51 protein-coding genes (1 of these 51 running past the window's edge) are annotated in these 57,025 nt (G+C 61.6%); 18 read left to right on the forward strand and 33 right to left on the reverse strand.

Annotated elements, in window-relative coordinates:
* Window positions 1–446, reverse strand: the 5' portion of a protein-coding gene (locus ABIE28_RS02150) for a transporter substrate-binding domain-containing protein (RefSeq protein ID WP_354059702.1). Its footprint begins 307 nt before the window's first position; 446 of the gene's 753 nt are visible here — the first part of the coding sequence; it begins with the start codon at window positions 444–446; its stop codon lies off the left edge, out of view.
* Between the two features lie 63 nt (window positions 447–509).
* Entirely contained in the window at window positions 510–1,307 is a 798-nt protein-coding gene (locus ABIE28_RS02155; protein ID WP_354059703.1) for an ABC transporter ATP-binding protein, read from the reverse strand.
* A 175-nt stretch (window positions 1,308–1,482) separates the two neighbouring features.
* Here ABIE28_RS02155 and ABIE28_RS02160 point away from each other — a divergent pair, with 175 nt between their 5' ends.
* Window positions 1,483–2,283, forward strand: coding sequence for a YdcF family protein (locus tag ABIE28_RS02160; protein ID WP_354059704.1), 801 nt, complete (start codon window positions 1,483–1,485; stop codon window positions 2,281–2,283).
* On the opposite strand, the gene ABIE28_RS02165 is transcribed toward ABIE28_RS02160, so the two are convergent.
* From ABIE28_RS02165 to ABIE28_RS02175, 3 genes are all read right to left on the reverse strand, one after another.
* Window positions 2,268–3,218: a sensor histidine kinase gene (locus ABIE28_RS02165; RefSeq protein ID WP_354059705.1), complete on the reverse strand. Its 951-nt coding sequence runs from the start codon at window positions 3,216–3,218 to the stop codon at window positions 2,268–2,270. The two genes, ABIE28_RS02160 and ABIE28_RS02165, sit on opposite strands and share 16 nt — an antisense overlap.
* A 112-nt stretch (window positions 3,219–3,330) precedes the next feature.
* Window positions 3,331–3,495, reverse strand: a complete 165-nt coding sequence (locus ABIE28_RS02170) for a DUF1328 domain-containing protein (RefSeq protein ID WP_354066385.1) — start codon at window positions 3,493–3,495, stop codon at window positions 3,331–3,333.
* Window positions 3,496–3,610: 115 nt separating this feature from the next.
* Window positions 3,611–4,405, reverse strand: a complete 795-nt coding sequence (locus ABIE28_RS02175; protein ID WP_354059706.1) for a response regulator — start codon at window positions 4,403–4,405, stop codon at window positions 3,611–3,613.
* A 156-nt stretch (window positions 4,406–4,561) separates the two neighbouring features.
* Here ABIE28_RS02175 and ABIE28_RS02180 point away from each other — a divergent pair, with 156 nt between their 5' ends.
* Window positions 4,562–4,783 carry a NepR family anti-sigma factor gene (locus ABIE28_RS02180; RefSeq protein WP_502913351.1) on the forward strand — a complete coding sequence of 74 codons (222 nt, stop codon included), beginning with the start codon at window positions 4,562–4,564 and terminating at the stop codon, window positions 4,781–4,783.
* A gap of 4 nt (window positions 4,784–4,787) precedes the next feature.
* Entirely contained in the window at window positions 4,788–5,342 is a 555-nt protein-coding gene (locus tag ABIE28_RS02185) for an RNA polymerase sigma factor (RefSeq protein ID WP_354059707.1), read from the forward strand.
* Here the strand turns inward: ABIE28_RS02185 and ABIE28_RS02190 are convergent.
* Window positions 5,317–5,712, reverse strand: a complete 396-nt coding sequence (locus ABIE28_RS02190) for a response regulator (RefSeq protein WP_354059708.1) — start codon at window positions 5,710–5,712, stop codon at window positions 5,317–5,319. The genes ABIE28_RS02185 and ABIE28_RS02190 overlap by 26 nt on opposite strands.
* A 126-nt stretch (window positions 5,713–5,838) precedes the next feature.
* On the opposite strand from ABIE28_RS02190, the gene ABIE28_RS02195 reads away from it, so the two are divergent.
* From ABIE28_RS02195 to ABIE28_RS02210, 4 genes are all read left to right on the forward strand, one after another.
* Window positions 5,839–6,594, forward strand: coding sequence for a Crp/Fnr family transcriptional regulator (locus ABIE28_RS02195; protein WP_502913352.1), 756 nt, complete (start codon window positions 5,839–5,841; stop codon window positions 6,592–6,594).
* Between the two features lie 174 nt (window positions 6,595–6,768).
* On the forward strand, window positions 6,769–8,109 hold the full coding sequence (locus tag ABIE28_RS02200; RefSeq protein WP_354059709.1) for a sensor histidine kinase: 1,341 nt from the start codon (window positions 6,769–6,771) through the stop codon (window positions 8,107–8,109).
* A gap of 24 nt (window positions 8,110–8,133) precedes the next feature.
* Entirely contained in the window at window positions 8,134–9,042 is a 909-nt protein-coding gene (locus ABIE28_RS02205) for a diacylglycerol/lipid kinase family protein (protein WP_354059710.1), read from the forward strand.
* A 96-nt stretch (window positions 9,043–9,138) separates the two neighbouring features.
* Window positions 9,139–10,662, forward strand: a complete 1,524-nt coding sequence (locus ABIE28_RS02210) for a sensor histidine kinase (RefSeq protein WP_354059711.1) — start codon at window positions 9,139–9,141, stop codon at window positions 10,660–10,662.
* A 33-nt stretch (window positions 10,663–10,695) separates the two neighbouring features.
* Here the strand turns inward: ABIE28_RS02210 and ABIE28_RS02215 are convergent, their stop codons facing one another.
* From ABIE28_RS02215 to ABIE28_RS02290, 16 genes are all read right to left on the reverse strand, one after another.
* Complete coding sequence (locus tag ABIE28_RS02215; RefSeq protein WP_354059712.1) at window positions 10,696–11,133, reverse strand: phage holin family protein; 438 nt, start codon at window positions 11,131–11,133, stop codon at window positions 10,696–10,698.
* Between the two features lies 1 nt (window position 11,134).
* The gene (locus ABIE28_RS02220) at window positions 11,135–11,497 is read right to left on the reverse strand and encodes an ElaB/YgaM/YqjD family protein (protein ID WP_354059713.1); all 363 of its coding nucleotides are present in this window, start codon (window positions 11,495–11,497) and stop codon (window positions 11,135–11,137) included.
* A 221-nt stretch (window positions 11,498–11,718) separates the two neighbouring features.
* A complete protein-coding gene (locus ABIE28_RS02225) occupies window positions 11,719–11,877 on the reverse strand; it encodes a DUF3309 family protein (protein ID WP_354059714.1) in 159 nt (52 codons plus the stop codon).
* 47 nt (window positions 11,878–11,924) lie between these two features.
* Window positions 11,925–12,089 (reverse strand): hypothetical protein, encoded by a 165-nt coding sequence (locus ABIE28_RS02230; RefSeq protein ID WP_354059715.1) that lies wholly within the window; start codon window positions 12,087–12,089, stop codon window positions 11,925–11,927.
* 100 nt (window positions 12,090–12,189) lie between these two features.
* Entirely contained in the window at window positions 12,190–13,068 is an 879-nt protein-coding gene (locus ABIE28_RS02235) for a transglutaminase family protein (protein WP_354059716.1), read from the reverse strand.
* Window positions 13,069–13,073: 5 nt separating this feature from the next.
* Window positions 13,074–15,476, reverse strand: a complete 2,403-nt coding sequence (locus tag ABIE28_RS02240; RefSeq protein WP_502913353.1) for a circularly permuted type 2 ATP-grasp protein — start codon at window positions 15,474–15,476, stop codon at window positions 13,074–13,076.
* A 9-nt stretch (window positions 15,477–15,485) separates the two neighbouring features.
* A complete protein-coding gene (locus ABIE28_RS02245; RefSeq protein WP_354059718.1) occupies window positions 15,486–18,836 on the reverse strand; it encodes a transglutaminase family protein in 3,351 nt (1,116 codons plus the stop codon).
* A 252-nt stretch (window positions 18,837–19,088) separates the two neighbouring features.
* Window positions 19,089–20,672 carry an FGGY-family carbohydrate kinase gene (locus ABIE28_RS02250; RefSeq protein WP_354059719.1) on the reverse strand — a complete coding sequence of 528 codons (1,584 nt, stop codon included), beginning with the start codon at window positions 20,670–20,672 and terminating at the stop codon, window positions 19,089–19,091.
* 19 nt (window positions 20,673–20,691) lie between these two features.
* Window positions 20,692–21,360, reverse strand: a complete 669-nt coding sequence (locus ABIE28_RS02255; RefSeq protein WP_354059720.1) for an HAD family hydrolase — start codon at window positions 21,358–21,360, stop codon at window positions 20,692–20,694.
* A gap of 115 nt (window positions 21,361–21,475) precedes the next feature.
* Window positions 21,476–22,951, reverse strand: coding sequence for a mannitol dehydrogenase family protein (locus ABIE28_RS02260; RefSeq protein WP_354059721.1), 1,476 nt, complete (start codon window positions 22,949–22,951; stop codon window positions 21,476–21,478).
* A gap of 131 nt (window positions 22,952–23,082) precedes the next feature.
* Window positions 23,083–24,087 (reverse strand): ABC transporter ATP-binding protein, encoded by a 1,005-nt coding sequence (locus tag ABIE28_RS02265; RefSeq protein WP_354059722.1) that lies wholly within the window; start codon window positions 24,085–24,087, stop codon window positions 23,083–23,085.
* A 175-nt stretch (window positions 24,088–24,262) separates the two neighbouring features.
* Window positions 24,263–25,093 carry a carbohydrate ABC transporter permease gene (locus ABIE28_RS02270; protein ID WP_354059723.1) on the reverse strand — a complete coding sequence of 277 codons (831 nt, stop codon included), beginning with the start codon at window positions 25,091–25,093 and terminating at the stop codon, window positions 24,263–24,265.
* A gap of 193 nt (window positions 25,094–25,286) precedes the next feature.
* The gene (locus tag ABIE28_RS02275) at window positions 25,287–26,159 is read right to left on the reverse strand and encodes a carbohydrate ABC transporter permease (protein ID WP_354059724.1); all 873 of its coding nucleotides are present in this window, start codon (window positions 26,157–26,159) and stop codon (window positions 25,287–25,289) included.
* Between the two features lie 208 nt (window positions 26,160–26,367).
* Window positions 26,368–27,678 carry an ABC transporter substrate-binding protein gene (locus tag ABIE28_RS02280; RefSeq protein ID WP_354059725.1) on the reverse strand — a complete coding sequence of 437 codons (1,311 nt, stop codon included), beginning with the start codon at window positions 27,676–27,678 and terminating at the stop codon, window positions 26,368–26,370.
* Between the two features lie 158 nt (window positions 27,679–27,836).
* On the reverse strand, window positions 27,837–28,796 hold the full coding sequence (locus ABIE28_RS02285) for a sugar-binding transcriptional regulator (RefSeq protein ID WP_354059726.1): 960 nt from the start codon (window positions 28,794–28,796) through the stop codon (window positions 27,837–27,839).
* A gap of 66 nt (window positions 28,797–28,862) precedes the next feature.
* Window positions 28,863–29,636, reverse strand: a complete 774-nt coding sequence (locus ABIE28_RS02290) for a FadR/GntR family transcriptional regulator (protein WP_354059727.1) — start codon at window positions 29,634–29,636, stop codon at window positions 28,863–28,865.
* Window positions 29,637–30,082: 446 nt separating this feature from the next.
* Here ABIE28_RS02290 and chvE (ABIE28_RS02295) point away from each other — a divergent pair, with 446 nt between their 5' ends.
* The 5 genes from chvE (ABIE28_RS02295) (at window position 30,083) to ABIE28_RS02315 (ending at window position 36,146) form a co-directional block, all read left to right on the forward strand.
* Window positions 30,083–31,159 carry a multiple monosaccharide ABC transporter substrate-binding protein gene (chvE, locus tag ABIE28_RS02295; protein WP_354059729.1) on the forward strand — a complete coding sequence of 359 codons (1,077 nt, stop codon included), beginning with the start codon at window positions 30,083–30,085 and terminating at the stop codon, window positions 31,157–31,159.
* Between the two features lie 160 nt (window positions 31,160–31,319).
* A complete protein-coding gene (gene chvE, locus ABIE28_RS02300) occupies window positions 31,320–32,393 on the forward strand; it encodes a multiple monosaccharide ABC transporter substrate-binding protein (RefSeq protein ID WP_354059731.1) in 1,074 nt (357 codons plus the stop codon).
* A gap of 107 nt (window positions 32,394–32,500) precedes the next feature.
* A complete protein-coding gene (gene mmsA, locus ABIE28_RS02305; RefSeq protein WP_354059733.1) occupies window positions 32,501–34,033 on the forward strand; it encodes a multiple monosaccharide ABC transporter ATP-binding protein in 1,533 nt (510 codons plus the stop codon).
* Entirely contained in the window at window positions 34,030–35,307 is a 1,278-nt protein-coding gene (gene mmsB / locus ABIE28_RS02310) for a multiple monosaccharide ABC transporter permease (RefSeq protein WP_354059735.1), read from the forward strand. Before mmsA ends, mmsB begins: the two co-directional genes overlap by 4 nt.
* A 104-nt stretch (window positions 35,308–35,411) precedes the next feature.
* Window positions 35,412–36,146 carry a class I SAM-dependent DNA methyltransferase gene (locus ABIE28_RS02315; RefSeq protein ID WP_354059737.1) on the forward strand — a complete coding sequence of 245 codons (735 nt, stop codon included), beginning with the start codon at window positions 35,412–35,414 and terminating at the stop codon, window positions 36,144–36,146.
* Between the two features lie 9 nt (window positions 36,147–36,155).
* Here the strand turns inward: ABIE28_RS02315 and ABIE28_RS02320 are convergent, their stop codons facing one another.
* The gene (locus ABIE28_RS02320; RefSeq protein WP_354059738.1) at window positions 36,156–36,845 is read right to left on the reverse strand and encodes a helix-turn-helix transcriptional regulator; all 690 of its coding nucleotides are present in this window, start codon (window positions 36,843–36,845) and stop codon (window positions 36,156–36,158) included.
* A gap of 94 nt (window positions 36,846–36,939) precedes the next feature.
* Between ABIE28_RS02320 and ABIE28_RS02325 the strand changes: the two genes are divergently transcribed.
* On the forward strand, window positions 36,940–37,407 hold the full coding sequence (locus tag ABIE28_RS02325; protein WP_354059740.1) for a RidA family protein: 468 nt from the start codon (window positions 36,940–36,942) through the stop codon (window positions 37,405–37,407).
* Between the two features lie 53 nt (window positions 37,408–37,460).
* On the opposite strand, the gene ABIE28_RS02330 is transcribed toward ABIE28_RS02325, so the two are convergent.
* Window positions 37,461–38,336 carry an SDR family NAD(P)-dependent oxidoreductase gene (locus tag ABIE28_RS02330; protein WP_354059741.1) on the reverse strand — a complete coding sequence of 292 codons (876 nt, stop codon included), beginning with the start codon at window positions 38,334–38,336 and terminating at the stop codon, window positions 37,461–37,463.
* An 83-nt stretch (window positions 38,337–38,419) separates the two neighbouring features.
* On the opposite strand from ABIE28_RS02330, the gene ABIE28_RS02335 reads away from it, so the two are divergent.
* Together ABIE28_RS02335 and ABIE28_RS02340 are read left to right on the forward strand one after the other, a co-directional pair.
* Complete coding sequence (locus tag ABIE28_RS02335) at window positions 38,420–39,103, forward strand: TetR/AcrR family transcriptional regulator (protein ID WP_354059743.1); 684 nt, start codon at window positions 38,420–38,422, stop codon at window positions 39,101–39,103.
* Between the two features lie 169 nt (window positions 39,104–39,272).
* On the forward strand, window positions 39,273–40,643 hold the full coding sequence (locus tag ABIE28_RS02340; RefSeq protein WP_354059745.1) for an MATE family efflux transporter: 1,371 nt from the start codon (window positions 39,273–39,275) through the stop codon (window positions 40,641–40,643).
* A gap of 45 nt (window positions 40,644–40,688) precedes the next feature.
* Here ABIE28_RS02340 and ABIE28_RS02345 read toward each other — a convergent pair whose 3' ends face one another.
* Window positions 40,689–42,272 carry a Na+/H+ antiporter gene (locus ABIE28_RS02345; RefSeq protein ID WP_354059747.1) on the reverse strand — a complete coding sequence of 528 codons (1,584 nt, stop codon included), beginning with the start codon at window positions 42,270–42,272 and terminating at the stop codon, window positions 40,689–40,691.
* 245 nt (window positions 42,273–42,517) lie between these two features.
* Here ABIE28_RS02345 and ABIE28_RS02350 point away from each other — a divergent pair, with 245 nt between their 5' ends.
* On the forward strand, window positions 42,518–43,558 hold the full coding sequence (locus ABIE28_RS02350; protein ID WP_354059749.1) for a porin: 1,041 nt from the start codon (window positions 42,518–42,520) through the stop codon (window positions 43,556–43,558).
* 2 nt (window positions 43,559–43,560) lie between these two features.
* Here the strand turns inward: ABIE28_RS02350 and ABIE28_RS02355 are convergent, their stop codons facing one another.
* Complete coding sequence (locus ABIE28_RS02355) at window positions 43,561–43,992, reverse strand: helix-turn-helix domain-containing protein (protein WP_354059751.1); 432 nt, start codon at window positions 43,990–43,992, stop codon at window positions 43,561–43,563.
* Between the two features lie 69 nt (window positions 43,993–44,061).
* Between ABIE28_RS02355 and ABIE28_RS02360 the strand changes: the two genes are divergently transcribed.
* Window positions 44,062–45,291, forward strand: a complete 1,230-nt coding sequence (locus ABIE28_RS02360; protein ID WP_354059753.1) for an MFS transporter — start codon at window positions 44,062–44,064, stop codon at window positions 45,289–45,291.
* 6 nt (window positions 45,292–45,297) lie between these two features.
* Here the strand turns inward: ABIE28_RS02360 and ABIE28_RS02365 are convergent, their stop codons facing one another.
* From ABIE28_RS02365 to sseA, 3 genes are all read right to left on the reverse strand, one after another.
* On the reverse strand, window positions 45,298–48,411 hold the full coding sequence (locus ABIE28_RS02365) for an efflux RND transporter permease subunit (RefSeq protein WP_354059755.1): 3,114 nt from the start codon (window positions 48,409–48,411) through the stop codon (window positions 45,298–45,300).
* Between the two features lie 10 nt (window positions 48,412–48,421).
* On the reverse strand, window positions 48,422–49,597 hold the full coding sequence (locus tag ABIE28_RS02370) for an efflux RND transporter periplasmic adaptor subunit (protein ID WP_354059757.1): 1,176 nt from the start codon (window positions 49,595–49,597) through the stop codon (window positions 48,422–48,424).
* Window positions 49,598–49,729: 132 nt separating this feature from the next.
* Window positions 49,730–50,563: a 3-mercaptopyruvate sulfurtransferase gene (gene sseA / locus ABIE28_RS02375; protein ID WP_354059759.1), complete on the reverse strand. Its 834-nt coding sequence runs from the start codon at window positions 50,561–50,563 to the stop codon at window positions 49,730–49,732.
* Between the two features lie 190 nt (window positions 50,564–50,753).
* Between sseA and ABIE28_RS02380 the strand changes: the two genes are divergently transcribed.
* Window positions 50,754–52,820 carry an acyltransferase family protein gene (locus tag ABIE28_RS02380; protein WP_354059761.1) on the forward strand — a complete coding sequence of 689 codons (2,067 nt, stop codon included), beginning with the start codon at window positions 50,754–50,756 and terminating at the stop codon, window positions 52,818–52,820.
* 2 nt (window positions 52,821–52,822) lie between these two features.
* On the opposite strand, the gene ABIE28_RS02385 is transcribed toward ABIE28_RS02380, so the two are convergent.
* The 4 genes from ABIE28_RS02385 to ABIE28_RS02400 form a co-directional block, all read right to left on the reverse strand.
* On the reverse strand, window positions 52,823–53,884 hold the full coding sequence (locus ABIE28_RS02385; RefSeq protein ID WP_354059762.1) for an ABC transporter ATP-binding protein: 1,062 nt from the start codon (window positions 53,882–53,884) through the stop codon (window positions 52,823–52,825).
* Window positions 53,885–53,886: 2 nt separating this feature from the next.
* The gene (locus ABIE28_RS02390; protein WP_354059764.1) at window positions 53,887–54,678 is read right to left on the reverse strand and encodes an ABC transporter permease; all 792 of its coding nucleotides are present in this window, start codon (window positions 54,676–54,678) and stop codon (window positions 53,887–53,889) included.
* Window positions 54,675–55,550, reverse strand: coding sequence for an ABC transporter permease (locus ABIE28_RS02395; RefSeq protein ID WP_354059766.1), 876 nt, complete (start codon window positions 55,548–55,550; stop codon window positions 54,675–54,677). The genes ABIE28_RS02390 and ABIE28_RS02395 overlap by 4 nt, the downstream gene beginning before the upstream one ends.
* A gap of 148 nt (window positions 55,551–55,698) precedes the next feature.
* The gene (locus ABIE28_RS02400; RefSeq protein WP_502913422.1) at window positions 55,699–56,772 is read right to left on the reverse strand and encodes an ABC transporter substrate-binding protein; all 1,074 of its coding nucleotides are present in this window, start codon (window positions 56,770–56,772) and stop codon (window positions 55,699–55,701) included.
* Window positions 56,773–57,025 lie beyond the last annotated feature (253 nt).

Below are 57,025 nucleotides of genomic sequence, written 5' to 3' on the forward strand. Positions count from 1 at the left end.
GCGCCATATGTGCTTTCGGCATAGGAGGCCTGGATGGTGCCGCCCTGGACGCCTATGCGGGCGCCGGTCAGGTTTGCGAAGTCTGGGGCATCGCCTGCCATCGAAGCGAAACGCGATGGATCTGGTGGGAAGTAGTTGTCGCTGAAGTCGATGGTCTGGAGGCGCTCGTCGGTCACCGACATGCCGGCCATGATCACGTCGTAGTTGCCAGCGAGCAGGTTCGGAATGATCGAATCCCAGTCATTGAGGATGAACTGGCAGGTCAGCTTGGCTTCGGCGCAGATGGCATTGCCGAGGTCGATTTCAAAACCGGCAGGCTCGCCAGCATCGTTGAGGAAGTTCCAGGGGGCGTAAGCGCCTTCGGTGGCAATGCGGACGGTGTCCTGGGCCTGTACGGCCGAACCGAGCGCCAGAATGGCGGCAGCGGCGAGAATTGTCTTCTTCATCAGTTTCTCCGTTGATTGTTCTTGTTGTTGTGCCCGTTGGACCGGGCTTGTCATCAGCGCCGCTTAATCGTGGTTAGCGGCGTTGAGGAATTGCTTGAGGCGGGCCGATTGCGTGGCTCCAAATACCTGGTCGGGCGTGCCCTCTTCTTCGATCAGCCCCTGATGAAGGAAAATCACGCGATCGCTGACCGAGCGGGCGAACTCCATGTCGTGGGTGACGAGGATCATGGTGCGGCCTTCATCGGCTAAAACCTTGATGACGCGCAGCACTTCGACTTCGAGCTCAGGATCGAGCGCCGAGGTTGGCTCGTCGAACAGCATGACGCGGGGATTGATACAGAGAGCGCGGGCGATGGCAGCGCGTTGCTGCTGGCCTCCGGACAATTGATTGGGGTAGCTGTCGGCTTTCTCGCGGATTCCGACCTTGGCCAGCATAGCGAGCGCCTCTTCGCGCACTTCGCCCTTGCTACGCTTCTGAACGATCAGCGGCGCTTCCATGACGTTTTCGAGAATTGTCAGGTGCGCCCATAGATTGAAGCTCTGAAATACCATGCCGAGTTCGGAGCGAATGCGGCGGATCTGGTTTTCGTCAGCAATTTGCCGATCTGGGCCATTTCCGCGCAGCTTGATCTCTTCGCCGTCAATGGCGACCAGGCCGCTGTCTGGCACTTCTAGCATGTTGATGCAGCGTAACAGAGTCGATTTACCGGACCCCGACGAGCCGATCAGGGAAACAACTTCACCTTCACGCGCAGAAAACGAGATGCCCTTGAGAACTTCGAGGGCGCCGAAGGATTTGTGCAGATCGCGGATCGAGACGACCGGCCAAGTCTCGGCAACGGCCGTTGCAGTTTGCGCCATATTCACCTGTTTCCCGCCAAGGCGGGGCCTTCCTGACCGGCGACTGCCTTATTATGAGGCTCACAGTCTTGACCGCCCTCAAGAAAAGCAAAACAGGGCGAGATAGCAAGCGGAAATGCTGTTGGCCTGTGATCATTCCCTGCGGTATCGAAGCACAGACGTGTTCGGAGGCCCAATGTTCTATCTGTTGTCGAAGATTTTCTGGGCTCTGGCGCAACCGCTCAGCATTGTGGCGGTGCTGGTTCTACTCGGAATCGTGCTGTCGGCATTCGGTCGGCGGCGGCTTGGATTGGCTGCGAGCGGGGTGGCGCTGGTGACGCTGGTGCTGTGCGGGTTCACCTCGCTGGGTTTCCTGCTGATACGGCCACTGGAGGATCGCTTTACGCGGCCCGAGACCATGCCTGCATCAGTAGACACGATCATCGTGCTTGGCGGCTCGACACTGGCGCGCGTCAGCACCGCGCGGGCCACGGCGGAATTGAACGATGCTGGGGACCGACTGACGGAGGCGGTGGCGCTGTCTTTGATCTATCCAGAGGCCAAGATCGTGTTCTCGGGTGGGGCCGGGGTTTTAGAACCCAATCTTGAGCCGGAGGCGACCACCGCCGAGCGGTTTTTCCTCGCCATGGGCGTGGCGCCGGAACGGCTGGTGTTAGAGGGCGAGTCCCGCAATACCGACGAGAATGCCGAGATGACTGCGGCGCTGATCGGGAGCAGCACTGGCACAACGCTGCTGGTGACGTCGGCCTTCCACATGCCGCGATCGGTGGGCCTGTTTCGCAAGGTCGGCATCGACGTCATCGCGTGGCCGACCGACTACCGCAGCTCTGGGCTCGAAGGGTTTGGCTTCGACATTGCCAACCCGCCGCACAATCTCAACACGACCACCATCGCGATCAAGGAATGGATTGGCCTTGCAGTCTATTACTGGACAGGAAGGATCGACGCGATGCTACCGGCTCAAGCCTCGAACTGATCGGCCGGCACGGTCAGCCGATAGTTTACTGTCGTGGTATCAATCCGGAAGCTGGCCGTGCCGCCAACGGAAAGCGGCACGATCCGCTCGAGGATCAGCGAGCCGAAACGCGGCTCCCTGGTGCTGTCCTCTAGGTCAAGGCCGGTTTCCTGCCACTCGATGACAAGGTCGGCCTTCAAGCCGGGCGCGCCAACCAGTTGAGCGTCGATCCAGACGTGCCCAGCAGTGTGCTCGGCCATGGCGCCGTGCAGAATGGAATTGGCTGCCAGTTCGTGGATTGCCAGCCCGATATGCAGTGAGGCGTTGGGTCCGAGCAGCGGGTTCTCGCCGGTCACGCGGGTGTGGCCCAAGGCGGATGGGCCGACGCGAGAGAGCTGAGACATGACCAGCGATTGCAAATAGGTGCCGCGCCAGTCGCTTTCGGTCACCAGATCCTGTGTGCTCGACAAAGCGTGCAGGCGACCTCGGAAGCGGTCGAGAAACTCTTGGACATCGCGCGTGTGGTGCGCCGTCTGCATGGCAACTGACTGCACTATGGCGAGCAGGTTTTTGGAGCGGTGGCTGACTTCGCGGAGCAGGGTGGTCATTGCCAGATCGCGGGCAACCGCCTCGGTTACATCGGTAACGACGCTGGTAATGCCATCCACGTCGGGCAGCATGACGATTGCAAATTCTCTGCGACGCAATCCGGTGCCCATTCCAAAACTGAGGTTCTGGCGCAGGTTTTGACTTCGAGTGAGGTTGTGTGCGGTGACGAAATCGGCAGCAATCTCGGCCGGAAGGGCATCGCTTTCCACAAGGCCGACCAAATCCTGCCGTAGCCATTGCTGGGGCACGTTTTCAGCAAGGCCGAAGCGGTGGTCGGCACCTTGCCTCAGGATGCAGATGCCCCCTTCACGCAGACCAGTAGATAAGGCCGCCAGCCTCATCTGCATTATTGTCTCAGGGGAAGTTGATGGCATCAGTCATTACTCTCAGCGGCACAGGGCGCCGCAAACTGCGGGCTTCGCGCCCGCGAGCAAGGGCATTGCTCGCCGGCGCCGACGCTTAAACGCGCCGGATGAAACCGATAACGAGGGAAATAACCAGGAAGGCCAGGAACAGGAAAAACAGAATCTGGGCGATACCTGCAGATGCTCCCGCAATGCCGCCAAATCCCAGAACGCCCGCTATCAAGGCGATAACAAAGAAAACGAGTGCATAGTAAAGCATCTTGATCTCCATGGCTAAGTTGCTGTTGTAACAACGGGCCATGAGAAAACGGGTTCCTGTAACAAATAAAAAAGGCCGGGGAACCCCGGCCTCTCCAGTCAAATTATTTTGAGGACTACGCCGCGGCGCGCGAGCCTTCGTCAAAGAACAGCGCCTGGCTGATCAGGGCCTTCACCATGTCCGGATTGAACGGCTTAGTGACAAGGAAGGTTGGCTCGGGGCGCTCGCCGGTCAGCAGGCGTTCGGGGAAGGCGGTGATGAAGATCACCGGCACCGAATGGGTATTGAGAATGTCGTTGACCGCATCGATGCCCGAGCTGCCATCGGCAAGCTGGATGTCGGCAAGGATCATGCGCGGCTTGGTCTCTGCAAAGAGATGCACAGCTTCCTTGTGGGTGCGGGCGACGCTGACCACGGTATGGCCGAGGCTTTCGACAAGCTGCTCGATATCCATGGCGATCAGAGGTTCGTCCTCGATGATCATGATTTCGGTCGCGACCTGACGGGAGATTTCGACCGACGCTTCGTCCAGCAGGCCGTTGAACTCGGTGTCGCTAACACCAAGGATTTCGGCGGCCTGAGCGTGGGTAAAGCCCTCAACGGCGACCAGCAGGAAGGCCTGGCGGGGGCGGGCCGAAAGGTTAGCCAGATTTGCAGCGGCGCGCTGCTCCCAGGCAAAAGTCGAGCTGGGCTGGGGGACATCCACTGCGGAGGATGAGAACAATGCCGAGAACAGCTTATAGAGCGCGATCCGGTCATTCGTCGCTTCCGGGAAAAGCGAAATGTCGGCAATGAGCGCTTCGAGTGTCGCGGCAACATAAGCGTCGCCAGAGGTCTGCGACCCGGTAACTGCGCGGGAAAACCGCCGCAGATACGGCAGGTGCGGAGCGATCCGCGTGGACAATGTCATTAAAATAAACTCCCAGTGACGCTTTAGGCACTTGATACACCAATTACCGCAACGGAGCGTGGTGGAAAAAGTTCCCACAGTGCGGAACTTTTTTCAGGCTGGTGCATTTTGCTAGCCGACATGGCAAGAATTACACTCTGACGGTCTAGACACTGCATGATGAAGGACAACTTGGTGACCCAGCAACGTATGCGAACGCAAACGGGGCGGGCAGATGATGGACTGGGTCCGAATACGGACATCGGCTCACGTTTGCGCGCCCTCTATGGTGCAGTGCAGGACGAGGGCGTGCCCGACCAGCTGCTGGACTTGCTGGAAAAACTGGACAGCGCCGAAGATGCGCAGAAGGCGAAAAATACCTCCCGTGACGGAGAGTAGCGCCATGAGCACGGAACCAACCTCTTTCAAGCGCGAAATGCTCTCGACCCTGCCGAGCCTGCGCGCTTTCGCTGTGTCTTTGACCGGCAAGCACGACAAGGCCGACGATCTGGTGCAGGATACCGTAATGAAGGCTTGGGCCAAGCAGTCCAGCTTCGAAATGGGCACCAATATCAAAGCCTGGCTTTTCACCATCCTGCGCAATGAATTTTACAGCCAGATGCGCAAGCGTGGCCGCGAAGTGCAGGACACCGATGGTGCCTTTACCGAACGTCTGTCGGTGCATCCGTCGCAGTATGGCTCGATGGACATGCAGGACTTCAAGAAGGCTCTGGCGCAATTGCCGGATGACCAGCGTGAAGCCGTGATCCTGATCGGCGCATCGGGCTTTTCCTATGAAGAAGCTGCCGAGATTTGCGATTGCGCCGTCGGTACCATGAAGAGCCGCGTCAGCCGCGCGCGCACGCGCCTGCAGGACATTCTCAAGGTCAGCGGCGAAGCCGATTACGGCCCAGATGCCGTCTCGGCTCAGGTCACGACACAGAACCACTCGTTCTAACATTTTTGGCGAGCGCCTCCGCGACGGTGCTCGCCAGCAATTCTTCTGAGATCGGCTTGCTCAATGCGAGCAGGTCGGCGCGTCCGGGTAGTCTGCCATTTGCCGTTCGGGCGGTGGTGATCAGTGTCACCGGGACGTCGATTGCGCTCAACGCGTCCATCAACGCACATATTTGCGACAAGTCCGATCGAACTTCGATCACCGCCAGCGCAAAGTCCGGCCACGCATCGCGTTGCTGTAGAGCGGCTTCGGCATTGCCGACGATCAGCATCTTGCTTGCGCCTAAAGTCTCCAACATGCGTTGAATGTCCAGCGCGATCAGAAGCTGCTCCTCGACGATGAGGACGGGTCGTTCATCGATCATGGTCATTCCGCAAATTTGGAGCCGACTTTTGCGGGCATTATCGTGGCGGTGTCATTTAAGTTTGACACGTGGGGAACGTCAGTCGGGCAGAGGCGTTGCGCTTGAAGTTCCTTCCAGCGTCACAGGTCCGCCTTGTCTTTAGTTTTGCCAAGTTCCGGGCGCAGAGTGCCGTGCGAACAGTGTCCCCTGCGCGCCATGCCAAGTTTCCGGCCATTTGAATCGCAGGAATTGCGCTTCGTCTCGTCATTCAAGACCGGCGAACTGGTTGCTGAAGCGGGTTCGACGCTACTCTCCGAGGGCAGCAATAGCGTCCATCTGTATACCCTGCTGTCAGGCTGGGCCTTTCGCTACAAGACGCTACCGGATGGCCGTCGCCAGATCCTCAATTACATGTTGCCCGGCGATCTTGTGGGGCTGCAAGGATCGGTGATTGGCGAGATGGAGCATTCGGTGGAGGCGCTATCGCCGCTAGTGCTGTGCGTGTTTCAGCGCAACCGGCTCAACGAGCTGTTTAGCAATCATCCTGGACTGGGCTTTGATATTACTTGGCTGGCCGCTCAGGAGGAGCGGATGCTGGATGATCATCTGTTGAGCCTTGGTCGGCGCAGCGCCTTGGAGCGGGCCGCCTATCTCATTGCGTTTCTCCATCAGCGCGCGACATCTGTTGGGCTGGCGTCCAACAAGAACCTCTATCTGCCGATCACGCAGATGCACGTCGCCGATACACTCGGTCTTTCGATCGTTCATACCAACAAGACCCTGCGCAAACTCGCCGAGAAAGGGCTTATTAGGTGGTTGGATCGGTCCTGCGAAGTGCTCGATAGCGATGGCTTGATGCAACTGGCCGAATGGGAAGGACTGCCGGACCGGGTGCGGCCTCTTATTTGAGTATTAATCAGGCCTCAAATGCGCCACGACTTATTCGCAACCTCGAAATGTGAATCAATTTCGAAACAAACCCAAATAGGTCTGGTCCTGTTACCATAAATGAGCATCGCTAGCGGGATGGAAGGCCAAGTACAGATCAAGACCCAAAGGCGTCTTTCCCGGCGACGAATTGCTGTGTTTGCATCGTTGGCCCTCGTGGTGCTGGCTGCGGTATCGGCGCTGTTTCTCGTGCAGGGGATTGATCGCCAGATCGGCGATGTGACCGGCACCTATGATGTTCGCAGCCAGGCGCGCGAACTCTCGATGGCGCTGAGCGAGGCGGAAAACAGTCAGCTTGGCTATGTGCTGACGGGCGACACCTCCTATGTTGAGCCGTTCCAGCGCTCCATCGCCGCGATTGCGGCGCATATGGATGGCCTTAGCACCATCACCAAGGCCGATCCGCTGCGCTCCAGCAGCCTGCTGGCCATTGCCGCCGAAGTGAGATCGATCACCGATGAAATGAGCCACACGGTCGATCTGGTGCAAGCGAACCGAAATGGCGAAGCGCGTGCGCTGATCAGGGGCGGTAGCGGCGAACAGATCATGGATGAGCTGCGAGACATGCTCGAGCAGTTCATTGCCGCCGATAATGACAAGCTGATCGAGCGCAGCCAGACCATTGACCAGTATCGCCGCTGGCTGGTTGCCGCGATCATTGCTGCCTTGGCCGGTGCAGTTTTGCTGACCTATGTGCTGCTGTCCCGCACGCAGCGGCAGGTGAGCGCACTGGCGCAAAGCCAGAATGCGTTGCTCACCGAAAACGAAGCGCTGGAAGCCCATGTGGCCGAGCGCACTAAGGATCTTGTCGAGGCGCGGGCCTATGCCGAGCGCGAGCGGCAGCGCGTTGAGGCTTTGCTGCAGGATAGCAGCCACCGGATCGGCAATTCGTTGGCGACGGTGTCGTCGCTGCTGGGTCTGCAATTGTTACGCAGCAATTCTGACGAAGTTCGGCAGGCGCTGGAGGCGGCGCGTTTGCGGGTTCACGCCATCGCGTCGGCGCACCGTCGCCTGCGGCTGGGCGATGACATGGAAACGGTTAGCGCCGACGAGTTTTTGAGCGCGGTGCTGGAAGATATCGGCGCCACGGCCGATGATCCAAAAGCCATCAACCTCAGTGGCAAGTTCGATCTGATCACCATCAGCGCGCGTGATGCGACGACGATTGGTATTCTGGTCGGCGAGCTGGTGACCAATGCGGTCAAGCATGGTTTCCCCAATGGCCGGACGGGCACTATCACTGTCGCGTTGCAGCGTGACGCTGTCGGTGTGCCTGTGTTGAGCGTGGCCGATGATGGCGTGGGCATTGCCGCCGACAAGCAGCCCGGCGATGGTGGGCTTGGCTCGGTCATTATCAAGCAGCTCGCCAAGCAATTTGGCGGTGAGCCGCAATATGAACGGCGGGACGGAGGCGGGCTGATCGTCAAGGTTCCGCTTCCCGGTATCGAGAACGCGCCGCCCCTGTCTTCGTCCTGACCTCGTCGCCGGTGGAGATACCAATTGCGCTTCATTGCTGTGCTCAATCGCGATGGTGGCACGTTGCGGACGATGGACCTCCCCGCCTTTGCAGCCAGCGCCGTCGAAGTCTTTGAGCGACACGGACATAGCCTTGATTGCGTGATCGTCGGTGGCAGCGAGGTCGAGCGAGCCTTGCGCAAGGCGGCGAACGATCCAGATGCCGATGCCATTCTGGCCGGCGGCGGCGATGGCACGATCTCGTCTGCTGCCCGGATCGCCTACGAAACCGGAACACCCCTGGGCATATTGCCGGTTGGCACGATGAACCTGTTTGCGCGGGCGCTCAAAATCCCGCTGGTGCTGGCGGATGCGCTTGAGGCGATTGCGGGCGGCGAGGTGGGTAGCGTCGATATCGCCACGGCCAATGACCGCGCCTTCGTGCATCAGTTTGGCGTCGGCATTCATGCGCGGCTGGTGCGTATTCGTGAGAACATGACCTATCGCAGCCGGATCGGGAAAATGCTGGCAAGCCTTCGGGCGATTGCTGCGGCAGCGATGCATCCGCCGTCCTTCGATGTGCTGTTCGAGACCGAAAACGGGCTGCAGAAACGCCGCGTTGCCGGCGTCGCTGTTTCCAACAATCCGCTGGGTGACGGTCAGATCCATGCCGAACGCCTCGATGCGGGGCTGCTCGGTGTATATATCGCGGCGCCAATGTCGACCTTTGCGCTGATCCGGCTGTCGGTGGACGTGTTTCGGGGTACCTGGCGCGAGAGCGAGATGGTGTCCGAAATGGAGGTGCCTTCCATCTCTTTGCGGTTCCCCCGGCGCAAACGCGAGTCTTACGCGGTGGTCGATGGTGAGCTGATCAAACTCGACAGTTCGGTGGCCCTGAAGGTGCACCCGGGCGCCATCAAAGTGATCCTGCCAAAAATTTCAGAAATCGCATAAAAAGATGGAACCTTATATCGAGGTCCTCCGTTAGCATGAGTTAGGCACGGCAATGTACGTAGCCATCCGATCTCCAAATTGGCTTCAGGACGACAAGTGACAGACCACAGGGGCCGCCTTCCCGAAGACATCAGGAAGGTGATTGACGATCCGGAACGCCTCAAGGTGTTGATGGAATTGGATGTGCTGGACAGTGGTCCGGACGCAGATTTTGACCGTCTCAGTCGCACAGCGGCGCATATCTTTAATACCGAGATCGCTCTGGTCACGCTGCTCGACACAAAGCGGCAGTGGTTCCGCTCGTGCTTTGGTGTCGGCAATCTGACGGAGGCGTCGACCGAACAATCCTTCTGCGCCCACGCGCTCGGCCTTCCGATCGGTCTTGAGGCGCTGGTGGTGCTCGATGCAACGCAGGATGACCGGTTCAAGGACAGTCCGTTGGTCACCGGTTGGCCGGGCATTCGGTTCTACGCCGGTGCGCCGGTGGTGATTGCCGGCAAAAAGGTTGGCTCGCTCTGTGTCATCAGCGCCAAGCCGCGCGATGCGCTTGAGCCGAACCTTGTTGAGCAGTTGGTTGATCTGGCGGGGCTTGCCTCCACCCTGTTTGCCCTCAAGGACGAGGCGCGTGTGCGTGCCCGCACCGAGGCGGATTTGGTCCGCGAGGAGTGGCGCCACGCGCTGACGCTTGAAGCTGGCAAGGTCGGTAGCTGGGTCTGGAATATCGAACTGGGCGAAGTCGTGTGCAACGACATGTTCCGCCGCATGTATGAGCTTCCCGAGATCGGCACCGTGCAAATCGACCATGTGCTTGGCGCCATCCACAACACCGACCGGGTCGCCGTGCAGGCAGCGCTCAATGCCAGCATGACCGAGGGCGTCGATTTTAACGTCGAGGCACGCGTTGCTACCTCTGGGCGCTGGCTGGCGATGCGCGGTCGGGTTTACCAGCGCGATGCCACGGGCAAGCCGCTGGTGATGATGGGCGCCAGTATCGATGTGTCGGAAAGCAAATTTACCGCCGAGCATACGCGCCTCCTGCTGCGCGAACTCAATCACCGAGTGAAGAACACGCTGGCGATGATCCAGTCGGTGGCGCGTCAAACCATCCGGCAGAATCCGGATCCAAAGGATTTCATCGCCGCCTTCTCGGGCCGGTTGCGCACCATTTCCGACGCGCATGTTCTGCTGGCCGATCGCGATTGGAGCGGGGTGCAACTCTATGAAGTGATCGCCTCGCAACTCGGGCCTGATTTCCTGACCAAGCCTGACCGCGCGGCCGTGCATGGCAGCGACGTAATGCTGCCGGCCGATCATGCGCTGGGCTTGGGACTTATCCTCCATGAACTGACCACCAATGCGCACCGCTATGGCGCCTGGTCGGGTGAGAAGGGCAGTGTCAGCATTGATTGGGAGCTCAAGTCCGAACCCGTTCCCGGACTATCGCTGACCTGGCGTGAAGTCGATGGCCCAGCTGTCGCTACGCCCGAGGAATATGGGCTGGGCGTGCGGTTGATCGAGCGTAGCCTTGCCAAGGTGCTCGATAGCGAAGTCGATCTCAATTTTGATGTGAACGGCGTGGTCGCCAAGATCTGGATGCCGCTGCCCAGCGAACATGCTTGAGGCCGTCCCTTTCGGAGCGGCCTCAAAGATCGTTTAGCTGTCGGATTTATCCGAATTGCCGCGGACCAGAAGGAAGGCGGCGATAGCGGCTGCCGGCAGACCCAAAGTGCGCACCAGCGGCGATTTGAGCAGCACTGGCAGTGCCGTGAGGGCGGCGGTCGTTACGAAAGCGCCAGTCTCGCTGGAGCGGCGTTTGACGGCCTGCTCGTGTTTGCGACGGCCCTCGCCGAGCTTCATCCCGAAATAGACGCACAGCGCCAATACGAGAAAGACTGCGGCAAGGATCAGAGCGGCGTAGATCGGGCTCAGGGCATCGGCGAGCGCCAGAAACGCCGCCACCACGAGGAAGATAACCCCGACCAGGCCCAGCAGGACGATCACCGCATTGATGATCACCGCGTTGCGGACCCGTTCGGTTATCGTTTCGACCTCGATGCCGAGCAGGGCGGCAAGCGGAGCCAGAATGTTCATCCTAGTGCCGCGATAGCAGAGCGAGAACGAAGCCAATGCCGATCGCGCTGGCGACAGCAGTCAGTGGCTTTTCGCGAATGGTCGCCTTGAGCTGTTTTTCGATGTCGCTGGCCTTGTCCTGCACGTCTTCAACGACCTGCTGGCCCTGACGCTGCAAATGGCGCGCCTCGCTTTTGGCCACATCGCGCACTTCATTGACCTTGTCATTGCTGAGGCGGGCCAGGGTGGCTGCGATGGACTTCAAATCGTCTTGCAGCTGGGAGACCTGATCTTCGAGCTGAGCCTCACGAACCTTGCCGGTTGCACGGCTGGCAGAGCTGGCTGGCTTGCGACGGGTTGGTGCGAGATCGGGTGTAGTTGCCATTGGACGCTCCTGTAATTGCGAGGGGGGAACGCTCGGAAACGGCCATAGTTCCATAGGCTTGGAAAGTAGTTCCGGGCTGACCTAAAGAAAGCGCCCCAATGCACGCGAGGTGCATTGGGGCGGCAAGGGGCGGGAGAAAGGGGGGCGTCTTTCTGCCCGCGGGCGCACGTCGCTATTGCGAGAACCAATGACTGGCTGCGCCTGTTTTTGTCACCGGATGACTATATACGTCCCATCAACACCAAAATCAGTATGACGACAAGTACTACACCCAGAATACCGGAGGGAAAGTAACCGAAGCCGCGCGAGTAACCCCAGCTGGGTAATGCGCCGATCAACAGCAAAATCAGAATGATGATGAGAATTGTACCCAAGGTCATGGGAGCTCTCCTTATTGTTCTTGTGACGCTTTAGGTGTTGGCCAGCCCTAGAGGATCGCCAACATCAGCACAGCAGCGGTGGCCAGGATCAAAAGAGCAGGGGCGAGGGCGCGGAAGACATCGCCATAATGGGTCTGCCCATCATAGCCTTCAGTCCACACCATTGTCGTGCGGCCTGCGTTCTCAAGTGCCTTGATTTCCATGCTCGTCATGACTGCCTCCGCCTTGTTTGAGTGCACGTTGTTGTGCTTGCTCAAAGAACGGGATGCAGAGCGTTTGGTTCCGCTAGGCGATTGGAAATAGAGCGGCGATCTATTCTACGCGTAGCACATCGACTGACTGGGTGGTCTCGTGCGAGCCATGGGTTTTGAGCACGCCGACGATGGGGGAGATATCGGCATAGTCGCGGCCATGGCCTATGGAAATGTGGTCCTGACCGGCGATCATCGCATTGGTTGGATCGAACTCGACCCAGCCGGCATGCTGGCCACACCAGACGCGCACCCAGGCATGCATTGCGTCGGCGCCTTCAAGGCGGGGTTTTCCGGGAGGGGGATTGGTGCGCAGGAAACCGGACACATAGCCTGCCGGAATGCCGATACCGCGGAGGCCCGCGATCATCACATGGGCGAAGTCCTGACAGACGCCCTTGCGCAACTCGAACGCCTCGACAGGTTTGGTTTCGACGTCGGTCGCCTTGGGGTCATAGGTGAAATCGCGATGGATGGCGGTGCACAGGGCCATTGCGGTCCCCATCACCGATGGCGCACCAGCGGTTACCTCGGCTGAATAGTCGGTGATCGCATGCACCAACGGCACACGGGGCGACGCGGCGAGAAAATGATGCGGGCTATTGGGCTCGACCGACCAGTAGCGCGAGATTTCCTGGCTGAGCTGAGCCCGCGATGGCGATAGATCGGCGGGCGGATTGCTGTCTTCGACCTGAACGCGGGCGCTGAGACGAATGTCGAGATGATCGTGCTGGGCGACATAGGTCAGCGTCGTAACCGAGTTGCCGAAGAAATCGGTGAAGGTGCTGGTCTGCTGCGGGCGTGGCTCAAACGAGAGACTTGAGGCGACGACGCGCTGGGTGCCGGGCACACTGACGGGCGCAACTCGGATGAGGTGCCGCCCGCCGTGGACGGTGGCGTCATAATCGTAGTGCAGCCAGAGCCGGACATCATAGAGCATGGCGGTTACACGAAGTACGCAGCGGCCACGAGGCCGGATAGCATGCCGATACCGGCAGCCAGCTTGTCGAGGCGTTCGGGCGTCATATCGGCAGCGTCCGCCACGCGCAGTTCGGTTTCGATCTGCAGCGCAGCCTTGGCGGCAGGGGACAGTTCACCGTCGTCGATGCCGCCCGGCAGCATTTCGATCTGGCTACGAAGCTCGGTGAGCTGGAAAATGACTGCGCGTGGATTGAGCGGGTCAAGGATCAGCAGATCGACCGAGCTTTGTGTGCCAGCGCTGACCGAATAGCGGCGCCGATGCGACATGACGCTGTCGCCAACTTCGAGCAGCATTTCCAGAGACCCGTCAGGCGCGTCCTTGCTGGTGAGCCAGCTGACAACGCGGGCCATCTGGATGGCGCGTTCCAAGCGGCGGCCGAGTTCGAGGAAACGCCAGCCGGCGAAGCGGTACATGTTTTCGTGCACGAGGCCGGAGAAACCCGCCAGCTTGCGCAGCAGCACCGTCATCGAGCGCGTGGCGTCATCGCCCGGTTTGACGCGGGTGGCGAAACGTTGGGCGGTTTTCTGCAGGTCGTTGAGCGCCAGCCAGCCATCGGGTGAGAAGCGGTCGCGGATCTGTCCGGCGCTGTGTACCGCGCTGTCGATGGACGCCAGCAATCCCTGTGGCATGCCTTCGGTCACATCGACGTCGATGCTTTCGAGAAACTCGGCGCAGCGGCTGAGGATTGGCAGCTCAGCGTTGGACAGCTCGGCGAGGCGGACATTGTAGGCCCGAAGAATGCGCACAGTGGCTTCGCAGCGCTCGGCATAGCGGCCCAGCCAGATCAGATTGTCAGCGGCGCGGCTCGGCAGGCTGCCGGGCGAGTTGCGGACAAGCTTTTTGCCATCTTCTGGCAGCAGCGAAACGCGCTCGACCGGCTTTGAGGATAGTACCCAGACGTCGGCGGCCTGACCGCCACGTTGCATGGCGATGGCGCTCGTATCGAGGGTGGAGCCGACGCGGGCGAAGCCGCCGGGCATGATGGTCCAGCCGTCTGCCGTGCGGGCCGCATAGACGCGCAGCGTAATCGGGCGCGGCTGCAGCTTGCCGTCGATATAGACGGGCGCCGTGGAGAGGCGGACGGGCTCTTGACCCACATAGTCAGCGCCATTGGCACGGATGCGGTCGAGCAATGCGGCCTTCTGATCCTCCGGAATGGACGAGCCGAGCGCCGTGCCGCGCAGGTCATCGAAAGGCAGGTTGGTGGCAAAGGCCGGGCCAATCAGCAGATTGTCGAAATTGTCGATCACATGGCGCAATTCGCCAGCCTGACCGCACCACCAGGTGGCAATTTCGGGCAGCAGCAGTTTGTCGCCAAGCAGCTTGCGGGCGAGGCGCGGCATGAATGCGGAGAGGGCGCGGGTTTCGAGCAGGCCGGTGCCCAAGGCATTGATCATCGAGATCGAGCCATTGCGCAGCGCTTCGACCATGCCGGGCGTGCCGATGCGGCTATCGTAGCGCAGCTCCAGCGGATCAACGAAGGAGGCGTCCATGCGGCGCCACAACACGCTGACCGGCTTGAGCCCGGCGACGGTGCGGACCATGACCTTGCCGTCTTCGATGACAAGGTCTTCGCCTTCGAGCAGCATCAGGCCAAGATAACGGGCGATATAGGCGTGTTCGAAATAGGTTTCGTTGAGCTGGCCCGGCGTCAGGATGCCGACGCGGCCGCCGTCGCGCTTGGCGTCGGCAAAGAGGGTGTCGCGAAAGCCACGGAAGAAACCCGCCAGCCGATGCACGTTCATATCCGCATAGATGTCGGACAGAGCGCGGGTGGTGGCGACGCGATTCTCGAGCGCAAAGCCAGCGCCGGATGGAGCCTGCGCGCGGTCGCCCAGCACCCACCAGTCGCCATCGGGGCCACGGCCCAATTCGAAGGCGCAGAAATGCAGGTAGTGGCCGCTGACGGGTTTGACGCCGACCAGGGGCCGCAGGAATTCGCCGTTGCGGGCGACCAGCTCTGGCGGCAGCAGGCCTTGCTGGACCAAAGAGTTGTCGCCGTAGATGTCGGCAATAACGGTTTCGAGCAGTTCGGCGCGCTGGACGAGGCCGGCGCTGATGCGGGACCAGTCGGCTTCGCCGATCAGCAGCGGCACATGGGCTAGCGGCCAGGCGCGTTCCTTGCCTTCGGCACCGTCATATTTGCGGTAGAAAACGCCGGCGTCGCGCAGATATTGGTCGGCGCGTTCAAAGCGTGCGTTCAGCTCTTCGGGGCCCAGCTGATCGAAGGCAGCCATCAGCTGTGACCAACCCGGACGGATGTTGCCGTCCGCGTCGATCATCTCGTCGGGTACGTCCGGCTGCAGCTGATAATCCGCTATGATGCTAGGGCCGGCTGGAGGCTTGCCACGTCTATGATTCCGCATGTCCATGCGCTACCAGAAGCGCGGCGGCCGGCGCAGGTCAAGCGTCAGCGGAAACTCATCCGCAGGCTTTTCGGGGCGCAGGTCATAGCTGCCGGCGGTGTAGTTCTGCGGCACGAAACGGGCGAGGCGGCGGGCCTCGGCTTCGTTGCCATTGACCGGGAACGTGTCATAGCTGCGGCCACCCGGATGGGCGACGTGATAGACACAGCCGCCGACCGATCGCTTGGTCCAGGTGTCGTAGATGTCAAACACCAGTGGCGTGTTGACCGGCAGGGTCGGGTGAAGGCCCGAAGCGGGTTGCCACGCCTTGTAGCGCACACCGCCGACGGAAACGCCCTTGGTTTCCAAAGCCTTCAATGGGACGGGGCGCTGGTTGCAGGCGACGATGTAGCGCTCAGGATTGAGGCCTTCGAGCTTGACCTGCAGTCGTTCGACCGAGGAATCCACAAAACGCACCGTGCCGCCGATGGCGCCCTGTTCGCCCATGACGTGCCAAGGCTCGAGCGCCTGACGCAGTTCGAGCTTGATGCCTTCAAATTCAACTTCGCCGCAGAATGGGAAACGGAATTCGAGCTGGGCGGCAAACCATGCCGGGTCGAGCTTGAAGCCGTGACGTTCGAGATCGGCGAGGATGTCGAGGAAGTCCTGCCAGACATAGGCGGGCAGCATGAACCGGTCATGCAGGGTGGTGCCCCAGCGGGTGAACGGGCCATCGAGCGGGTCTGTCCAATAGCGGGCGATCAGAGCGCGGATCAGCACCTGCTGCGCCAAGGACATGCGCGCATTGGGCGGCATTTCAAAGCCGCGGAATTCGACAAGGCCGAGGCGACCGGTGGGGCCGTCCGGGGAGTAGAGCTTGTCGATGCATATTTCGGAGCGATGGGTGTTGCCGGTGACGTCAACGAGCAGATTGCGGAACAGGCGATCGACCAGCCAAGGCAGCGGCGCGGGTTCGCCTGACTGCGGATGCGGCACCTGCGCCATGGCGATTTCGAGTTCGTAGAGGCTGTCGTGGCGGGCCTCGTCAAAGCGAGGCGCCTGGCTGGTTGGGCCGATGAACAGGCCTGAAAACAGGTAGCTCATTGAGGGGTGGCGCTGCCAATGCAGCACCAGCGACTTGAGCAGATCCGGACGGCGCAGGAACGGGCTGTCATGCGGCGTGGCGCCGCCGACAACGACGTGGTTGCCGCCGCCGGTGCCGGTGTGGCGGCCGTCGATCATGAACTTGTCGGCGCCTAGGCGCGACTGACGAGCCTCTTCGTAGATCGCGGTGGTGGTCGCAACGCAATCGTCCCAGTTTGAGGCTGGGTGGATGTTGACCTCGATGACGCCGGGATCGGGCGCGACGCGGATGACATTGAGGCGCGGATCGTGGGGCGGAGCGTAGCCTTCAAGGTGCACCGACTGGCCGATTTCGCGGGCGGCGGCTTCGGTGGCGGCCACAAGCTCCAGATAATCCTCGAGCTTTTCGACCGGTGGCAGGAAAACGCAGAGGCGGTGATCGCGGACTTCGGCGGTGACGGCAGTGCGCACCTCGCCGAGGATTTCGCTGATTTCCTGCTCGGTGCGATCCTGCTGCTCGCTTGCGGCAGTAAAGGACGATGCGGCTTGCGCTCGTGGATCGGCTTCCAGCCCGCTTTTCTGGCGAGCCAGCACTTCGACTGGGTCAGGTAGAGGACCGCGCGGGGCACCGGGGTCTTGCGCCACGACATGCGGATATTCTGTGGGCTTGAGATGTTTGAGCGAGCTCAGCGGCAGCCGGTATCCGGCTGGGCTATCGCCGGGCGCGAGGAAAAGCTTGCCGCGGCGGGTCTTCCACGTCTCGGTGAGCCATGGGCTGGATGCAGCAGCGTTCCAACGCTGGACGGGCAGGACATAGCCGGTGGGGTTGGTCAGGCCGCGCTCGAACACTTTTGCGATGCGCGAGCGGGCTTCGGGATCGGCCAGTTCGGAATTGGCCGGATCGACGTTCTGCGGAAGGTTTGCTTCCTTGAGCAGCCACTCGCCGGGGTCCTCATAGGCTTCGGCAATGGTTTCGCCTGTGAGGCCAAGATTGCGGGCGAAAGCCTGCAAGAAGGCGGCTGCATGCTGGTGGTTTGCATCGGTCTTGACACCTTCGCGGGCGATCAGCTTTTCGTCGCTCCAGACGGGTTTGCCGTCGACGCGCCAATAGAGCGAAAAGGTCCAGCGCGGTAGCGTTTCGCCGGGATACCATTTGCCCTGACCGTAATGCAGCATGCCGTTGGGCGCAAAGCGGCTGCGGAGGCGCCGGATCAGGTCATCGGCGAGGACGCGCTTAGTGGGGCCGACGGCGCCGGTGTTCCATTCGTCGGCTTCAAAGTCGTCAATGGACACAAAAGTCGGTTCGCCGCCCATGGTGAGGCGGACATCGTTATCGACCAGAACCTTGTCGATCTGTTTGCCGAGCGCGTTGAGTTCGTCCCAGCTGTCATCCGAGAACGGCTTGGTGATACGCGGGTGTTCGGCGACACGGGTGACCTTCATGTCGAAGGCGAAGTCAACCTCGGCATAGGAGGCAAAGCCAGAGATCGGCGCGGCATTGCGGAAATGAGGGGTGGCGGCCAGCGGCACGTGGCTTTCGCCCGTGAGCAAGCCTGACGTGGGGTCGAGGCCAACCCAGCCGGCGCCGGGAAGATAGACTTCACACCAGGCGTGTAGATCGGTGAAATCGTGATCGGTGCCGGCAGGGCCATCGAGCGAGACCAGATCGGGCTTGAGCTGGATCAGGTAGCCCGAGACAAAACGGGCAGCGAGGCCGAGATTGCGCAGGGTTTGCACCAGCAGCCAGCTGGAATCGCGGCAGCTGCCCTTGGCATTGCCCAGCGTTTCTTCCGGCGACCAGACGCCCGTTTCCATGCGCACGATATAGGCAATGTGCTGCTGGATGGAGGCGTTGATGGCGGTGACGAAATTGACCGTATTGGTCGGGGTCTTGTTGATGCCGTCGATAAAGCGCTGCAGCAGCGGGCCAACTGGCTCGGGCTGCATGTAAATGGAGAGATCAGCCCGGATGTCTTCGGGGTATTGGAAAGGCCAGATCTCGGCGCTTTCTTCGACGAAGAAATCGAATGGATTATAGACCGTCATATCGGCGACGAGATCGACTTCGATCTTGAGTTCTGTCACCGGCTCGGGAAAGACGAAACGCGTCAGGAAATTGCCGTAGGGGTCCTGCTGCACGTTGACGAAGTGCAATGAGGGCGAGACCTTCAGCGAATAGCTGAGCACCTTAGTCTTGGAGTGTGGCGCTGGTTGCAGCCGGATGATCTGCGGCTGCAGATAGACCGGACGATCATATTTGTAGTGCGTCAGATGGTAGACGGCTGCTTTGATCGACATACGTTCGCGTCGCTCGTTTCATGCCAAGAATTTGACTTCCCGATGAACAGCTTAGCGGTGTTTGGGCGCGGGGGATAGGTGATTGGTGGCCGGGCGGGAGAATGTTGAACACTGTGTCATTCCCATGCGCTAGCGCTGTCCACGGACTTGATCCCCAGGTCTTTGGCCGCTTGTGCCGTGCTGGAAGTGGCCCTCTGATCACGTCCGAGGGAGGCGATTGTGGCTGTGGGAACATTGAGGCAATCGTTGGCCTCACACCATCGCGTCGATGACCTGACGCTGCTTCAGCATTTCGAGGAAGATGCGGTAGTCTTTGTCAAATTGGGTGCGGGCCGCAGCGTCGGGCGCGCGTTCGCGGCCGCCTTGCTGCATGGCGACGCAGGCGGCGTCGAGGCTTGGGTAAAGGCCGGCGGCGGTGGCGGCGACCATGGCGGTGCCGAGAAGCGTGGCGTCCTTGGCCGAGGATTCAACGACGCTGCAGCCGGTGGCGTCGGCATAAAGTTCCATCAGCACGGCGTTCTTGGTGTGGCCGCCGGCGACATGCAGAGTGTCGATGGCGTAGCCGCGGGTGTTGAACGTATCGAGGATGTGGCGGACGCCCAGCGCGATCGAAACCGAGGTGCGCCAATAGAGGCGGCAGAGGCTATCGAAATCGCTGTCGAGGGTGAGGCCCGACATGACGCCGAGGGCGAAGGGGTCGCCGAGGGGCGAGCGATTGCCGTGGAAATCGGGCAGGACGTGCAGGCGGTCGGCCAGTGCGCGGCCCTCGCGCAGGCGCAGTTCCATGATGCGATGGGCAATGCGGCGGTGCATCTGGGGCGTCGGCTCGCCGCCGGCGCCATGCCACTTGATGATGTGATCGAGCAAAGCGCCGGTTGCGGACTGGCCGCCTTCATTGAGCCAGACTCCCGGCAGAACGGCGCCGAAATAAGGGCCCCAGACGCCAGCGGTGGGCCGGTCTTCGGGCGATAGTGCCATGACGCAACTGGATGTTCCCGCGATCAGTGCGAGGTGGCGGTCGATGGTTTCGACGTCATGGGCGAAGGCGCCGAGCACGCCCAGGGCGCCGGCGTGAGCGTCGATCAGGCCGACGCCGACATGGCAGCTTGTGGTGAGGCCGAGTTCGGCGGCAGCTTCGGTGGAGAGCGCGCCGAGGTCGGTGCCGATCTCGCTGGCACGCTCGGGCAGGGCCGCTTTTTGCATCAGATCTTCAAGCCCCACACGGGCGAGGAAATCGTGCTGCCAGCCATCCGAATGGGCCAGATAGGTCCATTTGCAGGTAAGCGTCGACTGGCTGCGCGCCATGGATCCGGTGGATTTCCAGGTGAGGAAATCGGTCAGGTCGAACATCATGCCGGCGCGGGCCCAGGTCTTTTTCATATGGCGTTTCAGCCACATAAGCTTGGGCACTTCCATTTCAGGAGACATGACGCCACCGGCATAGTTCAGCACCATATGGCCGGTCGCGGTGCATTCCTCGGCCTCGGCGAGTGCGCGGTGATCGAGCCAGACGATGGTGTCCCAATTGTCCTGACCATTGGTCGAAACGGTCACCGGACGGCTCTGCGCGTCGCGCACCACCAGCGAGCAGGTGGCGTCAAAACTGAGGCCTTTGACATTGACTGGATCGGCACCGGCAGTGGCCATGGCGTCGCGCACGGCGGCACAAACGGCTTGCCAGATCTGTTCGCTATCATGCTCGGCATGATTAGCGTCGGTACGATTCATCACGATGGGGTATTCGGCACGGGCAAGCAAAGCACCCTGCGCCGTCAATACGCCCGCACGAGCGCTTCCTGTACCAACATCTACTGCAACCAGAAGGCTATGCGTCAACGTCAGAGGGTCTTTCTTCTTAGTTCGATAGCGACCCTACTAGATCGGGCAACGCATTCATATCGTCGAAGATGGCGTCGGGATGCAAGCCTTCAACGATTGGGCGCAGGCCGCCGGGTTCGACATGGCTGCCGCCGAGATAGCCCAGAACATGCATGCCGGCGCGGCGGGCGGCGGTGATACCGGCGGGGCTGTCTTCGATGACGAGGCAGTTTTGCGGGTCGGTACGCATGGCGGCGGCGGCGTGGAGGAAAAGGTCGGGGGCGGGTTTGCCGTGTTCGACCATGCTGGCGGAATAGATGTTGTGCTCGAACCAAGGCAAGAGGCCGGTGAGTTCGAGGCTCAGGATGATGCGTTCGGGGCTGGACGACGAGGCGACGCAGAACGGGGTGGTGAGGTGGCCGAGGACGTCAGGCAGGCCGGGGGAAGCGCGCAGTTCCTTGCGGTAGAGGGCGTAAAGTTCGCTGCGCATGGCCGCCAGTGTGGTGGCGCCGAGGGGGACGCCGTGGCTGTTGGTGAGGCTTGCGGACACCGATGCCAGAGAGCGGCCGAGATAGTCGCGAAAGGCGATTTCTGGTGTAATTTCAATGCCCTGGGCGGCGATGGCGGTGATGAGGACGCGCATGGCCAGGGGTTCGCTGTCGACCAAAACGCCATCACAATCGAAGATGATGAGGTTGATGGTCATGGTATGCGGGCGGTCGATAGCGCCCCAGTATCCCGGCCAATCCACCCCCACCCTTGATCCCTCCCCACAGGGGGGAGGGAGACGACTGGGAGATCTTTGGTCAGGTTGGCGGGCACTACAAGTTGTCCGCCAGGTAGCGTTCGAGGGTTGCTTTGGTGCCGAGGGACCAGAGGGTGGTGAGGGCGTGGGAGAAGGCGGCGACGAAGGCGGGCTGGTTGGCGAGGTCGCCATAAATGTCGGTCATGGCGAGCCAAGCCTTGGGATCGTCCTTGGCCAGCTTGGACTGGGCGGTGAGGCGATCCCAGTTCGGATCGTTGGGTTCGATGACAGCGCCTGAGTCGGTTGTGCCGTAGCAATAGCGACACCAAAGGGCACTCACGAGTGACAATCCGTTAACAGACTGTTGACGTTGAACCCTGTCCAAAGCGGATGGAATGATAAATTTGGGCTGCCGATTGGAGCCGTCCAGCGCCAAACGCCTGATGGTATCGCCGATTTTGGGGTTGGCGAAACGACGCTGGCAGAGCGCGTAGTAGTCGCCGAGGTCAGTATCGGGCACGGGCGGGACGACGGGGATAATTTCGTCCTGCTCGACCTTGGTGAGGAAGGCCGACACGAGTTCGTTTTCCATCGCTTCGTGAACGAAATGAATGTCGAGCAGACCTGCCGGATAGGCGATGGTGGCGTGGCCGCCATTGAGGATGCGGATCTTCATATGCTCGTAGGGGGCGACATCTTTGACGAACTGGACGCCGACCTTTTCGAGCGCCGGACGACCGGCGGGGAAATTGTCTTCGAGCACCCATTGTTTGAAGTTTTCGCAGAACACCGGCCAGGCGTCGTCGATGCCGAAATTGTCGGCGAGGAGCTTTTTCTCGCGGTCGGAGGTCGCGGGTGTGATGCGGTCGACCATGCCATTGGGGAAGGCGACGTGAGCCTCGACCCATTGGGCCAGCGCTAGATCGACCAGATTGGCGAGGCCGACGATGGCGTTTTGGGTGACGTGCCCATTGCCGGGAATGTTGTCGCAGCTCATCACGGTGAATGGCTGGATGGCAGCGGCACGGCGGGCGATGAGGCCGGCAAGGATCAGGCCGAACGTGGTTTTCGGTGCGCTGATATGGGCGGCGTCATATGCGATGTCGGGATGGGTCGGATCGAACTTCTGGCTGGCCGGATCGATGTAATAGCCGCCCTCGGTGATGGTCAGCGAGACGATGCGGATGGCTGGATCAGCGAGGCGCGCAATGATGGCAGTCGCCTGGCCGGGCTGGAGATAATCGATCATGGCGCCGGTGATGCGAGCAGCGCTGCTATCGGCTTCCTGCTCGACGACGGTTGTCAGCCAGTCCTGCGATTTGAGCTTCTGGCGCATGGCTTCGTCGGCATCGCGCACACCCGCGCCGACTAGCGCCCAATCGTGGTCGGAGCCCGTGGCGAACAGATCGTCTAGGTAGACGGCCTGATGGGCGCGGTGGAAATTGCCGACGCCGAAATGGACGATGCCGGCCGTGAGGGAGCCCCGGTCATAGGCGGGGGTGGCGGCGGTGGTGATGGCTGGCAGGGCGGCGGCTGAGAGTTTGGTGGTCATTGCTATTCAAGCCCCGGGTCATTCCCGCGAAAGCGGGAACCTCCGTTATTGGGAAACAGGGGTTCCCGCTTTCGCGGGAATGACCCGGTGGGTTGGGCAGTGGCGTCATAACGCCAACGCCGCTGGTCGTTTCAGATCGACAGGCCTGCCGCGTCGAAGCGGTAGATGCGGGACTGGTCGGGGGAGAGATAGACTTCGTCACCGTGGCTGAAAGTCTGGTCGCCGTCGGTGCGGATGGTCATGAGGCCCAGACCGTCGACATTGACGTGCAGGAACGTGTCGGAGCCGAGCAGTTCGGCGACACCGACATTGCCTTTCCAGGCGCCCGGGGTCGGGGTGGTCGAGATCTTGAAGTGCTCGGGGCGCACGCCGATGGAATGGGCGTTGTGCTTTGCCGCTTCCGGGCCATCGATGAAGTTCATCTTCGGGGAACCGATAAATCCGGCGACGAAGCGGTTGACCGGCTTGTTGTAAAGATCGAGCGGCGAGCCGAACTGTTCGACATTGCCGGCGTTGAGCACGACGATGCGGTTGGCCATGGTCATGGCTTCGACCTGATCGTGGGTGACGTAGATCATGGTCGTCTTGAGCTGCTGGTGCAGCTCGGTGATTTCGAGCCGCATGTTGACGCGCAGGGCGGCGTCGAGGTTGGACAAAGGTTCGTCGAACAGGAAGGCCTTGGGTTCGCGCACGATGGCGCGGCCGATGGCGACGCGCTGGCGCTGACCACCGGACAGGGCGCGCGGGCGACGGTCGAGATAGGAGCCGAGGTTGAGCGTTTCGGCGGCATAGGCAACCTTGCGGTCGATCTCTTCCTTGGGTGCCTTGGCCATCTTGAGCGGGAAGGCGATGTTGTCGCGCACGGTCATGTGCGGGTAGAGCGCGTAGCTCTGGAACACCATGGCCAGACCACGCCGGGCTGGCGGGGCCTTGGTCATGTCTTCGCCATCGAGCAGGATGGTGCCCGCGGTGGTGTCTTCGAGGCCGGCGATCAGGCGCAGCAGAGTGGACTTGCCGCAACCGGAGGGGCCGACGAAGACGACGAATTCACCGTCTTTGATGTCGAGCGAAATGTCCGGGATGATCTGGACCTCGCCGAAGGACTTCTTGACGTGTTGCAGGGTGATCGAACCCATTAGTTTAGTCCTCCGATGAGGTGTTTCGGAAATTGTGCCGTGGCGTGCTTGGACAGGCTTGGGATGCGGAGTGAGGTGGGCCTTGCCCACACACCACGTCCAGGGAAGTCCCCCTCACCCGCCCCGAGGGGGGCGACCTCTCCCCCAAAGGGAGAGGTGAAGAAAGAAGTGCCCATCATTTGACCGCTCCGAAGGTGAGGCCGCGGACGAGTTGCTTTTGGCTGAACCAGCCCATGAGCAGGATCGGCGCGATGGCGAGCAGGGATGCAGCCGATAGCTTGGCGAGGAACAGGCCCTGCGGACTTGAGAAGGACGAGATGAAGGCGGTCAGCGTGCCGGCGCGGCCCGAGGTCAGGGTGATGGTCCAGAAGGATTCGTTCCAGGCCAGGATGACGTTGAGCAGCAGGGTCGAGGCGATGCCCGGGATGGCCATCGGGATCAGGACGTGGACGATCTCGTTGTAGAGTTCGGCGCCATCCATGCGGGCGGCCTCAAGGATGTCGACGGGGATTTCCTTGAAGTAGGTGTACAGCATCCAGATGATGATCGGCAGGTTGATCAGCGTCATGATCATGGTCAAGCCGTGTACGGTGTCGAGCAGGCGCAGATCGCGGAAAATCAGGTAGATCGGGATCAGTACGCCGACGGCGGGCATCATCTTGGTGGAGAGCATCCACATCAACACGTCCTTGGTGCGCTTGGTGGGCGCAAAGGCCATGGCCCAGGCGGCAGGGATGCCGATGAGCAGGCCAAGCAAGGTCGAGCCGACAGAGACCAGGATCGAGTTGGTGGCGTGCTTGAAGTAATCCGAGCGGTCCTGCACGGCGCCAAAGTTTTCGAGCGTGAAGTTCTGCGGCAGGAAGGTCGGCGTGTTGGCGATGGCCTCGGCCTCGGTCTTGAAGGCGGTCAGGATCACCCAGAGGATAGGCGAGAACAGGATCAGCGCGATGGCCCAGGCGAGGATGGTGAAGCCAATGCGAGCGCGGACGGGGACGGTGCGTGCCATTTATTAGATCCTTCCACGAGGCAGAGGCGAAGCCTCACCTCTCCCTTTGGGGGAGAGGTCGGAGCGTAGCGACGGGTGAGGGGGCCTTGCCCACGCACTGAGTTCAGGGAAGGCCCCCTCACCCGCCCCAAGGGGGGCGACCTCTCCCCCAAAGGGAGAGGTGAAGAGGGGGGCGTAGTGCTTGTGGAGGAACTCAGGCATCAAGGTTCTTCCCCACTGCGCGCATCAGAAAGATTGCGACGATGTTGGCGATGATGACGGCGACCACGCCTCCGGCGGAGCCGGCGCCGATGTCGTTGGACAGGATGCCGGTGCGGAACACGAGGAAGGTGATGTTGGTGGAGGCAAAGCCTGGGCCGCCGCCGGTGGTGACGCGGATTTCAGCGAAAATGCCGAGCAGGAAGATGGTCTGGATCAGGATCACGATGGTGATCGAGCGGGCCAGGTGGGGCAGGATAATATAGTAGAAGCGGTTGATCGCATTGGCGCCATCCATCTCGGCGGCTTCGCGCTGCTCCTCGGAGAGCGACTGCATGGCCGTCAACAGGATCAGGGTGGCGAAGGGTAGCCACTGCCAGGCGACGATGACGATCACCGAAAACAGCGGATACTGATTGAACCAGTCAACCGGCTGCAGGCCAAAGGCCTTCCAGAGATGTCCAAGCATGCCGTAGCCGGGATGCATGAAGCCGTTCTTCCAGATCAGCGCCGCGACGGGGGGCATGACGAAGAAGGGCGAGATGACGATGATGCGCAGGATGCCCTGGCCCCAGATGGGCTGGTCGAGCAGCATGGCGAGCAGGGTGCCACCGATCACGGTGATGGCGAGAACGCCGCCGACCAGGATCAGGGTGTTGACCAGCGATTGGGTAAAGCTCGGGTCGCCGATGACGTAGATGTAGTTCGCCCAACCGGCGAAACCGGTCATCATCGGGTTGATCAGGCTGTAGTTCTGGAACGAGAACCAGAGGGTCATGACCAGCGGGACAATCATCCAGATCAACAGGAGGATGACGGCTGGTGCCATCATGACGCGTGAGAGCGTTCGGGTCTGTGCGGTGGCCATGTTTTCCTCAATCGAGCGCTACAGGCGGATCATCAGTAGGCCTCATCCTGAGCGTGCCGGAGGACGAGGCCATGGCAGGTGTCGTGCACCCGACCTCGTGGTTCGACAGGCTCACCATGAGGTCTCATGGTTGAGCAGAGGGGAAAAACCGCCCGGTCTCAAGAGGGGACCATCGACCGGGCGGGTTAAGTTCGTCTCGGGAGGAGACTTACTTGATGTAGCCAGCGCGGGTCATGTCACGCGTGGTGGATTCCTGGGCCTGGCTGAGGGCTTCGTCTGCCGTCATCTGCCCGGCAAGAGCTGCCGAAAAGAGCTGGCCGACATTGGTACCGATACCGGCAAATTCAGGGATCGCGACGAACTGCACGCCGGTATAGGGCACTGGCTTGACGGTTGGGTGCGATGGATCTGCCGAGTTGATGGAGTCGAGCGTCATCTTGGCGAATGGCGCAGCGGCCTGATAGTCGGCGTTTTCGTAGAGCGAAGTACGGGTGCCGGGAGGAACGTTGGCCCAGCCGTCAGCCGTGGCGACGGTGGTCAGGTAGTCCTTGTTGGTTGCCCAATTGATGAACTTTTCGGCAGCTTCCTTGTTCTGCGAAGAGTTTGGAATGGCCAGCGACCATGCCCAGAGCCAGTTGCCGCGCTTGCCCAGACCATTGTCGGGAGCCAGAGCGAAGCCGACCTGATCGGCAACGGTGGAGTCGTCCTTGTTGGTCACGAAGGAAGCGGCGACGGTCGCGTCGATCCACATGCCGCACTTGCCCTGCTGGAAGAGGGTCAGGTTTTCGTTGAAGCCGTTCGAGGAAGCACCGGCTGGGCCCGCGTCCTTCATCAGGCTGAGATAGGTGTCGAGGGTGTTCTTCCACTCTGGCTGATCGAACTGTGGCTTCCAGTTTTCATCGAACCAGCTGGCGCCGAAGGAGTTCGACATGGCGGTGAGGAATGCCATGTTTTCGCCCCAGCCGGCCTTGCCGCGGAGACAGATGCCGTTGATGTCGTTGGCGCGGTCGGTCATGGCGCGGGCGGCTTGACCGATAAATTCCCAGGTAGGGGCATCTGGCATGGTCAGGCCGGCTTTTTCCATCAGGTCCTTGCGGTACATGATGAAGGAGCTTTCGCCGTAAAATGGTGCTGCATAGAGCTTGTCTTCGAAGGACAGGCCAGCGCGGATCGGGGGCAGGATGTCGTTGACGTCATAGGCGGCGTCGGCAGTCAGGCCGTCGAGGGGAGACAGCCAGCCCTGCTTGGCCCAGATGGGGGCTTCGTAGGTGCCGATGGTCATCACGTCATATTGGCCGCCATTGGTGGCGATGTCGGTGGTGACGTTCTGGCGCAGGGTGTTTTCTTCGAGCACGACCCAGTTGAGTTCAATGCCGGTTGCCTTGGTGAATTCGCCGGACAGACCCTGCATGCGGACCATGTCGCCATTGTTCACCGTTGCAATGGTGAGCGTCTGCGCCGAAGCGGAGGCGACCAGCGCAAGGGAAAAGGCGCCCACGAGAATAGGTGTTAGTTTCATCGGTATTCCTCCCAGTAACCGAAGCGGGCAATTGCCTCGGTGATGAGCAAATACTCACTACTTATGCGTCGAAGTCAAGCGTCCTATGCGCTGAGCGCGTGATGTACGTGCGTCAGATCGAGGGTCGCTCAGGCTTTTATGATTTTTAGATCAGGGCTTTAGCCGAGATTGAGCAGGCCTTCTGCCGTCAGCTCGTCTGTTATCAAACCGTTAACGAGATGGCTGGTGAGCGCAGCGCGGATGCCTGGCAGTTTGCGTTTTCCCATGGCGATGGCGACGACCTGGGAGTGCTCGCCGGAGGGCAGGGTGGCCGAAGCGACGCGATCATTGGTGAGGCCTTCGATGAGCTTGCCATCGGCGCCAAAACTCCAGCCGCAGATCTCGCCGACAGCGCCGGCTTGCTGCAGGGCCTTGAGTTCGGTGTCGTTGATAAAGCCATCGAGATAGAGCGGCGCGTCGGGGCCGATATCGCCGATGCCGACGAAAGTGACATTGGCCTGGGCGGCGAGGGCCAGGGTGCCCCGAATCATGGGCTGGGCATGCAGCAATTCGCGTTCGCGGGGCGAGGAGGCAAACACCGGCAGCGGCATGGGGAAGCTGCGCGCCTTGACCGTGTCAGCGACGTTAAAAATAACGTTGTAATAGGCGGCGGAGCCATCGGGCGCGATATTGCCGGTGAGCGAGACCACCTTGTGGTGCGGGCATTCCATCGGCATCAGCTGTTCGACGGCGGCCTTGAGCGTACGGCCGGTGCCGATGGCCATGACGATCGGATCGGGGCGCTTCAGCCAGCGTTCGATTTCGGCGGCGGTGGCCTGAGCGACGCCAATGGTGCTGGATTGGCTCGATGGATCTGAGGGGACCACTTCGCACAGATCGAGCGCGAAGCGCGACTTGAGGCGGCTGGCCAGGTCCATGCAGCGGCCGATCGGGTGATCGAGGCGGACCTTGATCAGGCCTTCGCTGACCGAAAGCGACACAAGGCGCTGGGCGGACTGACGCGAGATGCCGAGCTTGGTGGCAATCTCTTCCTGCGTGTTACCGGCGACATAATACAGCCAGCCGGCGCGGGCTGCGTCGTCCAACCGATTGACCGATGTGTCTACTCTTTGCGCCATACATCCGCCCTTGAGTGTTTTGCGGAGTATTCTGCCATGCGCGCGCTCGTCGCAAGGCGTTTGTGATCAGTCGGCCTGAACGTGGCGCCGCGATAGCTGGGTGAGGGCGGCGCGAATGTCGCGCTCGGTGTCCTTGAGATGGATGCGCATGGCTTCGCCCGCGGCGCGTCCATTGCCGTCCTTGATGCAGTCGAGGATGCGCTGATGGGCGCCGATGGTGTCTTCGACCGTGTGGCCGCGCTGTTCATGACCGCGGCGGCTGATGAAGAACCCTTCGCGCAGCGGCTGGGCCATCGCCTCAAACAGAAAGCCGAGAACGCGGTTGCCGCTGGCCAGCGCAACGGCCTCGTGGAAGCCTACGTCATGGGTATGGAAACGCGATTCCTGGTCGTGGCTCATCTGTTCGCCGGATGCACCCAAAGCGTCGCGCATGCCCTGGAGTTCGCTCTCGATGGCGGCGATTCCAGCGCGTGTGGCGCGCTTGGCGGCGAGGGTTGCCGACTGCACTTCGAGCGACAGCCTGACCTCGATCAGATCGAAAAGCCCCTTGGCATCATGTCGGATGACTGAGGTGAGGAAGTCGGCGAAAATCTTGCCGTCCGGCTCGCGCACCACGGCTTTGCGACCACGCGCAATCACCAGCAGGCCACGCCCCTCAAGCAGCTTTACCGCCTCGCGAATGGTGAGCCGGCTGACGCCGTAGCGCGTCGCCAGATCAGCCTCGCTCGGCAGACTCAAGCCGGGCGCCAGTTCACTGAGAACCATGCGCGCCAGATCGTCCGCCACCGAGGTCGAGGCAGTTGGAATCTCGCTGCGCGCAGCATCGTTTAGGGTCGACACGTGTCCTCCAAGGTATCTGATACCTTTGCCATTTCCGCTATCGCTTTGCGATTCATTGGTACGGAGTTTTGCCATGGCGGGGGCAAGCTATCGGTAACAGAGCGTTCCTGCAATCGCCCTAAAACAAGCGGTATCATTAATATTCGAGAGTCGAAAAAAATAAGGGGGGCCCAGCAAACCCGCTTTACACTGGTATCTGATTATCCTAGTTTCCGGACCGTGGGCTTGGGAGGGCCCTGGCGGCAAAAGCCGTTGTGCAGGAGGACTTCATGAAAAGCAGAATGGCGGTTCACCTTCGGGTGCCAGCTGCGCTTGACCAGTCGCCGATGTGGACCAGGGATTGCACGCAATCCCTGCTTTCGGTGCGCGGTTTGCATGATGTTCAGGCTTCTCCCCTGACGACCATCCAAAGCTTCTGAACTCGAAAGACAAAAGGGAGTCGAGACGTGAAGATTTTCAATACGCTTGCTACCGTGCTGGCCGTTGGCGTAATGGCGCTGACAGCTTCCACCGCGGTCCACGCCCAGGATAAGGGCGCGATCGGTATCGCGATGCCAACCCAGTCGTCGCTGCGCTGGATCTCGGATGGCAACGAGCTCAAGACGGCTCTCGAAGCCAAGGGTTACTCTGTCGACCTGCAGTTCGCTGAAGACGACATTCCAAACCAGCTCGCCCAGATTGAAAACATGGTCACCAAGGGCGTCAAGGCTCTCGTGATCGGCTCGATCGACGGCACGACGCTGTCGGCTGTGCTGCAGCAGGCTGCTGACGCCGGCATCAAGGTTGTCGCTTATGACCGCCTGATCCGCGACACACCAAATGTTGACCTCTACACCACGTTCGACAACTTCCAGGTTGGCGTGCTGCAGGCCAGCTCCATCGTGAAGGGTCTCGAGGCACGCTTCCCCGACACCAAGCCATGGAACGTTGAACTGTTTGGCGGTTCGCCAGACGATAACAACGCGTTCTTCTTCTATGATGGCGCAATGTCCGTCATCCAGCCGCTGATCGACTCGGGCGCTGTCGTCATCAAGTCCGGCCAGCAGGGCATGGATACCGTTGGTACGCTGCGTTGGGACGGTGCTGTTGCACAGGCCCGCATGGACAACATCCTGTCCGCCAACTACTCGGACGGCTCGCGCGTCGATGGCGTTCTGTCGCCATATGACGGCCTGTCGCGCGGCATCATCTCGTCGCTCCGCGGCGTCGGCTACGGCTCGGCTGATCTGCCATGGCCGATCATCTCGGGCCAGGATGCCGAAGCACCATCCGTCAAGGCAATCATTGCCGGCGAACAGTACTCGACCATCTACAAGGACACGCGCGAACTGGCCAAGACCACTGCCGACCTCGTCGACACGCTGGTTTCGGGCGGCACGCCAGAAGGCCTCGACACCAAGACCTACGACAACGGTGTCAAGGTTGTGCCTTCGATCCTGCTGACTCCATACGAAGTCGACGCCACCAACTACCAGAAGCTGGTCATCGACTCCGGTTACCTCAAGGCTGAAGAAGTTCAGTAACTCATAGCTGAACAAACGGGCTCCGCGGAAACGCGGGGCCCTACCACGACGGCGGACAGGGGGTCCGCGCAACTCAATCAACAAACAAGTGCGCGCACGGCAATTTACGCAAATTGCGGGGAGCCAATGGATGCCGCACAACAGTGAGAGTGGAAAATAAATGAGCTTTTTGAAGACATTTGCCGCTGCTGCAGTCACCGGTGCGCTGGTGCTCGGTTCTGCCGGCCTCGCTTCTGCCCAGGACAAGGGCATCATCGGCATCGCCATGCCAGAGCAGACCACGCTGCGTTGGAACTCTGATGGCGCCGAGCTGAAGTCGGCTCTCGAAGCCAAGGGCTATACCGTTGATCTGCAGTATGCAGGCGACGACATCCCGAACCAGCTTGCCCAGATCGAAAACATGGTCACCAAGGGCTCCAAGGCCCTGATCATCGCGGCTCTCGACGGCACGACGCTGAGCGCGGCTCTCGAATCTGCCGGCGCTGCCGGGATCAAGGTCATCGCCTATGACCGCCTGATCCGCGACACACCAAATGTCGACTACTACACCACGTTCGACAACTTCCAGGTTGGCGTGCTGCAGGCAAACTCGATCCTCAAGGGTCTTGGCTATCCTGAAAAGACCGGCCCGTTCAACATCGAGCTGTTCGGCGGTTCGCCAGACGATAACAACGCATTCTTCTTCTATGACGGCGCCATGAGCGTGCTGCAGCCGCTGATCGACAAGGGTGACCTGGTCGTCAAGTCGGGCCAGCTGGGCATGGACAAGGTCGGTACGCTCCGTTGGGATGGTGCAACTGCACAGGCCCGCATGGACAACCTGCTCTCGGCCAACTACTCGGACGGCAGCCACGTTGATGCCGTGCTGGCGCCAAACGATGGCGTGGCGCGCGGTATCCTGAGCTCGCTCAAGGGCATCGGCTACGGTTCGGGCGGTCTGGCTTACCCAATCATCTCGGGCCAGGACGCTGAAATCCCATCGATCAAGGCGATCATTGCCGGCGAGCAGTACTCGACCGTCTACAAGGACACCCGTGAACTGGCCCGCGTGACTGCCGATCTGGTTGACACCGTGCTGGCTGGCGGCACCCCAGAAGGTCTCGACAACAAGACCTACAACAACGGCATCAAGGTCGTTCCTTCGCTGCTGCTGACTCCATACGAAGTCGATGCCAACAACTACAAGGAACTGGTTGTTGACTCGGGTTACATCTCTGCAGACGATCTGAAGTAATTTCTGATCGAGCACGGGCCTCGCAGACATGCGGGGCCCACGGCCATCCAGCCGGTTGATTTCACGGTACACTCGGCAGTGAAAGCGCCCATAAAGGCGAGTACAGCATGACCAACACCATTCTGGAGATGCGCGGCATCACCAAGACTTTCCCCGGTGTCAAAGCCCTTTCGGACGTGAACCTGACGGTTCGCGAGGCCGAAATTCACGCTATTGTGGGTGAGAACGGCGCCGGCAAATCCACCTTGATGAAAGTGTTGAGCGGGGTTTATCCCGCTGGCTCTTATGATGGGCAGATCATCTACAAGGGCGAAGAACAGCACTTCAAATCCATTCGCGACAGCGAGCACAAGGGCATCGTGATCATCCATCAGGAGCTGGCTCTGGTGCCGCTCCTGTCGATCGCGGAGAACATTTTTCTCGGCAACGAACAGGCCAAGGGTGGCGTGATCGACTGGGATGAAACCCGCGACGGCGCGCGCAAGCTGCTGGGCATGGTTGGCCTGACCGAAGACCCCGATACGCTGGTGACCAACATTGGCGTCGGCAAGCAGCAGCTGGTGGAAATCGCCAAGGCGCTGAGCAAGTCGGTGCAGCTGCTCATTCTCGATGAGCCCACGGCCAGCCTCTCCGAAAAGGACAGTGCGGCGCTGCTCGAACTGCTGATGGAATTCCGCAAGCAGGGCATTACCTCGATCCTGATCAGCCACAAGCTGAACGAGATTTCCAAGGTAGCCGACCGCATCACGGTGATCCGTGACGGGCGCAGCATCGAGACGCTGAACAAGGAAGATATTTCCGAAGACCGCATCATCACGCTGATGGTGGGCCGGTCGCTGGACGATCGCTATCCACCCCGCACGCCAAAGATCGGCGAAGTGGTGTTTGAGGTGAAGAACTGGAACGTGTTCCACCCGCAGCACCGCGAACGGCAGGTGATCAACAACGTCAACATCAACATCCGTCAGGGTGAAGTGGTTGGCATTGCCGGGCTGATGGGGTCGGGGCGTACCGAGTTCGCGATGAGCGTGTTCGGCAAGTCCTATGGCCAGAAAATCAGCGGCGAAGTCTATGTGCACGGCAAAAAGGTCGACACGTCGAACGTGCGGCGCGCGGTGGATCAGGGGCTGGCTTATGCCACCGAAGATCGCAAGACTTATGGTCTGAACCTGATCGACCACATCAAGCACAACACGACCATTGCCAACCTTGCCGGTATTTCCAAGGTTGGGGTGATCGACGATCTGCACGAAATGGACGTCGCCAACGAGTATCGCAAGAAAACCAATATCCGCTCGTCGAGCGTCTATCAGGTGACGGGCAATCTCAGCGGCGGCAACCAGCAGAAGGTGGTGCTCAGCAAGTGGCTGTTCTCCAATCCGGACGTGCTGATCCTGGATGAACCGACGCGCGGTATCGACGTTGGCGCCAAGTACGAAATCTACACCATCATCAATCAGCTCGCGGCTCAGGGCAAAGCAGTGCTCGTCATTTCCTCGGAAATGCCGGAACTGCTGGGCATCACCGACCGCGTTTACGTAATGAACGAAGGCCGCATCGTGGGCGAAATGCCGACCAGCGAAGCGAGCCAGGAAAAGATCATGCGCGCCATTGTTCGCGCTGAAGGGAAGGCATCATGACCATAGAAACAGCCCCGTCGGGCACGACTGCCGGCGAGCCGGTCAAGGTCCAGGAACTCAGTGTCTGGGGCGCGCTCAAGGCCAATATGCGGGACTATGGCCTGCTGCTGGCGCTGATCCTGATCATGCTGTTTTTCCAGTATTTTACAGCCGGCGTGCTGTTCAAGCCGGTGAACCTGACCAATATCATCCTGCAGAACAGCTACATCATCGTGATGGCGCTGGGCATGCTGCTGGTGATTGTCGCCGGCCATATCGATCTGTCCGTCGGCTCGGTCTCCGGGTTCGTCGGCGCTCTGGCCGCCATGTTGATGGTGGGCTGGCGCTTCCCGCCCGAGCTGGCGTTCCTCGCCAACCCGTTTGTCGCCGGTGCGATCTGCATCGTGGTCGGCGCCATTATCGGGGCGGCACAGGGATACCTGATCGCCTATCACAAGATCCCGTCCTTCATCGTGACGCTGGCCGGCATGCTGATCTTCAAGGGTCTGTCGCTGGCCATTCTCGCCGGTAAGTCGGTTGGTCCATTCCCGGCTGAATTCCAGCTGCTGTCGGCAGGCTTTATCCCCGACGTGATCGGGCCGACGACGCTGGTTGCGGCCAGCGATGGCGTACAGCCAATCGTGCTGCACACTACGACCATGGTCATCGCCATCGTCGCGATTGTCGCCATGGTGTTCATGTCGATCCGTGGTCGCGCCCGCCGCAAGGCACGCGGTTACGAGAGCGAGCCGTTTGGCCTGTTCGTCGCCAAGAACGTGGTGATCGCGGCACTCGTGCTGTTCTTCTGCTACATGCTGGCATCCTATCGCGGCCTGCCAAACGTGCTGGTCGTGATGGGCATCCTGATCGCGCTCTTTGTGTTCATCACCAAGCGCATGACCTTTGGTCGCCGCATCTATGCTCTGGGCGGTAACCTCAAGGCGGCAGCGCTGTCGGGGATCAAGACAGAACGCATGACGTTTTACGTCTTCGCCATCATGGGCGCGCTGGCCGCTTTGGCCGGCATGATCTATGCGGCTCGCCTCAACTCGGCGACGCCAAAGGCTGGTCAGGGTCTCGAACTCGACGTGATCGCGGCCGTGTTCATCGGCGGTGCCTCGGCACTGGGCGGCGTGGGCGCGGTGGCGGGTGCCGTGATCGGCGCGTTCATCATGGGTGTGATGAACAACGGCATGTCGATCATGGGCGTCAACATCGATTGGCAGCAGATGATCAAGGGCGTGGTGCTGCTGGCAGCTGTGTTCTTCGATCTCTACAACAAGAACCGCGGATAATTTTCGCCGGTTTGAATGACAAAGCCGCCGGGGTGACCCGGCGGCTTTTTTGTTTTGGGGCGGTGACATTCGACAGTCGCCGGGCGCGCGGATAGGCTGTCGGGATGGAACACAAAGACATCTGGGATACCAAGGCCGCCGAAAGCTATGACACGCCGGGCACCGGCATGTTTGCGCCGGAGGTGCTGGGACCGATGGTGGATCGGCTGGCGGAACTGGCCGGGTCGGGGCGGGCACTCGAACTTGCCATTGGCACGGGCCGGGTCGCGGTGCCGCTGAGCGAGCGCGGCGTGCCGGTGGCGGGGGTCGAGATTGCGCCGCCGATGGTCGTGCAATTGCGGACACGGGCGGACGAAGCGACGATCCCGGTGGTTATCGGCGATATGACCAGTGCGCGTGTTGCGGGCGAATTCTCGCTGGTGTTTCTGGTGTTCAACGGCATTTCCAATGTGCTGACGCAGGGCGAGCAGATTGACTGTTTCCGCAATGCGGCGCGGCATCTGACACCGGGCGGGCGATTTGTCGTGGAACTTTGGGTGCCGGAACTGCCCAAGGTTTTGCCGGCGCCGCAGGCCATGGTGGGGCGCATGGAGAACGGGTACATGATGGTCGATACGTTCGATGTGGTCGCCCAGCATGTCACATCGCATCACTTCCGGTTTGGCGATGGCGAGGCGGCGACGCTGTTCCGTTCGCCGCACCGCTATGTCTGGCCATCCGAACTGGACTTGATGGGGCAGTTGGCCGGGTTTGACCTGGAAAGCCGACACGCGGACTGGAGTGGGGCGACGTTTACCGCTGCGTCGACCTCGCATGTCTCGGTCTATCGGCTGAAGTAGCGACGGGGCTCAGGACTGGGTGCAGTCGTTTTCCATCAGGGCGTCGAGCATGGCGCCGTTGCCGGTGTCGAAGCGCTGACCGGTGGCCCAGGGGCTTGTGATGCGGTCGGTGCGGAAGAAGCGGTAGGCGGAGCGCAGTTCGCACCAGCTGCCCAACAAGGTGACGTTGGAGAAAAACAGCAAAGCCAGCGGCCAGACGACGCGCTCGGTGACCGCGCCGGAGGTGTTGGCATAGCCGATGGCGAGTTTTGTGCGTTCGCGCACGGCGCGGCGGAGCACCGGCATATGTTGGCCGAAGGCGGCTTCGTCGTCCGTGCGAGATGGCACGAGGAGAGCCGAGCGTTCCATCACCGTGGCCAGCGGCGGCGGCAGGACGGCGGCGACCTTGGCAAGAACATCGTCGGCGGCCCGGGCGAGACCGGCATCGCCCCGGTCGCGGGCCAGGCGGGCGCCGAGCACGATGGCTTCGACTTCTTCGACGGTAAACATCAGCGGCGGCAGATCGTAGCCGGGGCGCAGGACATAGCCCACCCCGGCCTCGCCTTCGATGGGAACGAGGCCGGCCTGCAGGTCGAGCATGTCGCGATAGATGGTGCGGCGCGACACTTCGAGTTCATCGGCCAGCGCCTGTGCGGTGACCGGGCCGCGATGGCGGCGCAGCGCCTGAACGATTTGCAGGAGGCGGTCGGCCCGACGCATCGCTTTTTCTCCCTATCGCCAAACGCTGCTGACACCATGGTGGCCACAGCATCTTGCTAGCCTCAGAGCATAAAGCAGCGACAGGAAAAAGCTCATGTCACGTGCATTGAGGCATCTTATCAAAGGACTGATCATCATGACCATCGCAAGCAGCGCAGCATCGGCCAATGAGCTAAACATCAATCCGCCGGGGCTGTTTGACCCGACCGCGTTTGGCTATAGCCAGGTGGTGATCGCACCGGGCGGCAGCCGGATTGCCTATATTTCGGGGCAGGGCGGAGCGGGCAGCGATCGGGTGCTATCGCCCGACTTTGCGACACAGGTGGCGCAGGCCTATGCCAATCTGGGAGTGGCGCTCGATGGGGTCGGGGCGAAGCCCAACCAGGTGATCAAGCTGACGGTCTATGTGGTGGATCATGATCCATCCAAGCTGGGCGTGCTTACCGAACAGGTGGTCAAAATGTTTGGCGCGGCGCTGCCGGCGCAGACGCTGGTGCCGGTGCCGCGACTGGCGCTGGACGGGATGTTGTTTGAAGTCGACGCCGTGGTCGTCGTCGAATAATCGATAGCGCAAAGCCGTCGGGGTGACCGGCGGCTTTGGTGTTTTGTGAGATACTACTTTGCAGCTGCATCGGCAGGGAATGGCTGCGGGAAAGGCTGGTTGGTGTCGGCGGATTTGCTGACACCAGCCCAGGTTTCCAGCTCGGCGAGTTGGCCGTTGGAATAGGCGCGCGACATATCGACGGCGTTGACGCCCAGCAGCAGGTGCGATGGCAGAGTATCGCGCTTGACGACATTGACGATGATTTCGGCGCCACGCGCCGGATCGCCGGCAGCGACGACGTTGCTGGAGCTAAAGAGTTTGACGAGAGCGCCGACAGTGTCCTCGTAGCCGGGGGTGACGGGTTCGATCTTCATCGAGGAGCCGGCCCAGTCGGTGGCAAAGCCGCTTGGCTCGATGACCAGAACCTTGATACCGAAAGGCGCGGTTTCGACCGCTAGAACGCGGCTGAAACCATCGACCGCGAATTTGGCAGCCTGATAGGCGCCAATGCCCGGATTGCCGCCGACGCGGCCACCGACCGAGGAAAACTGAACGATGGTGCCGTGGCCCTGCTTGCGCATGGCGGTGACGGCGGCCCTGGAGACGTTGTAGACGCCCCAGAAATTGGTTTCGAACTGCGCGCGGAAATCAGCTTCGGGGCCGGTTTCAATCGGGAAGACGTTGGCGTAGCCGGCATTGTTGACGACGACATCAACGCGGCCGAAGCGCGTGACGGCGGCCTCAATGGCGTGCTGCGCGGCGGCGGCATCGGTGACGTCGAGCGCGACGGGCAGGATGCGGTCGCCATATTGCTCAACCAGGTCGGCGAGTTGTTCGGGCCGCCGCGCGGTGGCGACCACGAAATCGCCCGCCGCAAGGGCGGAGCGAACGAGTTCACGGCCGAAACCGCGAGAAGAACCAGTGATAAACCAAACCTGCTGTGCCATCTTTGCCAAGTCCAATGCGTTAAGATATCAATTAACGATACGGCGTTTTATTAATACCGCAACACTGTTTTGTAAAGTCGATAATGCCTCCATCCGAATTCCAGCGTGCGCGCAGCGCCGAAGCCAAGCAGGTGCGCGAAGACGCGATCCTTGACGCGGCGCGGGCGCTTGGCGCCGAACGCGGCGTGCGCACCATCACGCTCACCGATGTGGCCGAGGCGGTGGGCATGCATAAATCGGCGCTGTTGCGCTATTTCGAAACGCGCGAGCAGATTTTCCTGATGCTGACGGCAGAGGGCTGGCGGGACTGGTCGGTGCGGCTGCAGCAGGGCCTGGCCGCGTTGGAGCGGCCCAGTGTCGAGCAGGTTGCGGCGCTGCTGGCCGAGACGCTGCTGGAGCGGCCGCTTTTTTGCGATCTGCTGGCGCAGGCGCCGCTTAATCTGGAACGCAATGTGTCGATCGAGGCTGTGCGGGCGTTCAAGACGATTGCGCTGGGCGAGGTGCATGCCATCGGGGACGCGTTGGCGGCTGCGCTGGGCCTGACCGAGCGGCAGGGGCTCGATACGGTGGCGACGGCAACCTCGATGGCGGGGGCGCTGTGGCAGATGGCAACGCCGGGTCCGGACGTGCAGGCGCTGTTTCGCCGCGAGCCGCAATTTGCCCATGCGCTGGTCGAGGTGACCCCGCAACTGTCGAGGATCCTCGTCGCGATGCTGACCGGGTTTCGGGCGGGCAATGGGCTTGACGGCAAAACGGGCCAGGCTTAAGGAGCGTATCCGGTTTACAGGGAACCGGCCGCTCGCATGGCGTTTTCGCCCGTGGTGAAGTCCCTGTCCTGAGATTGAGCTTATCGCCATTTCCCCCCGGGGCAGTTGGAGCGATGGCAGTGCGAGCGCCCATCATCATCTTCCGACGTGCCCGCAATGGGAGACTTTGATGAGTGACCAATCGTCGTCGGCGAGCGCGCCGACCAATACATTCCTACGCGGATCGATCCGATCCGTTTTCATCCGCACCAGCCTGCCGATCATCCTCGTGACCATGGTCAGCGGGTTGCTGACTGTCGTTGACGCCATGTTGCTGGGTGCCTTTGTGGGCGCCGATGCGCTGAGCGCGGTGACGCTGGTGTTTCCGATCTCGATGTTGCTGGTGGCGCTCACCACCATGGTCGGCATTGGCATGGCCAGCCTATTGGGCCGGCAGATCGGAGCGCGTGACATGGGCGCGGCGCGACAGACCCTCGCCTCGGCACAAGGGTTGGCCGTGGCCATCGCCGTGGCCTCGATGGTCGTGTTCTTTGGCTTTGGCAGCCACGTGGTCAGCGGGCTGGCGGGCGGCAACGTCCATCTCGGAGAGATGGGCTGGACGTTCCTCGCCATCTCGTTTGCCACAGCGCCGTTCGCCTTCCTGTTATCGGTGCAGGCCGATGCCTTGCGCAGCGAAGGGCGCGTGGCCTTCATGGCCATTGCCGGCATCGTGGTGACGCTGGCCAATATCGGGTTCAACGCCTTGCTGATCGGCGTGTTCGATTTTGGCGTGGCGGGATCGGCCTGGGGCACGGCACTGGCGCAGGCGCTCGGGCTGGGCGTGGTTGTGGTCTATCGGCTGGGCGGCAAGGCCGTGTTGCCAATGGTCGGGGTGCGCTACGACCGGGCCTGGGGCGAAATGCTTGCCCTTGGTGCGCCGCGAAGCCTCAACTTCATCGGCATTGCCCTGAGCTCTGCTGCGGTGTTGTTCACGCTGCAGCGGCTGGACCTGTCTGACCCCGACGTGACCATCGCCGCCTATGGCGTGGTGATGCGCCTGATGACGTTCGTGTTCCTGCCTTTGATGGGCATGAGCCTGGCACTGCAGGCCATCGTCGGCAATACGGTGGGGGCGGGGCAGGTGGAGCGGGCGCGGCAGACACTGCGCCTGGCTCTGGGTGTGAGCGTTGGCTATGGGCTGCTGGTGCAGCTCGTGCTGATCGGTGGACGCGACATGCTGGGCGGGCTGTTTGTGCCCGATGCCCTGGTTGGGGCAGAGGTGGCGCGGATCATGCCGCTTTATCTCGCGGCCTATTTCGCCTTCGGTCCGGTGATGATGTTTGCCAGCTATGCGCAGGCCACCGGCAAGGTGCGGCAGGCCGCGATCCTGTCGCTGGGCCGTGCCTATCTGTTCGGCATTCCGCTGACGCTGCTGCTGCCCCTGATCTGGGGCGAAACCGGCGTCTGGGCCGCGGCGCCCGTGGCCGATATGTTGATGCTCGCGCTCACCGGTTTGATCTGGTGGCGCGCGAGCATAGCGCCGAAGGTCGCTCCAGCCTGAGAGCGAAAGGCGCTGGCCTCGGAAGGGGCCAGCACATCCTATCGACTAAATGATGCGGGCAGAGGCGGCGGTGAGTTCTTGCAGGTCCAGGTCGCGTTCGAGGCTGTGGAGGGATTCGTTGCTGATGTCGCCGGCGCGGTGCAGGCGGATGAGCTCAGCGCGGCCGGCGGCGATGGCGGTGACGACCAGATCGAAATGGGCATTGATGCCGTCGGCCATGTCCTGCGTGCGTTCCTGCTGCTCTCCGCCCTGTTTGGCGCGGCGGCTATAGCGTTCGAGCAGCATGGGGTGGATCAGCGTGCCGTCCGGTCCATAGGCATTGGCCTCCACGGCGGCGAACTGGGCCTGGGCGATGGCGCGTTCGGCGCCGAGGCGATTGAGGCGCGGCGGTGGATCGCGGTCTTCCAACTTGGCCAGCTTGATGATGAAACCAAGGCTGGTGCCTTGCACCAGCACCGTCACCAGAATGACGGCAAAGGCGATGACCAGCATGAGGTCTCGGCCGGGCATGTGTTGCGGCAGGGTGAGCGCGACGGCGAGCGTAACCACCCCGCGCATGCCGGCCCAACTGAGCACGCCGGCGGCGCGCGGTTCGAGCGGTTCTTCCTTGGACAGGCCGATCTTTTTGAGCAGAGCGATGATGAGGTTGCTGCCATAGACCCAGGCGAAACGGGCGACGATGACTGCGGCGACAACGCCTAGGACCGGCACGGTCATGGTGGCGACCACGACATCGATGCCGCCAACGCGGTCGAGCACGCCGCGCAGCGAAAAGCCGATCAGCACGAAAACCATGGCCTCGAAGACGAAGATGATCAGGGTCCAGAGTTCGAGCTCGCGATTGCGGACCTGAGCGCTGATAACGCCATGCTGGAACCAGCTATAAACGAGGCCGAAGGTGACGGTGGAGATGACGCCGGACACCTGCACGGCTTCGCCCGCAAGATAGGCGGCCCAGCACATCATGGTGGTGGTGATGACGATCAATGTGCTGTCGCGCAGCTTGTGAATGAGCAGCAGGCAGAGCGCGCCAATGGCGCAGCCGACCGCGATGCCGCCAAAGGACAGAATGGCGAAGCTGAAACTGGCCTGCCAGGCATCGAAAGCACTGGTAAGCGTGGCGACAACGGCAAAGCGGAACAGCACCAGACCGGTCGCGTCATTGATCAGGGACTCGCCTTCGAGCAGGGTGGTGAGGCGGCGGGGCAGGTGGACGCGCTGCAGCACGGCACGGGCCGAGACCGCATCGGGCGGCGAGACAATGGCGCCGAGGGCAAAGCAGGCGGCCCAAGGCAAAGCGGGCACCAGCAAATGCAGCACAAGGCCCACCACCAGCGTCGTGAAAATCACCGCGCCGATGGCAAGCGACAGGATGCCGATGATGTGGCGGCGAAACAGCGTGAGAGCGGTGGAATAGGCACTGGCCATCAGCAGCGGCGGCAGGAACAGCACCAGCGCCAGTTCCGGGTCGAGCTCGAAAATGGGCAGGCCCGGGATGAAGGCCAGTGCACCGCCGCCGACAAGCAGGGCAACCGCCGGCGGCAGGCGCAGTCGCTCCGCCGCCCAATGCAGCAACAGGATTGCGGCGAGGAGGGCAAATATCAGCTCAAATATTTGGACGGGATGCATTCGTCGCCTGCTTGTGCTGTCCGAGTCTGGCAGCGTGACTTCTATCAATGCAGCGTAGAAGCAACTTTGGAAAGATCAACAATAACTGCGCGAGGGTCGGTGCAGCATTTGTGATCGTCTGGGCCTTGCGACGGGGGCGAAAGCCCTGGCTGCGGCGGTTGTGACATTTCCCAATTGTGGCGAAATCTGGGCTTGTCGACCATAACTGACGGGCGCTAGATGGGGCCAATCTGGGGGCTAGTGATTTGACGAAGATTCTGACAACGACCGGGCTTACTGCGCTGTCTCTTACCCTTCTGATGGGGGCGGCCTTCGCGCAGGATCTTACGCCCAAGGCGGCTGAACCAAAGGCTGAGGCGCAAGAGCTGCCCACCTACAAGCCGATCACGCTGACGATCGACAACTACGTGGTCTTCGACAACAAGGGCAATGCGCTCAGCACCCACGAGCTCGATATCGTGATCGAGGGGCAGCTTGGTGACTGGCTGCTGGGCGTCGATGCGTGGGGCGGTCTGATCCACGACTACGATGCCAATTCTCATACAATCGAACAGCCTGGCATCGAGTTTTACGGGATCAACGATGCTGTTGGCGAAATCCATCTTTGGGATGCCGACGCAGCATTGAGCAATGCCTGCATTCAACCAACAGGTGGCACAAGCCATTTTGGCACCGAGGACTATCTGACCTTTGGCACCTGCGGTGGCTATGGTGGCAAGACCATTCTTTATGTGACGCCTGAGTTCAACGGCTTTGGCGTACAGCTATCTGCCTCGCGCGATCTGACGGACCAGACCGTCAATGGTGAAGTCGATGGCTCGGCCTCGGCGGCCCTGACCTATGCTGCAACCACCGAAGGCGGAATCGACATCGCTGCCAGCTTTGGCGTCGATGCGGCGCTGAGCGTCAATGGCGGCTTGCCGTCCGGCCAGAACCTGCCCGTGACTGTTCAAGCCGGCGTTAATGTCGGCTGGGAAGACTGGATTTTCGGCGCTGCTGCACAATACGAGTTCGCCTCGCTGAACGGCGGTGACGGCTGGGGTGCCGGTATCGGCGTTTCCAAGCTGATCACCGACGAATTCGTGGTGATGGCCGAACTGTCGGGCGATGGTTACGACCTTGCGGGCGTGAGCTATCGGGAAACCAGCATTGGTGTGAACGCTGAGTACCAGATCCTGCCCAACACGTTCATCGACGCGGCCGTCAGCCTCATTCATCGTACCGGCAGCGACGGCACGGACGAATTCGGCACGGTGTTTGGCGCGGGCCTGTCGCTCGTCTTCTAAGACTATTGCCTGTTCGGTGGCTGCTTTTTGGTGCGTCTGGCTTTTGGCTTGACCGCACCATCGAGCAGCCGCCGAAAGGTGGGGCATTCCATGTGCGACGGGGCCGAGCAATCGGCGATGTGGCGCAGGGTGTCGCTCAGCTTGGTCAGTTCCACGATCTGATTATCGAGGTCGTCGGCCTTGCTGCGCAGGACATCGCGCGGCAGGTCGGACGTGCCTTTCTTGCCGACCATGCCGGCGATTTCTTCGAGCGAGAAACCGGCCGATTTTCCCAGCGCGATGAACTTGAGCTGCACCAGAACGTCGGACGAAAACTGACGGCGCAGGCCATGCCGCGCGGCGGCCGATATCAGGCCGATTTCTTCATAATAGCGCAGCGCGGAAGGGGACAGTCCCGTCCGCTGCGTGACTTCGCCGATATCGAGAAAACTCATGCTTGACCTCAAGTTGACTTGAACTTGTACACTGCCTTGCATCACGGGTTCAGGCAAGAGGCAGCGGTTATGGCGAGCATCGGCGCGTCGATTGAGAATAGGTCCAGTACAAGCGCGTTTATCGCCCTGTCATTGGCGACGATGCTGGCAACTGTGGGCACCAGCATTGCCAATATTGCGCTGCCGACGCTGGCCGAAACGTTTTCGGCGCCTTTCGCTGCGGTGCAATGGGTGGTGATCGCCTATCTCGCGGCGTTGACGCTTTCGGTGGCTGTCGTTGGGCGGCTGGGCGACGTGTTTGGGCTCAGGCCCATGTATCTGATGGGCGTGGCGCTGTTTGCGTTTGCGTCGTTGTTGTGCGGGTTGGCGCCGGGGTTGTGGTTTCTGGTGGCGGCGCGGGCGCTGCAGGGAATTGGCGCGGCGTTCATGATGACGCTGGCCATGGCGCTGATGCGGCAGATGGCCAGTGACGGGCGCGTCGGGAGGGCTATGGGGACGCTAGGCACGGTTTCGGCACTGGGGACGGCGCTTGGTCCAGCGCTGGGTGGCGTACTGATTGCGACGCTGGGTTGGCGCAGTATTTTTCTGGTTCAGGTGCTGCCCGCTTTGGCGGCGCTGGGGTTGGCGCTTGTCTATGTGCGGCGCGATGAGGCGCGAGGTGGGGTGTCGGCGTTCGACCTTGCGATGCTGCTGGACCGGAAGCTGGCGCCCAACCTCATCATCAACGTGCTGGTGGCTGCGGTGATAATGACGACGCTGGTGGTGGGGCCGTTTTATCTCGGGCTCGGTCTGGGGCTGGACAGTATTGCAGTCGGGCTGGTGATGACAGTGGGGCCCGCGATTTCGATTGCCAGCGGGTTGCCGTCTGGGTGGGCGGTGGACCGCTGGGGCGCCGGGCGATTGCTGGTCTATGGGCTGATGTTGATGGCGGGCGGGGCGTTCCTGCTGGCGGTGTTGCCGAACCTCCTTGGTGTGCCGGGATATGTCGTGGCGGTCGCTGTTTTGACGCCGGGATATCAGCTGTTTCAGGCGTCCAATAATACGGTGGTGATGACCGATGTTGCCAAGGATCGCCGGGGCGTGGCGTCAGGCCTGTTGGGCATGTCGCGCAATGCGGGGCTGATCGTGGGGGCGTCGGCGATGGGTGCGGTGTTTGCCTATGGCGTGGGTGGTGGGGAGCTGGCGCGCGCCAGCTCGGCCGCCGTTGCCAAGGGGATGGGGCTGACCTTTGGCGTGGCGGGCGTGCTGATGCTGCTCGCGCTGACCATTGTTTTCGCAGGGCGAAGAGAGGCCGATTGAGCGCGGCTATTCCGCGGGTTCGACCAGTCCGTTGGCGTCGTCGAGTTCGCGTTCGAGGCGGGCTTCTTCTTCGGCCTTGGGCTTACTGAAGCGGGCCAGCAGAAGGTAGGCGACGGGAGTGAGGTAGAGCGTCGAAATGGCGGCAAAGCTGAGGCCGCCGACGATGACCCAGCCGAGAGCCGTGCGCGCTTCGGCGCCGGCGCCGCTGGCGAGGACCAGCGGCATGCCGCCCAGAATGGTGGCGATCATGGTCATCATCACCGGGCGCAGGCGAATGTTGGAGGCTTCCTCGATGGCTTCGGCGACCGACATGCCGCGATCGCGCAACTGATTGGCGAACTCGACGATCAGGATGCCGTTCTTGGCCATGATGCCCACGACGAGCACCAGCCCAATCTGGCTGAAGATGTTGAGACTGCCTCCCGTGACCATGAGTGCATAGAGCGCCGCCGCGATGCCGAAGGGCACGGTGGTCATGACGATGACGGCGCTCCACAGGCTTTCGAACTGGGCGGCGAGCACGAGCAGGATAATGACCAGCGCAAAGCCGAAGGTGGCGAACAGAGCGCTGCTTGATTCGCCGAGGGTCTTGGCTTCGGCGAGAGGAATGATCGAGACGCCTTCGGGCAGGATGGGGCGGGCCATTTCGAGCATCTGGTAATAGGCGTCGCCGAGTGCCATGCCGCCATCAAGGCTGGCGGTGACCGGGACGGCGCGGCGTTGCTGTTCGCGGCGGAGCGAGGGCGGCACGGCGGATTCAACGATGGTGGCGATAGTGGACATGGGCACGTAGCGGCCATCGCCGGTGCGCACGAAGAGGGATTCCAGATCGCGCGGGTCGTTGACCGGATTGGCGGTCGAGACCATGCGGACGGTGTAGCTCTTGTCGTTGATGAAGACGTTGCCGACGTCGCTGCCATCGATCATGGCCTGCATGGTGGTGGCGAGGCCATTGATGTCGATGCCCAAAGCATCGGCCTTGGCGCGGTCGACGGTGAGCGTCAACTGTGGCTGGGTGGTGTCGAAATTGACGGTGACGCGACCGAAGCGGCCGTCGGCTTCGAGCATTTCCGAGATCGACTGGGCGGTGTCGGCGAGCACGGTGTAGTCGGAGCCGACCACCGCGAACTGAAGGCCCGAGCCGCCGCCGCGAATGCCGAGGCTATTGCCCTGACCGATGGAGGAGCGGACGCCGGGCACCTGCGCCATCAGGGCGGTGATGTCGGCGGCGATCTGCTGCTGGCTGCGCTCGCGTTCGCCCCAGGAGGCAAGGGTGAGAGTGAGCGAACCGCCGCTGCCCCAGCCGGACAGCACGAAGATGGATTTGACCTCGCCGCTATCGACGAAGGGCTGCAGCATGGATTCGACCTGGGTCAGGCGGGTGCGGACATAGTCGAGGCTGACGGTGTTGGGCGCCATGATGCGCAGGGAAATCTGCGAACGGTCTTCGGGCGGGGTGATTTCCTGTCGGAGATTGCCATAGACGAAATAGGACGAGCCGGCGAAGAGCACCGCGACCAGCACCACGACGAAGGGGTTGCGCAGGGCGATGTGGAGCGTGCGGCGATAGAGGGCCGAGAGCCAGCGGCCGAAGGCGCCGAGCGGGCCGCCCTGATGGCCTTCCTTGTGCGGCTTGAGAAAGCGCGAGGCGATCATCGGGCCCATCGACAGCGCGACGACGGATGAGAGCAGGACCGCGATGGCGAGGGTGAAGCCGAATTCGCGGAACAGGCGACCGGACTGGCCGCCGAGGAAGGAGAGCGGGATGAACACAGCGGCCAGCGTCAGCGTGGTGGCGACGACGGCGAAGAACACTTCCTGCGTGCCGAGCACGGCGGCGGCGCGGGGGCCGGCGCCCAAGGCTTTGCGGCGGACGATGTTTTCGAGCACCACGATAGCGTCATCGACCACGAGGCCGGTGGCGAGCACCAGCGCCAGCAGGGTGATGATGTTGAGCGAAAAGCCCGCGAGATAAATGCCCGCGACGGCGCCGAGCAGGGCGATGGGCATGGAGAGCGCCGGCACGATGGTGGCGCGCCAATCGAGCAGGAACATGAAGATGATGGCGACGACGACGACCAGCGAGACGATAAGCGCGATCTGCACTTCATGCAGAGCGCCGTCGATGAAGACGGCATCGTCGCTGGAGACGTTGATCGAAACGCCGGCGGGCAGGGTTTCGTTGAGGGTTTCGACGGCGGCGTGGATGCCTTCGGAAATCTCGATGGTGTTGGACTGCGCCTGACGGACGATGCCGAGGCCAATGCCGGGCTTGCCATCGGAGCGCAGCGATGAGGTGCTGGCGGCGGCATCGAACACCACGGTCGCCACATCGCCGAGACGGGTGTGGCCGTTGATGATGATGTCTTCGAAGTCCTTGGGCGTGGTGACTTCGGAGATGGCGCGGACCGAAATGTTCTGGTTGGGGCCATTGATCGAACCGGCTGGGGTGTCGAAGGCAATGGTGGACAGGGCGTTGCGGATGTCGGCGACGGTCAGACCGAGGCTAGCCAGTTTGAGCTGGTCGACGTCCACCTCGAACGCGGTATCGCGCGTGCCATAGACCTGCACTTCGGCCACGCCTTCGACGGCGCCGAGGCGTTCGGCGATGACGGTTTCGACCAGATCGCTGAGGGCTGCGACCGACATTGTGTTGGAGGTGACGGCCAGCTGCATGACTGGCTGGGCGTCGCTATCGGCCTTGAAAATGGTGGGCGCTTCGACGCCGTTGGGCAGGCTGCGGGTGATGCGGCTGAGCGCATCGCGCACGTCGGAGGTGGCGATATCGAGATTGGTGCTGGTGGAAAATTCCAGCGTGACGCGGCTGTTATTGGTCGAGGAACTGGACGAAATGCCGGTGACGCCCTGAACGCGGGCGACGGCGCCTTCGACCACGGCGGTGACTTCGCGGTCGACCGTTTCGGCGGCCGCGCCGGTAAAGGTGGTCGAGATCGACAGCACCGGCTGTTCGACGCTGGGGAGTTCGCGCACTTCAACGCCAAGCAGCGCCGCAAGCCCCGCGACCACGATCATGGCATTGATCACAGCTGCCAGCACGGGCCGCCGCACGAAGAGCGCCGCCAGAGTGCCGCCGCGTTCGTTCTTCTGGGCAATCGACATGCTGGGTCTCCTAGGGCTGGGTGGCCTGGGCCGTTGCCGTGGTTCCGTCCGGTCCTTCGAGCAAGGTGACGTCTGCGCCTTCCGTCAGCTGCAAAATGCCTTCGGTGATGATGGCGTCGCTCGGGGTGAGTTCGGCGCGCACGAGGACGCCGTCGCTGTTGCGCTGGATGATTTCGGCCATGACGCGGCGGGCTTTGCCGGCATCGTATTTCCAGACATAGGAGCCTTGGGCTGACCAGAGAATGGCCAGCGGATTGACCGTTGGATATTGTTCGCCGGGGAAGCTGAGCGAGACCGAAAAGGACATGCCAGCGCGCAAAGCGCGGTCGTCATTGGGGATTTCGGCCTGGACCTGAAGCGTGCGGCTGGCTGGGTCGATGCGGTTGTCGATGGCGCTGATCTGGCCTTGGAAATCGCGGCCGGGCAGGGCGACGGCGCGGACGCTGACATCTTCGCCAAGGGCAATGGAGGCCGCGTAGCGCTCGGGCACCCAGAAATTAACCAGTAGCGCCGAGGTGTCGTCGACGGTGGTAACCGTGGTTTGCGGCGCGACGTAGTTGCCTGGCGTCACCTGAAGCAGGCCGATGGTGCCGGCAATGGGGCTGGTGATGGTGCGGCGCGACAGGGCGACGGAGGCGTTGCGCAGCTCGAGATCGGCATTGGCGGCGGCCAGTTGGGCGGCGGTCAGCGCGGTGGTGGCGACGATGCTCGAGCTGGCCAGACCCTCGGTGCGGGTGAGGGTGGTATTGGCATCATTGGCGGCGAGCTGGGCGCGGTCGAATGCGATCTGTTCGGCTTCGGCATCGAGGCGGGCGATGACATCACCAGCAGCCACGATCTGACCGGGGCGCACCAGTACTTCGGCGAGATTGCCGCCGGCTGGGGAGGTGACAGTGACCGAACGGGTGGCGGTGCCTTCGCCGATGGCCGAGAGCGTGTCGTTGATGGTGGCGAGCGTCACCGGGGTGGTGACGACATTGGTCTGGCGCCCGGCAAAGCCGCCGGGGCGACCACTTTGGCCGCCACCCGGACCGCCAGAGGCGGTGGGGCGTTCATCGGCTGAGGGGCCGAAGGGCAGGTGGATACCGTAGCCGCCGAGAATGGCTGCTGAGCCGGGGACGAAAAACACCCAGGCGAGAGCCGCCACGACCAGAACAATGAGAGACGCCAGGAGTTGCCGGATCAAACGCTAAACCTCGGATGGGCAAAGAAAAGGTACCGACGAAGCGGCGAATATTGCCCAACCTTAGCAGCCCGATCCCGGATGACACATTACAAACGGGCCGACACATTACAAAGACGTAAGGTCGTGATGACCCTAGGACACGACTTCAGCGTCCTTGCGGCCACCCCATTCGGTCCATGAGCCATCGTAGACTGCGACCTTTTCGGCCCCGGCCACATTGAGCGCGAGCGCCAGCGTCGAGGCGGTGATGCCTGAGCCGCAGGAGGTGATGATGGGCTTGGACAGGTCGAGGCCACGATCGGCGAACAGCTGGGTGAGTTCGGCGGCGGGCTTGAGCAGGCCATTGTCAGTCAAAAGGCTGACCGGGACATTGAGGCTGTTGGGAATGTGGCCGGCGCGCAGGCCGGCGCGGGGCTCGGGCACTTCGGCGTGGAAACGCGGCGCCGGGCGCGCGTCTGCGATTTGGGAGGCACCATCACGGCTGCGGTCGCGCACGGTTTCGAAATGGGCGACGCGTTTTGGATCAAAGCTGGTCTGGAACACCTGTGGCGCGCGCGAGACGAGGCCCACTTCGGTGGGGCGACGCTCGGTGCGCCATTTGGGACCGCCACCGGCGAGGATACGCACATCGCGGGCGCCCATGGTAAGGAAGGTCCACCAGACGCGGGGCGCTGAGAACAGGCCGAGCTCGTCATAAATGACGATTGTCATGCTGTCGGAAATGCCCAGCGCGCCGACCATGCGGGCGAAGTCATTGGGCGAGGGGAGCATGTGGGGCAGATCAGTGCTGGTATCGGCCACGCCGTCGATATCGAAGAACACGGCGCCCGGAATGTGACCCGCCAGATATTCGGCCTGCGCGTTGCGCGCCGCATTTGGCATGTGCCAGCTGCCATCAAGGACGACAAGGTTTGGATCGCTCAAATGAGCGGCGAGCCATTCGGTGGTGACGAAGGGATTATGCAAATCAATGCTCCAGCAAGGCGCCTGGTGGCGCTGCCGCACAATGGCGCGCAAGGCGGGCAAGGTCAAATAGCGCGTGGTTCACTTCGCGGCGAATTTGGTTCCATGCTTTGGCGCATGGCTCGCCTGCCGGGGCGCGATTGCCGGGCGACGTTGAAGCCGGTAACACCATGGGGCCTGCAGGAACCGACCGATGAATTTGCATGAGGCCACGGCCGTCGCGCGTAGCAAGAGCGAGGCGCTTGCCTATCAGCCCTTTGTCGATGGGCTGCGCGCCATCTCGATTTTGGCGGTGGTGCTGTACCATGTCGGCCTGCCCGGGGTGCCGGGCGGATTTGTCGGCGTCGACGTGTTTTTCGTCATCTCTGGCTACCTGATCATCAGCCAGATCGTGGTCGGGTTCGAGCGTGGCCGGTTTTCCATGGCCGGGTTCTGGGCGCGGCGGGCGCTGCGGATTTTGCCGCCGTACCTGCTGGTGATCGTCGTCAGCCTCGTGATCGCGCCGTGCGTTTTGGTAATGCCGGGCGAGTTCAAGGATTTCAGCGATCAGGTGATCTGGTCGGCGGGCATGGTGGTGAACCAGCTGTTTGTCGGGCAGGGCGGGTATTTTGATGCGTCCGCTGACCTCAAGCCGCTGCAGCATCTGTGGTCGCTGGCGGTGGAGGAACAGTTTTATGTCGTCGCGCCGCTGCTGATTGGCGGGCTGTGGTGGGTGTCGCGCCGGATGGGCGGGCAGGCGCTGCGGATCGGCGTTTCGGCTGTGTTGTTCGTCGTGTCGCTGGCGCTGTGCGTCTATTGGACCGGGACGGGCGACAGCACCAATTATGCGTTTTATCTGATGCCGCTGCGGGCCTGGGAATTCATTGCCGGTGGGGCGGTGGGGTGTGCGGTGCCCTATCTGCTGCGGCTGCCCAAGCCGGTGATCTCGGCGCTGACGGCGGTGGGATTGGCAATGATCCTCGGAGCGGTGGCGCTGTTCACGGCGGCGACGCCGTTTCCGTCGTTCTGGGCAGTCATCCCGGCCCTGGGCGCGGCGCTATTGATCGCGGGCGGCGTGGCGCATCCGGCGGGACTCGTCGTGCGCGGCCTGACATGGCGGCCGATGATGTGGATCGGGCTGATTTCGTACGCCTGGTATTTGTGGCACTGGCCGCTGCTGGCCTTCATGCGGGTCTATAATTTCGGCGAGAAGGTGATGGTGTGGGACGTGGCGATGGGGGCGCTGTCGTTCGTGCTCGCCATCGGCACGCATCTTTGGATCGAGCGGCCGATCCGCGAATGGCGGCAGCGGACGCGCGTGCAGATGGATTGGCGGCCAGTGCTGGTCGGCGTTGCGGCCTGCGCGGCGGTGGCGGTGAGCGGGTTTGGTTTTGCCAATTTCGTCACGCCGCCACAGCTTGGGACCTATCAGCGAACCGACAGCATTTTGCATGCTGGGGATCTGTGCCGGCTCAATCTGAGCGATCCGAACGACACCTGCCCGATTGAGGTCGAGGCGCAGCTGGGTGTGTTGTTCGGCGACTCGCATTCGCAGATCGAGCGGCTGTTGTTCAATACGATTGCGCATCGTTATGGGGCGCAGATTGCCAGTATCGGGGGCAATCGGTGTGCGCCGATCCTGGGTGTCGATATTCTCAACGGCTACCCGGAAGGCTGCGACAAGATCAAACTGGACGGCATCGCGGCGATCAGCAGCGGGCACTACAAAGCGCAGTTTGCCATTCTGGCGGCGCGGTGGGCGGCCTATAATAACAATCCTGATCAAAGGGTTGGCGGCGAGGACGGTTGGGCGCTGGCGGAGCCGGGGCAGGACGTCGCGAGCGATCAGCAGAAGGCACTCTACATCGAGGGGCTGCGCAACAGCATCGCAGCGCTGGAAGCGGCGGGCGTAAAGCGCATATTGGTGCAGGGGCCGACGCCGGAATGGCTGCGGCGGGTGCCGGAATGTGTGACCCGGGCCGATGCGATGCATCTGAGCCGGGATGCCAATTGTGCGCTGCCACGAGCCGTGGTGGAGGCAAGGCGGGCCAATGTGGTGGCGTGGCTCAAGGAGGCGCTGTCGGCTTTTCCAGAGGTGCGGTTCGTTGATCCGTTGGACGTGTTTTGCGACGCGACGATGTGCCGGCCCTATGACGGGCAGGTGCTGTTGTTCAGCGATGACGACCATATGAGCGAGGCCGGTCAGGCGCGGGTCTATCGCGCGTTCGAGAACGATTTCCGCTGGGCGTTTGGCGCCCCCGGATCAGGTCCGAGGGCCTAGTATCAGTTCTGCAGAACCAGCAAGTCCTTGCTGGCGAGGCTGATGGTGACGGGCTCGCCGCGGTTGGGCGGGGGCGTGCGCTGGTCGTTGAAGGTGTCGAGGCTGACGACGTTCTTGCCGAGCGCGACGCGCAGGCGGATGACCGAGCCGAGGAAGGTGACGTCGGCAATGGTGCCGGTCAGCGTGATGTCATTACCATCGCGAGGGCCGACCGAGAGCACTTCGGGGCGCAGGGTCAGCAGGCTCGTGGCATTGGCCTTAGCGTCGGGCGGCAGATTGGCGACCGTGATGGTCTGGCCGTCGACGGAGACCGAGCGGGTGGCGGGGTCGATGACGTTGACTTCGATATTGTTGAGCTGACCGACGAAGCTGGCAACGAAGCGGGTCGCGGGCTGGTTGTAGATTTCGTGCGGCGAGCCAAGCTGCTCGATATTGCCGGCATTCATCACCACGACGCGGTCGGAGATGGACAGCGCCTCTTCCTGATCGTGGGTGACGAACACGGTGGTGATGCCCAGATCGAGCTGGATGGCGCGGATTTGTTCGCGCAGGCTGACGCGGATTTTGGCGTCGAGGGCGGACAGAGGCTCATCGAGCAGCAGAAGACGCGGCTTGGGGGCGATGGCGCGGGCGAGGGCGACGCGCTGTTGCTGGCCGCCGCTCATTTCGTAAGGGTAGCGCTTCTCAAAGCCGGGCAGGCCGATCAGCTTGAGCATTTCCTCGACGCGGGCGCGGCGCTGGTCGGCGGGCATGCCGGCGATCTTGAGGCCAAAGCCGATATTGTCGCCAACCGTGAGATTGGGGAACAGGGCATAGGCCTGAAACACCATGCCGAGCTGACGCTGGTTTGGCTTGAGGTGGGTGATGTCCTGGCCATCGACCTGGATGGACCCCGAGGTGGGGTTTTCAAACCCCGCGATCATGCGCAGGATCGTGGTCTTGCCGCAGCCCGATGGGCCGAGCAGGGAGATGAACTCACCCTTGTCGAAGGAAAAGCTGACGCCTTTCACCACGGTATTGGTGCCGAAGGACTTGGTGAGGTTCTGGACGTTGAGAAATGCCATGGTCAGTCGGTCCGGGCGGAAGTGCGTGGGGCAAAGCGCCCGATGACATTGATCATGCCCATGGCACCCCAGGTGATGATGAAAGAAATGATGGCCAGCGCTGCTGGCTCATAAGCGCGGTTGGCGCCAATGTTTTGCAGGTATGGACCGAATGCGGGCCTGTTGAGCAGGCTGGCGATGGTGAACTCGCCAATGACAATCGCAAAGGTCAGGAAGGCGCCGGAGAGCACCGCCACAAGGATGTTGGGCAGGATGATCTGGCCGATGATCTGGGCGGTGTTGGCACCAGCGATCTGGGCGGCTTCGGTCAGCGTCTGCACGTCGATCGTGCGCATGCCGGTATCCACGGCCCGATACATATAGGGCAGGGCAAGGGTCACATAGGCGCAGGTCAGCAGGATATCGGTGCCGAGCGCGCTGCCGGTGAAGGGAATGATCGAGCTTGAATTGTAGAGCCGGATGTAGCCATAGACCAGCACGATGGCCGGGATGATGAGCGGCATCAGGGTGATGAACTCTACAAATGGCTTGAGCTTTGGTACCCTGAGACGAACGAAATAGACCGCCGGAACGACGACCAGCACGCCCACGATGATCGAGCATAGGCCGATAATGGTGGAATAGAGGAAGGTCGCCTGGAAGTTGGGATCGGCAAAGACCGAGGCGTAGCTGTCAAAGCTATAATAGCCGCGCCGCATCTTGAGCGAGAACTCGAAGGTGGCGACAAGCGGAATGATGAAATAGGACGCGCCGACAAGGAAGACGACCCAGGCCCAGAACCGGTTGGACTTCATTTCATCCACCTCTCGGCACGGGCCGAAATCACCAGGTAGATGATGTTGGCAAAGGCGGTGATCAGGATCATGCCCAGAGCAAGCGCTGCGCCGAGGCCAGGGTTTTGCAGCGCATCGCCGCGTATCTGCGCATAGAGCAGGATGGGCACGATGTTGAGCGAGGAACCGGTCAGCGCATAGGCGGTGGCGATGGCGCCAAAGGCATTGGCGAACAGCAGCGACAGCGTGCCGAGAAAGCTCGGCCACAGAATTGGGAAGCCGACATAGCGCCAGAACTGCCAGGGCGAGGCACCCAGAATGGCGGCGGCTTCGCTCCACTCTTTCTTGAGGCCATCGACCGCCGGGGCGATGATCAGGATCATCAACGGAATCTGGAAGTAGAGATAGGTGATGGTCAGGCCCCAAAAGCTCAGGAGGTTAAAGCCGGACTTGTAGAGGTCGACGCCGATGAACTTGAGGATGACGGTGACGAGGCCGAGCCGGCCGAGTGTCGAGATGAAGGCGAAAGCAAGCGGCACGCCGGCGAAATTGGACGCCACGCCCGAAAAGGTCATGACGGCGGAGCGCAGGCCCGAAGGCAGTCGGCCACGAATGATAGCGAGGGTAATGGCCAGACCGATCAGCGCGCCGAGAATGGCGGAGGCGCCCGAGATGCGGATCGAAATCCAGTAGGCGGCCATGATCTGGTCGGTGAACAGACCCATGATATTGTCGAAGGTGAACTGCCCGTCGCGGCCAATAAAGGCCGCGCCGACGAGATAGAGCGTGGGCAGGATGAGGAACATCACCGCAAAGATGATGAACGGTGCGACGCCCAACCACTCAAGCGAGAGGCGGCGAGCCGGGCGAGGGGATGCGGTGGCGTCGGTCATCGAGGGGCCTCAGTAGACCTCATGGTGAGCCTGTCAAACCACGAGGTCGTGGCACACAGGAACGAGATCCAGCCACGACCTCTTGCTTCGACAGGCTCAGGATGAGGTCTGTTGAAGCGGTCGTGGCTGGTTTAGTCATGCAGCAGCTTTACTCGGCAACGTTGGCGCCGACAACGGCGTCCCACTGGCCGGTGATGGTGGCCTTGGCAGCGTTCTGCTGCTCGATGCTTGGGAACACGGCCTTGGCGTAAGCTTCAGCTGGTGGCAGGGCGTCGAGCATTTCCTGTGGAATCTTGCCGGCATCGGCAAGCGCGTTGAAGCGGATCGGGTGGCAATAGCCCTTGAGCCAGCCGAGCTGACCTTCGTCCGAATAGAGGTATTCCATCCAGAGCTTGGCGGCATTTGGGTGGGGAGCGTGAGCCGAGATGGCCTGGACGTAAACGCCAGCGACAACGCCAGTTTCTGGAACGACGATTTCGGCGGCTGGGTTGCCGGCGAAGCTGTCGCGCCATGCGAGCAGGTTATAGTCCCAGGCGATTAGGATCGGAGTGGTGCCCTGAGCAACGGAAGCGGCCTTGCCGATGACTGGAACGAAATTGCCGGCCTTGTTGACCTCGGCGAAGAATTCCAGACCTGCCTCGGCAGCGCCTTCGTCCTTACCGGTCTTGGCGATACCAGCGGCATAAACCGACTGGATGGCCTGAGCGGAGGCACGTGGATCGCCAGCCAGAGCGACAGCGTTGGAATATTCTGGATCGGTCAGGTCGGCCCAATCAGCTGGGACCTTGGAGACCAGATCGGTGTTCACGAGCATGGCCATCACGCCATAATAGTCGCCATACCAGAAGCCGTCGGCATCCTTGGCATCGGCTGGAATGTCGTCCCAGGTGGAGACCTTATAGGCCTGGATCAGACCTTCGTCCTTGGCCTGTGGGCCAAAGGCCAGGCCGACGTCGATCACGTCTGGAGCCTGTGGGCCGGTATTGCCGATATTGGCGCGGATGGCTTCGAGCTCATCGGCCGAACCAGCATCTGGGTTCAGTTCGTTGACGGTGATGCCTGGATACTTGGCCTTGAAGCCGGCGATCACGTCGCCATAGCCGCACCAGTTGTGGGGCAGGGCGATAGTGGTCAGCTGGCCTTCGGTCTTGGCGGCTTCGTAGAGCGCGGCAAGGTCGGTCTGGGCGAAGGTTGGGGCAGAAACGGCGAGCACGGCAAGCATGGACACAGATGCGGCCAGCGACTTCTTGATGGACATGTTCAGTCTCCCTGAATTGGTCGTTCGAGAGCGACCATTGAGAGCCGCTCCGGCGAACTGGCGTGGGAAGTAGAGAGAGCGTGTGACAGTGCGATGACGGTGATCGGAACGGCTTGTGACAGCCGTTGAATGGGCTAAGCCGCCCGGATATCAACCGCTTGCGCCCAGACCCCGCTCCATACCGCATCCTCCCAGTTGCAATTGTGACAGTGCCCGT

Origin of the sequence: Devosia sp. 2618, assembly GCF_040546815.1 — a bacterium.
Classification (GTDB): Bacteria; Pseudomonadota; Alphaproteobacteria; order Rhizobiales; family Devosiaceae; genus Devosia.

Excerpts from the sequence above, each read along its gene's own strand:
- ABIE28_RS02155 (WP_354059703.1), bottom strand. The coding sequence starts at position 1,307 with ATGGCGCAAACTGCAACGGCCGTTGCCGAGACTTGGCCGGTCGTCTCG.
- ABIE28_RS02160 (WP_354059704.1), top strand. The coding sequence starts at position 1,483 with ATGTTCTATCTGTTGTCGAAGATTTTCTGGGCTCTGGCGCAACCGCTC.
- ABIE28_RS02165 (WP_354059705.1), bottom strand. The coding sequence starts at position 3,218 with ATGCAGATGAGGCTGGCGGCCTTATCTACTGGTCTGCGTGAAGGGGGC.
- ABIE28_RS02170 (WP_354066385.1), bottom strand. The coding sequence starts at position 3,495 with ATGCTTTACTATGCACTCGTTTTCTTTGTTATCGCCTTGATAGCGGGC.
- ABIE28_RS02175 (WP_354059706.1), bottom strand. The coding sequence starts at position 4,405 with ATGACATTGTCCACGCGGATCGCTCCGCACCTGCCGTATCTGCGGCGG.
- ABIE28_RS02180 (WP_502913351.1), top strand. The coding sequence starts at position 4,562 with ATGATGAAGGACAACTTGGTGACCCAGCAACGTATGCGAACGCAAACG.
- ABIE28_RS02185 (WP_354059707.1), top strand. The coding sequence starts at position 4,788 with ATGAGCACGGAACCAACCTCTTTCAAGCGCGAAATGCTCTCGACCCTG.
- ABIE28_RS02190 (WP_354059708.1), bottom strand. The coding sequence starts at position 5,712 with ATGACCATGATCGATGAACGACCCGTCCTCATCGTCGAGGAGCAGCTT.
- ABIE28_RS02215 (WP_354059712.1), bottom strand. The coding sequence starts at position 11,133 with ATGAACATTCTGGCTCCGCTTGCCGCCCTGCTCGGCATCGAGGTCGAA.
- ABIE28_RS02220 (WP_354059713.1), bottom strand. The coding sequence starts at position 11,497 with ATGGCAACTACACCCGATCTCGCACCAACCCGTCGCAAGCCAGCCAGC.
- ABIE28_RS02225 (WP_354059714.1), bottom strand. The coding sequence starts at position 11,877 with ATGACCTTGGGTACAATTCTCATCATCATTCTGATTTTGCTGTTGATC.
- ABIE28_RS02230 (WP_354059715.1), bottom strand. The coding sequence starts at position 12,089 with ATGACGAGCATGGAAATCAAGGCACTTGAGAACGCAGGCCGCACGACA.
- ABIE28_RS02235 (WP_354059716.1), bottom strand. The coding sequence starts at position 13,068 with ATGCTCTATGATGTCCGGCTCTGGCTGCACTACGATTATGACGCCACC.
- ABIE28_RS02240 (WP_502913353.1), bottom strand. The coding sequence starts at position 15,476 with ATGCGGAATCATAGACGTGGCAAGCCTCCAGCCGGCCCTAGCATCATA.
- ABIE28_RS02245 (WP_354059718.1), bottom strand. The coding sequence starts at position 18,836 with ATGTCGATCAAAGCAGCCGTCTACCATCTGACGCACTACAAATATGAT.
- ABIE28_RS02255 (WP_354059720.1), bottom strand. The coding sequence starts at position 21,360 with ATGACCATCAACCTCATCATCTTCGATTGTGATGGCGTTTTGGTCGAC.
- ABIE28_RS02260 (WP_354059721.1), bottom strand. The coding sequence starts at position 22,951 with ATGACCACCAAACTCTCAGCCGCCGCCCTGCCAGCCATCACCACCGCC.
- ABIE28_RS02265 (WP_354059722.1), bottom strand. The coding sequence starts at position 24,087 with ATGGGTTCGATCACCCTGCAACACGTCAAGAAGTCCTTCGGCGAGGTC.
- ABIE28_RS02270 (WP_354059723.1), bottom strand. The coding sequence starts at position 25,093 with ATGGCACGCACCGTCCCCGTCCGCGCTCGCATTGGCTTCACCATCCTC.
- ABIE28_RS02275 (WP_354059724.1), bottom strand. The coding sequence starts at position 26,159 with ATGGCCACCGCACAGACCCGAACGCTCTCACGCGTCATGATGGCACCA.
- ABIE28_RS02280 (WP_354059725.1), bottom strand. The coding sequence starts at position 27,678 with ATGAAACTAACACCTATTCTCGTGGGCGCCTTTTCCCTTGCGCTGGTC.
- ABIE28_RS02285 (WP_354059726.1), bottom strand. The coding sequence starts at position 28,796 with ATGGCGCAAAGAGTAGACACATCGGTCAATCGGTTGGACGACGCAGCC.
- chvE (WP_354059731.1), top strand. The coding sequence starts at position 31,320 with ATGAGCTTTTTGAAGACATTTGCCGCTGCTGCAGTCACCGGTGCGCTG.
- mmsA (WP_354059733.1), top strand. The coding sequence starts at position 32,501 with ATGACCAACACCATTCTGGAGATGCGCGGCATCACCAAGACTTTCCCC.
- mmsB (WP_354059735.1), top strand. The coding sequence starts at position 34,030 with ATGACCATAGAAACAGCCCCGTCGGGCACGACTGCCGGCGAGCCGGTC.
- ABIE28_RS02315 (WP_354059737.1), top strand. The coding sequence starts at position 35,412 with ATGGAACACAAAGACATCTGGGATACCAAGGCCGCCGAAAGCTATGAC.
- ABIE28_RS02320 (WP_354059738.1), bottom strand. The coding sequence starts at position 36,845 with ATGCGTCGGGCCGACCGCCTCCTGCAAATCGTTCAGGCGCTGCGCCGC.
- ABIE28_RS02325 (WP_354059740.1), top strand. The coding sequence starts at position 36,940 with ATGTCACGTGCATTGAGGCATCTTATCAAAGGACTGATCATCATGACC.
- ABIE28_RS02330 (WP_354059741.1), bottom strand. The coding sequence starts at position 38,336 with ATGGCACAGCAGGTTTGGTTTATCACTGGTTCTTCTCGCGGTTTCGGC.
- ABIE28_RS02335 (WP_354059743.1), top strand. The coding sequence starts at position 38,420 with ATGCCTCCATCCGAATTCCAGCGTGCGCGCAGCGCCGAAGCCAAGCAG.
- ABIE28_RS02340 (WP_354059745.1), top strand. The coding sequence starts at position 39,273 with ATGAGTGACCAATCGTCGTCGGCGAGCGCGCCGACCAATACATTCCTA.
- ABIE28_RS02345 (WP_354059747.1), bottom strand. The coding sequence starts at position 42,272 with ATGCATCCCGTCCAAATATTTGAGCTGATATTTGCCCTCCTCGCCGCA.
- ABIE28_RS02355 (WP_354059751.1), bottom strand. The coding sequence starts at position 43,992 with ATGAGTTTTCTCGATATCGGCGAAGTCACGCAGCGGACGGGACTGTCC.
- ABIE28_RS02360 (WP_354059753.1), top strand. The coding sequence starts at position 44,062 with ATGGCGAGCATCGGCGCGTCGATTGAGAATAGGTCCAGTACAAGCGCG.
- ABIE28_RS02365 (WP_354059755.1), bottom strand. The coding sequence starts at position 48,411 with ATGTCGATTGCCCAGAAGAACGAACGCGGCGGCACTCTGGCGGCGCTC.
- ABIE28_RS02380 (WP_354059761.1), top strand. The coding sequence starts at position 50,754 with ATGAATTTGCATGAGGCCACGGCCGTCGCGCGTAGCAAGAGCGAGGCG.
- ABIE28_RS02385 (WP_354059762.1), bottom strand. The coding sequence starts at position 53,884 with ATGGCATTTCTCAACGTCCAGAACCTCACCAAGTCCTTCGGCACCAAT.
- ABIE28_RS02390 (WP_354059764.1), bottom strand. The coding sequence starts at position 54,678 with ATGAAGTCCAACCGGTTCTGGGCCTGGGTCGTCTTCCTTGTCGGCGCG.
- ABIE28_RS02395 (WP_354059766.1), bottom strand. The coding sequence starts at position 55,550 with ATGACCGACGCCACCGCATCCCCTCGCCCGGCTCGCCGCCTCTCGCTT.
- ABIE28_RS02400 (WP_502913422.1), bottom strand. The coding sequence starts at position 56,772 with ATGCTTGCCGTGCTCGCCGTTTCTGCCCCAACCTTCGCCCAGACCGAC.